The organism is Clostridium puniceum, assembly GCF_002006345.1.
GTDB classification, from domain to species: domain Bacteria; phylum Bacillota; class Clostridia; order Clostridiales; family Clostridiaceae; genus Clostridium; species Clostridium puniceum.
This window is the reverse complement of the sequence record NZ_LZZM01000053.1, coordinates 1-57,671: the sequence shown is the minus strand read 5'-3', so window position 1 is coordinate 57,671 and position 57,671 is coordinate 1. Positions and strand designations below refer to the sequence as shown.

Sequence of the window (57,671 nt, the reverse complement as noted above, 5' to 3'; positions counted from 1 at the left end):
GAATTAATTCAGTAACATCTTCTTTAACTCCTTGAACAGTAGAAAACTCATGAAGAACTCCGTCGATTTTAACAGAAGTTGCAGCTGCTCCTGGAAGAGATGATAATAATATTCTTCTTAAGGCATTCCCTAATGTAATACCATATCCTCTTTCAAGTGGCTCAACAACATATTTACCATACGTACCATCTTCATTAGCTTCTATACATTCTATTATTGGCTTTTCGATTTCTAACATTGACAAACCCTCCTTATTTTATAAATGGCAACCTTATTATGAGGGCAACTGATTCTATATTTGCATATATTGTGATAAATTTCTCTAACAAATATAAATATATTATTTACTGTATAACTCAACAATAAGTGTTTCGTTAACAGGCACATCTATATCTTCTCTTGATGGCTCTGCAACTACTTTTCCTTCATAGTTATCAACATTAGCTTCCAACCATTTTGGTAAAGTTTTTGGATTTTCTGCAAAAGTTTTAAACTTTTCACTTGATCTGCTCTTTTCACATACAGTAATTACATCATTAACTGAAACATTGTATGAACAAATGTCAACTTTCTTGCCATTCACTAAGAAATGTCCATGAGTTACTAATTGTCTAGCTTCATTTCTTGATGCACCGTAACCTAATCTATAAACTACGTTATCAAGTCTCATTTCTAATAATTTAAGTAAGTTTTCACCTGTAATACCTTTAATATGGTCAGCTTTTTCATAATATGTTCTGAATTGGCCTTCTAATATGCCATAAATTCTTCTTGCTTTTTGCTTTTCTCTTAATTGAACTCCATAGTCTGAAATCTTCTTTTTATTTGCTCCATGTTGTCCTGGTGCATAGCTTCTTCTTACAAAAGCACATTTATCTGTAAAACATCTATCACCTTTAAGGAAAAGTTTCATACCTTCTCTTCTACATAATCTACATGTAGCGCCAGTATATCTTGCCATTAAAATTACACCTCCTATTTACAGTTATAATTAGACTCTTCTTCTCTTTGGTGGTCTACAACCATTATGTGGTATTGGAGTAACATCTTTAATTAAAGTTACTTCTAGTCCTGCTGCTTGTAAGGATCTTATAGCTGCTTCTCTTCCTGAACCAGGTCCCTTAACATAAACTTCTATACTCTTTAAACCATGTTCCATTGCTACTCTAGCTGCAGTTTCTGCTGCTGCTTGAGCTGCATATGGTGTACTCTTTCTTGATCCTCTAAATCCTAGTGCTCCTGCACTTGACCATGATAAAGCATTTCCTACTGCATCTGTTAAAGTAACTATTGAATTATTAAAAGTTGACTTAATGTGTGCAGCACCATGCTCAACATTTTTTCTTTCTTTTTTTCTTCTAGTCTTTTTAACTTTTTGAGCTGCCATTATCTTCCCTCCTTACTATTTCTTCTTATTAGCTATTGTTTTCTTAGGACCTTTTCTAGTTCTAGCATTAGTTTTAGTTTTTTGTCCTCTTACTGGAAGACCTCTTCTATGTCTAATTCCTCTGTATGATCCTATTTCTACTAGTCTCTTGATATTTAAAGCGACGTCTCTTCTTAAGTCACCTTCAACCATTAAATTCTTGTTGATATAAGTTCTGATTTCATTAACTTCTTCTTCTGATAAATCCTTAACTCTTGTATCTGGATTAACTCCTGTTACAGTTAAGATTTTTTGTGAAGTTGCTAAGCCTATCCCATATATATATGTTAAACCTATTTCAACTCTTTTTTCTCTTGGTAGGTCAATACCTGATATTCTTGCCATTAAAATTTACACCTCCTGATAATTGAAATGTATAAAGTTGATTTAATATTTATAATAAAATTCTAGGTCAATAGAGAATTTCCATTGTCAGCCGCCCTAAAATTTATTTTTGATTAATTAAACGACTATATAATCATATTTGACTTTTGCTGAAATGTCAATATTATTTACATTTATTTTAATGTAAATAATATTGTAACTTGATCATTAGCCTTGTTTTTGCTTGTGCTTAGGATTTTCACAGATTACCATGACTTTCCCTTTTCTTCTTATTACTTTGCACTTTTCACAAATAGGCTTAACTGATGGTCTTACTTTCATAGCTAACCCTCCTCATATTACTTTTGTGATAGATATTAAATCTAGCATATCTACCTATTTAGCTCTCCATGTAATTCTACCTCTTGTTAAATCATAAGGAGAAAGCTCTACTGTAACTTTATCTCCTGGTAAAATTCTTATGAAGTTCATTCTTAATTTACCTGATATATGTGCTAGAATCTTATGCCCACTTTCAAGTTCAACTTGAAACATAGCATTTGGTAATGACTCTAGGACTGTACCTTGCATTTCTATAACGTCATCTTTTGACATAAGGTAATCAACCCTCCTTAACAATGCATCTAAACTTTAGAAATCTCTTAATTTTTAAATCAGTACTCTTATCGCATGATTGTATTGATGATAATAATTTATCATCTATATCTTCTAAAATACTTAAGTGTTTAATCTTTTTCTTCTTAGGCATATTAATTAATTTTGTATTTCCATTAGCTAGTAATACATAATTATCATCTATCTGCCTAACAACAACATATAAGTGATCTATATCTCTTCCTGCTTTTGAAAGTACTACTTTTCCAATCAAGTCATTGTTTTGCAAATTTTTCACCTCTATGATTACCTTAGTATAAATCACATCACCATTACGGTATTATGCAAATTTATAACTAAGCAACACTCTTTTTTTCTACTTAATCAGTGTTAATATTTCAGGTCCATCCGATAAAATTGCAACTGTATTTTCATAGTGTGCTGATAAAGAATTATCAGCTGTCACAACTGTCCATCCATCTTTTAATGTTCTAACTTTATGAGTACCTGCATTAACCATAGGTTCTATTGCTAATACCATGCCGTTAAGTAATTTCGGACCTCTACCAGCTTTCCCAAAATTAGGTACATTGGGTTCTTCATGGACTTTTCGTCCAATTCCATGACCTACAAAATCTCTTACAATAGAGAAACCTGCTGCTTCTACGTAGCTTTGTATCCCATATGATATATCAGTTAATTTATTTCCTTCTTTGGCAAACTTTATACCTTGAAAAAAACTTTCTCTTGTTATATCAATTAATTTCTGAGCATCTGCTGAAATATTCCCAATTGGGAAGGTTCTAGCCGCATCTCCGTGAAATTCATTATAAAATGCTCCACAATCAATACTAACTATATCTCCTTCTTTAAGAACATAAGCACTTGGAAATCCATGTATTACCTGCTCATTCACTGAAATACATAGTGACGAAGGAAAACCATATAAGCCTTTAAATGAAGGTTTTGCTCCATGCTTAGTTATAAATTCTTCTGCTATTCTATCCAAATCTGCAGTTGTTATACCGGGTTTTACCTCTTTTTCAAGCAATAGCAATGTTTCTCCTACTATTATACCTGCTTTTTTCATTAGGGCTATTTCATCACTATTTTTTATAATAATCATTACTTATTATTCCCCAATATTTCACATATTCCTCTGAAAACTTCATTAATAGCTTTTGTACCATCTACTGCTGAAAGCAATTGTTTTTCACCATAAAATTCGATTAATGGTTGTGTTTCTTTTTGATATACATCAAGTCTTTCTTTTACAGTTTCAACTGTATCATCTTTCCTTTGTATAACTTCACTTCCACACAGATCACACTTTCCTTCATTAGTTGGAGGATTGAATTTCACATGATAACTTGCTCCACATGATGGACATACTCTTCTACCAGTCATTCTTTCTAAGATAAATTCATTAGGTACTTTTATCAATAATGCAGTATCTAATTGTTCTCCTCTTTCTATAAGAAAGCTGTTAAGAGCATCAGCTTGAACCACAGTTCTAGGAAAACCATCTAATAAATATCCAGCACTACAATCATCCTGTTTCAATCTATCCTTAACCATGTTGATAGTTACTTCATCAGGAACCAGCTGTCCGTTATCCATATAACTTTTTGCTTCTATTCCTAAAGGAGTGTTTTCAGAAATATTTTTTCTAAAAATGTCTCCTGTAGAAATATGTGGTATTGAATATTTATTACTGATTGATTTAGCCTGCGTTCCCTTTCCAGCTCCAGGAGGACCTAGTAATACTATCTTCACTGGCTTCATCTCCATTTATTCTAATCTATTTAAGAAATCCTTTATAGTGTCTAACTACCATTTGTGATTCTACTTTTCTAGTAAAATCTAATGCAACATTTATAAGAATCAACATTCCAGTTCCTGTGAAATTTATATCTTTAAAATCAGTGTAGTTTTGTATAATTATTGGACTAATAGCTAAAATCGCTGCCAATACTCCACCAATAAATGATAATCTGTTAAGAACTTTCTCAAAATATATTGTAGTTTCTTCTCCTGGTCTTACTCCTGGTACAAAACCTGCTGATTTGTGTAAATTCTCAGACATTTCATCTGGTTTAAATGTAATCTGAGTATAAAACCAATTGAAAAATACTGTAAGCACTGAATACAATACTAAATATATCCAGCTCTTTTGGTTAAAAGGACATGTAGGATTATTTAAAATCCACTTTGCCCATTCTTTTTGAGCTTCACCGAAACCACCAAACAATTGTGCTATTGTTTTTGGGAACTCCATTACTGACATAGAAAATATAATTGCTAAAACTGCAGAACCAATTATACTTAATGGAATATGTGTTGATTGTGATTTTACCATACCAACATTTCCAGAAGCGAATTTACCAGCATATTGCACTGGTATTCTTCTCTCTGATAATGAAAAATATAGAATCGTTCCAAGCATTAACACAATAAATACTCCAAACAATGTAATCCCTACAATACTTGCACTTCCAGCTTCTTTAAGTGTCAACATTGAAGCAATGGTTGTTGGAATTCTTGAAATAATATTTACAAATATTAATATAGACGTTCCATTACCAATTCCTTTAACTGTAAGTTGATCACCTAACCACATACAAAATGTAGTACCAACTACTAATGCAAAAATAATGATTATCTTTTGTATCAATTGCAATCCTGATGTTGCACCGCTACTAGAAATTGTTGCAAATATTCCATATGCTAATATGAAAGATATTCCCAAAGATACATAACGCGTAGCATTTTGTATTTTCTTTCTTCCATTTTGCCCCTCTTTAGAAAGCTGTTCTAACTGTGGAATTGCAACAGTTAGCAATTGGATTATGATTGATGCATTAATATATGGCATAACACCTAATGCTAATATACTAGATCTGCTAAGAGCACCTCCAGAAATCATATCATAAAATCCTATTAAGCCTCCCGATTGAGATAGACTCTTTAGATATTCAGAATTAATTCCAGGAAGAGGAATATGGCTTCCCATCCTGAAAACTGCAACTAATAATATAGACCATAGGATCTTTTTTCTAATATCAGGAACCTTGAATGCATTACGTAGAGTTTGAAGCACTTTAAATCACCTCAACTTTTCCCCCAGCTGCCTCAATTTTTTCTATAGCAGACTTAGAGAACTTACATCCTTTAACTGTTAAGCTTTTTTCTAATGTTCCATTTCCAAGAATCTTTACGCCGTCTAATACTTTACTTATAACTCTTCTATCAAGTAATACTTCTGGTGTAACTTCTGTACCATTTTCAAATATATTTAATCTATCAAGATTTATGCTAACAATTTTCTTAGCAAAAATATTTGTAAAACCTCTCTTTGGAAGTCTTCTATATAAAGGCATTTGACCGCCTTCAAAACCTGGTCTTACGCCACCACCTGATCTCGCATTTTGACCTTTTTCACCTTTACCAGCATTTCTTCCTAAGCCAGAACCAGTACCTCTACCAATTCTTTTAGGTGCTTTCTTGCTACCTGCTGCTGGTTTTAATTCGTGAAGTTTCATATTCAGTGCACCTCCTTATTTTTATACTTCTTCTACTTTTAATAGATATTCAATCTTTTTTATCATACCTTGTACTTGAGGTGTTGCCTCAGGTTCTACTGTTTTTCCTATTTTCTTAAGTCCAAGAGCATTTGCAGTAGCGATATGGTCTTTCTTTCTACCTATTAAGCTCTTTACTAATGTAACTCTTAATTTAGCCATTGCAATACCTCCTAACCTAATATTTCTTCTACAGATTTGCCTCTTAATCTAGCAATATCTTCAACTGTTCTTAAACTAGCTAATCCGTTTATTGTAGCACTTACCATGTTATTAGGATTGTTTGATCCTAATGATTTAGCTCTAACATCCTTTAACCCTGCTAATTCAAGTACAACTCTTGCTGGACCTCCAGCGATAACTCCTGTACCTTCTTTAGCTGGCATAATTAAAACATTTGAAGTTCCAAATTTACCGTTCACTTGATGTGGAACTGTTGTTCCCACCATTGCAACACTTACTAAATTTTTCTTAGCATCTTCTATTCCTTTTTTAATTGCTTCTGGGATTTCGATAGACTTACCCATTCCAACACCAACGTGTCCGTTCTCGTCTCCGACAACAACTAAAGCGCTGAATCTGAAGTTTCTACCACCCTTAACAACCTTAGTAACTCTGTTTATAAAAACAACCTTTTCCTTAAGGTCTAGTGTACTAGGATCGATTCTCATTTATTTCCCTCCTCGTATATTAGAATTTCAAGCCTGCTTCTCTAGCTGCTTGTGCTAATTCTTGAATTCTTCCGTGATATATGTATCCACCTCTGTCAAATACCACTGTATCAATTCCTTTTTCTATAGCTTTTTTTGCAACTACTTCTCCAACAAGCTTAGCGCCTTCTTTGTTTCCGCCTTTAACAGCGAAATCTTTATCTAGACTTGAAGCAGCTACTAATGTAACACCATTTATATCATCGATAATTTGTGCATATATATTCTTTTCACTCTTAAAAACTGAAAGTCTTGGTCTTTCCGCAGTTCCAAAAACTTTTTTACGAACTCTAAGGTGACGTTTTTCTCTTTTTGCCTTTTTGTCTACCTTTTTGAACATAAAACTCACTCCTTTCTATTATTTCTTACCAGTCTTACCTTCTTTACGTCTGATCACTTCGTTTTCGTACTTAATACCTTTACCCTTGTATGGTTCTGGTAATCTCCATTTTCTTATATCTGCTGCTGCAAATCCAACTTTTTCTTTGTCGATTCCGCTAACTATTATTCTAGTTGCAGCTGGAGTTTCGAATGTGATTCCGTCAATAGGTTCAATTTCAACTGGGTGTGAATATCCAAGGTTCATTACAAGTTTCTTTCCTTGTAATTGAGCTCTATAACCAACACCAACTAAATCTAAAGTCTTTTGATAACCTTCTTTTACTCCAATTACCATATTATTAATCAATGCTCTTGTTAAACCATGAAGAGCTCTATGATCTTTTTGTTCACTATGTCTAGTAACAATTACTTCATTGTTCTCAACAGCTATGCTAATATTTTCATGCATAGTTTTAACTAATTCACCCTTTGGCCCCTTAACTGTAACAACGTTGTCTGGTGTTACAGTAACAGTTACGCCAGCAGGAATAGCTATTGGTAATCTACCTACTCTTGACATAATTGCACCTCCTGTATTATTTAAAAATTATATGTCTATCGTAACTTCGCTTAGTTTATTAAAAATATTACCAAACGTAACAGATTACTTCTCCGCCTAAACTCTTCTTTCTAGCTTCTCTATCTACCATTATTCCGTTTGAAGTTGAAACAACAGCAATTCCTAATCCATTAAGAACCTTAGGTACTTCATCTTTTTTACAATAAACTCTTAATCCTGGCTTAGAAATTCTCTTAATACCAGTTATAACTCTTTCTTTGTTGGCTCCATATTTAAGAGATAATCTTAACATTGGAACAACACCATCGTTATATTCATTTATTTCTTTTATATAACCCTCTTGTAATAATATATTTGCAATTTCCTTCTTTACTTTTGAAGAAGGTATCTCTACCACTTCATGTCTTACAGAATTAGCATTTCTTACACGAGTTAATAAATCTGCTATAGGATCTGTCATAACCATTTAATGTGCCTCCTTTCGTTACATTGTGTATATTACCAACTTGCTTTTCTACAACCTGGAATTTCGCCCTTATAAGCAAGCTCTCTAAAACAAATACGGCATACTCCATATTTTTTTAATACAGCATGTGGTCTTCCACATATTCTACATCTTGTATAAGCTTGTGTTTTAAATTTAGGAGTTTTGCTCCACTTTTCAATAATAGCCTTACGTGCCAATGTGTTTCCCTCCTTATTATTGAGCGAATGGCATTCCTAGGAATCTTAATAATTCCCTAGCTTCTTCGTCAGTGTTAGCTGTAGTAACGAAGATTATATCCATTCCTCTAACTTTATCAATCTTATCATATTCAATTTCTGGGAATATTAATTGTTCTTTGATTCCTAATGAATAATTTCCTCTACCATCAAATGCTTTGCTTGAAACTCCTCTGAAATCTCTAACTCTTGGTAAAGCAATACTCATTAATTTATCAGCAAATTCAAACATCTTAACTTTTCTTAGAGTAACTTTGCATCCTAATGCCATGTTTTCTCTAATTTTAAAGTTAGCTACTGATTTCTTTGCTCTTGTTAATATAGGTTTTTGACCTGCTATTAAAGTTAAATCGCTAACTGCTGATTCTAAAACCTTTTGGTTTTCTTTAGCTTCTCCAACTCCCATATTAATTACGATCTTTTCTAATTTAGGAACTTCCATTATGTTTTTATATCCGAACTTTTCGATCATAGCTGGAATTACTTCTTTTTGATACTTTTCTTGAAGTCTTGTCATATTAGTTACCTCCTTTCAAATTTTAGAATGTTTCTCCGCATTTTTTACATACTCTAACCTTAGTACCATCATCTAAGATTTTGTTACTAATTCTAGTTGCATTCTTACATTTGTTACAATATAACATAACTTTTGAACTATTGATTGCCGCTTCTTTTTCAATTATAGCACTTTCCATTTGGCCTTTATTAGCCTTTTGGTGTTTCTTTACTATATTAACTCCTTGAACAAGAACTTTTCCTGTCTTTGGATATGTCTTTATTACTTCACCAGTCTTGCCTTTATCTTTACCTGATATAACAATAACTGTATCATTCTTTCTTACATGTATCTTCAAGTTAGCCACCTCCTCTTATAGAACTTCTGGTGCTAATGATAAAATTTTGTTAAATTCTTTATCTCTTAGCTCCCTAGCAACAGGTCCAAAGATACGAGTTCCTTTTGGTTGTTTATCATCTTTAATTATAACTGCTGCGTTTTCGTCAAATTTAATATATGAACCGTCTGCTCTTCTTACACCTTTTACTGATCTAACTACAACTGCCTTTACAACTTCACCTTTTTTAACAACTCCACCTGGTGTTGCACTTTTAACGCTCGCTACTATAATATCACCGATATTACCAAACTTTCTTTTAGATCCGCCTAGGACTCTGATACACATAATTTCTTTTGCACCTGAATTATCTGCAACCTTTAATAAGGTTTGTTGTTGTATCATTAAATTACCCTCCTTTCAGTTTTAAAGCTTATTTAGCCTTTTCAACTATTTCAACAAGTCTCCATCTCTTATCTTTAGATAAAGGTCTAGTTTCCATTATTGATACTCTATCATTGATTTTAGCTTCATTTTTTTCGTCATGTACTTTGAACTTTGTAGTCTTATTAACTGTTTTTCCATATAACGGATGTCTAACTTTAGTTTCAACAGCAACTACAATAGTCTTTTCCATTTTATCAGAAACAACCCTACCAATTCTTTTTTTTCTTAATGATCTTTCCATTAGGGCTTACCTCCTTCCAACTTTTATTGTTCCAATGCCTTTAATTCTTCTTCTCTTAAGATGGTTTTTATTTGGGCTATAGATTTCTTAACTTCTCTTATTCTCATTGGATTTTCTAATTGACCTGTAGCTAATTGAAATCTTAAGTTAAATAATTCAGCTTTAAGATCGCCTAGTTTTATTGTTAAATCTTGAGGATTGCTTGATTTTAATTCGTTTAATTCTCTAGCCTTCATTATTCTTCACCACCCATTTCCGCAAAATCTCTTTTTGAAACAAATTTTGTCTTTACAGGAAGTTTGTGTGAAGCAAGTCTCATTGCTTCTCTTGCAGTTTCTTCTGGTACACCTGATAATTCAAATAATACTCTACCTGGTTTAACTACTGCAACCCAGTATTCTGGTGATCCTTTACCTGAACCCATTCTTGTTTCAGCTGGTTTTTCTGTAACTGGTTTATCTGGGAAAATCTTTATCCAAAGTTTTCCACCTCTTTTAATGTATCTATTAATTGCAATTCTGGCAGATTCAATTTGGTTGCTTGTAATCCATCCACAACTTAGTGCTTGGATTCCGTAATCTCCATAAGCCAAGAAATTACCTCTTGTTGCTTTACCTTTCATTCTACCACGTTGCACCTTACGATGTTTTACCCTTTTAGGCATTAACATGATCTATTCCTCCTTTCCTATGCGTTAGCCTCTTCCTTTTCTACTTTCTTAGTTGGAAGAACTTCTCCATTATAAACCCAAACCTTAACTCCGATTTTACCATATGTTGTATCTGCTTCTGCAAATCCATATTGAATATCTGCTCTTAATGTTTGTAGTGGAATTGTTCCTTCATGATAATGTTCAGTTCTTGCTATTTCAGCTCCGCCAAGTCTTCCAGAACATGCAGTTTTTACACCTTTAATTCCTTGTTTCATAGCTCTTTGCATTGTTTGCTTCATAGCTCTTCTGAATGAAATTCTCTTTTCTAATTGTGCAGCAATGTTTTCTGCCATTAATTGAGCATCAGCTTCTGCACTCTTAACTTCAACTATATTTATTAAAACATTTTTGTTTTTAACAAATGCAGTTAATTTATTCTTTAAAGCTTCAATTCCAGCTCCACCCTTGCCTATTATAACACCTGGCTTTGCTGTATATATATTTAATTTAACTCTTTTAGCTGCTCTTTCGATTTCTATTTTAGAAATACCTGCTGAAAAAAGTTCTTTTTTAACAAACTTTCTAATTTGATTATCTTCTACAAGATTGTCTGCAAAATTCTTTTTGTTAGCATACCATTTTGCATCCCAACCTTTGATAACACCTACTCTAAGGCCATGAGGATTTACTTTTTGACCCACTTGCTTTTCCCTCCTTTTATAAACTAAGCTCTTTCTTTAACAACAACTGTTATATTGCTTGTTTTCTTTAAAATTTTAAATGCTCTACCTTGAGCATGAGGTTGAAATCTTTTTAATGTTGATCCTTGACCAACGAAACATTCTGAAACATATAAATTATCAGCGTTTAATTCTAAATTATTTTCTGCATTCGCAACAGCTGACTTTAAAACTTTGTTAATTACAACAGCTGCTTCTCTTGGAGTATATTGTAAAATAGCAAAAGCTTCATTAACTTGTTTTCCTCTTATTAAATCAAGAATTACTCCTACCTTTGTTGGAGACATTCTGATATATTTTGCTATAGCTCTAGCTTCCATTTATGATCCTCCTTTCCAGGCTATCTCTTTTTTGATGATTTATCTGAATCATGACCCTTATAAGTTCTAGTTAATACAAATTCACCTAACTTATGTCCAACCATGTCTTCTGATATATATACTGGTACGTGCTTTCTTCCATCATGAACAGCAATTGTATGACCTATAAATTGTGGAAAAATAGTTGAACTTCTTGACCAAGTCTTTACAACCTTTTTATCTCCACTCCCATTCATTTCTTCTACCTTCTTGAAAAGTCCTTCATGAACAAAAGGTGCTTTCTTTGTTGATCTACTCACTAATATGCCTCCCTTCATAAATGCTAAGCCCTAAGTTGTGAAGAGAACTTACTATTCTCCCCAAACTACTTAGTTCTTCTATCTTTGATAATAAACTTATCCGAATATTTTTTACTTTTTCTAGTTTTGTATCCAAGTGCTGGTTTACCCCATGGAGTAACTGGACTTGGTCTACCAACTGGAGATTTACCTTCACCACCACCGTGAGGGTGATCATTAGGATTCATAACAGAACCTCTAACTGTTGGTCTCCATCCCATATGTCTCTTTCTTCCTGCTTTACCGATATTAACTATATCATTAGTTGCATTAGAAAGTGTTCCAATTGTAGCTCTACATTCGATTCTTACATATCTCATTTCACCTGATGGTAATCTAAGAGTTGCATAATCGCCTTCTTTAGCCATTAATTGTGCTGAATTACCAGCAGCTCTAACTAATTGGCCACCTTTTCCTCTTTGTAATTCAATGTTATGAATAACTGTACCAACTGGTATGTTCTTTAATGGAAGAGCATTACCTGGTTTAATATCAGCATTAACACCTGATTCTATAACATCTCCAACTTTTAATCCTACTGGTGCAAGAATATATCTTTTTTCTCCATCTGCATATACAACAAGTGCGATATACGCTGTTCTGTTTGGATCATATTCTATAGTTGCAACCTTTGCTGGAATTTCATCTTTATTTCTTTTGAAATCTATTATTCTGTATTTTCTCTTAACAGTACCACCACGATGTCTAACAGTGATTTTACCTTGATTATTTCTACCCGCTTTGCTCTTCAATGCTACAAGAAGTGACTTTTCTGGTTCTTGTGAAGTTATTTCTTCAAAAGTTGGCATAGTCATTTGTCTTCTTGCTGGTGTAATCGGGTTAAATTTTTTAACTGCCATTTAAAATTCCCTCCTTTTTCAAGCTTCTCTGGTGTTTGTCACCAATAATGGCTTTATTATACTATTGCATTCCTTCGAAGAATTCAATTCCATTGCTTTCTTCAGTTAATTTAACAATAGCTTTTTTGTAGTCTGGTCTCTTACCTACATGTACGCCCATTCTCTTAGTTTTTCCTAAACCGTTTATAGTATTAACATCTTCAACTTTAACATTGAAAACTTCTTCCACAGCTCTTTTTATTTGAGACTTATTAGCATCAGCATGAACTATAAAAGTGTACTTTTTTTCGGCCATAGATGACATACTTTTTTCAGTTATAACTGGCTTTCTTATTATATCATGGCTTGTTAATTTCATTATGCGTACACCTCCTCAATTTTTGATACCGCATCTTTAGTTATGATTAATTTTTCATACTTTAATAAATCATATACATTGATGTTATTTGCTGGAATAACACTTATTCCTTGAATATTTCTTGCTGATTTATAAACAACCTCATTTGATTCAGCAGTTATGATTAAAGCTTTGTTAGCTTCTAAAGCTTTTAACATTTCTACCATATTTTTAGTCTTTGGTGCATCGAAATTTAATGATTCAAGAACGATCATTTGATTTTCTTGTACCTTGCTAGTTAAAGCGGATTTCATAGCAACCTTTCTCATACTCTTTGGAACTGATACTCTATAGTCTCTTGGCTTTGGTGCGAATACAATACCACCTTTAATCCATTGTGGCGCTCTGATAGAACCTTGTCTTGCTCTTCCAGTACCCTTTTGTCTCCAAGGCTTAATTCCGCCTCCTCTAACTTCAGATCTAGTCTTAGTTGATTGAGTTCCTTGTCTCTTGTTAGCCAATAACGCTACTACTACTTGATGTAATGCAGCTTCATTAACTTCTGTTGCAAATACACTTTCATTTAACTCCATGTCTGCAACTTTATTTCCTTCTTTATTAAATACTCCTACTGTAGGCATTCTATTTCCTCCTTTCTTCAAAGAAATTAAGCTCTAGTTGTATCTTTAATTACTACTGTACCTTTATTAGGTCCTGGGATTCCACCCTTAATTAGTATTAAATTCTTTTCAGCTATTACTTTAACAACTTCTAAATTAAGTACTGTTGTGTTAACAGATCCCATATGTCCTGGCATTCTCTTATTCTTGAATGTTCTAGATGGATCTGATGAAGCTCCCATTGAACCTGGTGCTCTATGGAACTTAGAACCGTGAGTCATATCTCCTCTTTGTTGATTCCATCTCTTAATAGCACCTTGGAACCCCTTACCTTTTGAAACAGCAGATACATCAACTTTTTCTCCTACTTCAAATACATCCGCCTTTATTTCAGCTCCTACTTCATATTGACTAATGTCTTCAAGTCTGAATTCTTTTAATGTTCTTCTTAAACTAACTCCTGCCTTAGCAAATTGACCTTTTCTTGGCTTGTTAGCTAATTTTTCTCTTATTTCATCAAAACCAACTTGTATTGCTTCATAACCATCATTATCTAATGTTTTCTTTTGAACAACAACACATGGACCAGCTTCAACTACAGTTACAGGAATCACCTTTCCGCTTTCATTGAAAATTTGTGTCATCCCAATTTTTTTACCAATTATAGCTTTTTTCATGTATTTACACCTCCCAAACTAATTAGCGGACTGTTAACAATCATAACTAGCCGTTTTCTTTTTTATTTCCAGTTATTATAGCTTGATTTCTATATCAACACCAGCTGGAAGATTTAATCTCATTAATGCATCAACAGTTTTTGGTGATGGATTAACAATGTCGATTAATCTCTTATGAGTTCTTATTTCGAATTGTTCTCTTGAATCTTTGTACTTATGAACCGCTCTTAATATTGTAACAACATCTTTTTCAGTAGGTAATGGTACTGGTCCTACAACCTTAGCTCCTGTTGTTTTTGCAGTTTCAACGATTTTTTCAGCTGATTGATCTAATATTGTGTGATCAAAAGCCTTTAATCTAATTCTTATTTTTTGCTTTGACATTTCATTTCCCTCCTTTTTATGTACGTTTTACTTCTAACGCACAACAGCGGCTATTCTGTAAACTGCTCCAGGTGTTTCACACCTTTGCGAAATTTCACAAAATCCCTGTCGTCGGGTTCTAGACCCAAACTTACTCATCAAGAATTACCCGGAAGTCCGGCAACCTCTTGATTCATCGCTGTATGCTATGCAACTTCTTAATTATACTATTGTTACACAGTCTTTTCAAGCTTTTTTTTACATTTTTCTAACTTTTTATTTTTTCTTCATCTTAGTAATTCGCTTTCACTATTTTACTCGATATTTTATATATTTTCAATATTTTATATAGTTTTTCTATACAATAAAATTAAAAACTCAGTACAAGTCATATAATCTAATTATAATGATTTTTTCCAAAGTAAAAGCAAGGAATTAATTCCTTGCTTTTAATCTTTAAATTACTTACTATTATTTTTCTATGCTAGTAACAACTCCAGAACCTACAGTTCTTCCACCTTCTCTGATAGCGAATCTTAATCCTTCATCCATTGCGATTGGAGTGATTAATTCAACTTTCATATCAATGTGATCTCCAGGCATTACCATTTCCATTCCGTCTGGTAATTTGATTGATCCTGTAACGTCTGTTGTTCTGAAATAGAATTGTGGTCTGTATCCATCGAAGAATGGAGTATGTCTTCCACCTTCTTCTTTCTTTAATACGTATACTTGACCTACAAAATTAGTGTGTGGATGCACTGAGTTTGGTACTGCTAAAACTTGACCTCTTTCGATATCAGTTCTTTGTACTCCTCTTAATAATGCTCCGATATTATCTCCTGCTTGCGCTTCGTCTAATAACTTTCTGAACATTTCTATTCCTGTTACTACTACTTTCTTCTTTTCTTCACTTAATCCTACGATTTCTACTTCGTCTCCTACGTGAAGTACTCCAGCTTCAACTCTTCCTGTTGCAACTGTTCCTCTTCCAGTGATTGTGAATACATCTTCTACTGGCATTAAGAATGGCTTATCTGTTGCTCTTTCTGGAGTTGGGATATAGCTATCTACTGCATCCATTAAATCTAAGATACATTTGTTTGCTTCTGCATCTTCTGGATTTTCTAATGCTTTTAATGCTGATCCTGTTATTACTGGAATATCATCTCCTGGGAAGTCATATTCGCTTAACAATTCTCTTACTTCCATTTCAACTAATTCTAATAATTCTGGATCATCTACCATATCTGCTTTATTTAAGAATACTACGATATATTCGATACCTACTCTTGATCCTAATAGGATATGTTCTCTTGTTTGTGGCATTGGACCATCTGCTGCTGATACAACTAATATAGCTCCATCCATTTGTGCTGCTCCTGTTATCATGTTCTTAACATAGTCAGCATGCCCTGGACAGTCAACGTGAGCATAGTGTCTTGCTTCTGTTTGATACTCAACGTGTGCTGTATTGATTGTGATTCCTCTTTCTTTTTCTTCTGGTGCTTTATCTATTGCTGCATAATCAAATGCTTCTGCAAATCCTTTTTTTGATAATACTGTTGTAATTGCAGCTGTTAATGTTGTCTTTCCGTGGTCTACGTGACCTATTGTTCCAATATTAACGTGTGGTTTACTTCTTTCATACTTTGCTTTTGCCATTGTAATTTTCCTCCCTTATATAGACATTAATTAAAAGAATCTTTTCGTAAATATTATAACTGATAGATATTTTAATATCTACTTATATTATTCAAGTTTTTTACTATTTATATAAATTATTAAAATATATATAATATAAATAACCATATAAATAGTAACCAACTATATTTTTTAGATATTATTTAGCTCTACTACCAGCAATTTGTTCTTGAATGTTCTTTGGAACTTCTTCATAATGGTCGAATACCATTGAGTAAACGCCTCTACCTTGTGTTCTAGATCTTAATGAAGTAGCATATCCAAACATTTCCGATAATGGCACGAACGCTCTAATAACTTGAGCTCCATTAACAGCTTCCATTCCTTCCATTCTACCTCTTCTTGAGTTGATATCTCCAATAACATCTCCCATGTATTCTTCAGGAACTGTTACTTCAACCTTCATCATAGGTTCAAGAAGTACTGGGTTTGCTTTTGCCATAGCATTTTTGAATGCCATAGATCCAGCGATCTTAAATGCCATTTCAGATGAGTCAACTTCATGGTATGAACCGTGTACTAATTTAACTTTAAAATTAATAACATTATATCCTGCAATGATACCATTTAAAGCTGCTTCTTTAATACCGTTATCAATAGCTGGAATATATTCCTTTGGAATCGCTCCACCTACGATAGCATTTTCAAATATATAATCACCTTCAGTTGGTTCCATTTCAATTACAGCATGACCGTATTGTCCTTTACCACCTGATTGTTTAGCATATTTAGCTTCAGCTTTAACAGCATTTCTAATTGTTTCTTTATATGCAACTTGAGGAGCACCAACGTTACATTCAACTTTAAATTCTCTTGTAAGTCTATCAACGATAATTTCTAAGTGAAGCTCTCCCATACCTGCAATAATTGTTTGACCTGTTTCTGTATCAGTCCAAGTCTTGAATGTAGGATCTTCTTCTGCTAATTTAGCTAATGCTAATCCCATCTTTTCTTGTGCTGCTTTTGTTTTAGGTTCAATCGCAACATTAATAACTGGTTCTGGGAAGTCCATTGATTCAAGGATTATTGGATTATTTTCAGCACATAAAGTATCACCAGTTGTAGTGTTCTTTAGTCCTATTACTGCTCCAAGTTCTCCTGCTTCTAATGATTCAACTTCTTGTCTTGAGTTTGAATGCATCTTAACAAGTCTACCGATTCTTTCTTTCTTACCTTTTGTTGAGTTAAGAACATATGAACCACTTTCCATTACTCCTGAATATATTCTTGCGAATGCTAATTTACCAACAAATGGGTCAGTAGCAATCTTGAACGCTAATGCAGATAATGGTTCAGAATCCGAAGCTTCTCTATGAGCTTCTTCACCGTCTAACGTTGTTCCATTTACAGCTGGAATGTCTAATGGTGATGGCAAATAAGCTACAACACCATCAATCATTTGTTGAACACCCTTGTTTTTGTATGAAGAACCACAAATACATGGATAAATTTCATTAGCTATTGTAGCTTTTCTTAAAGCACTATGCAATTCATCTTCAGTGATTTCTTCACCTTCTAAATATTTTTCCATTAGTACTTCATCAGTTTCAGCAATAGCTTCTATCATTGCTGATCTATATTCTTCAGCTTGATCAGCATATTCTGCTGATATAGCTTCTTCTCTCATGTCTTTTCCAAGATCATCATAATACATAATAGCAACGTTTCTTATAAGGTCAATCATACCTTTAAAGTTTTCTTCGCCTCCAATTGGAATTTGAATTGGAACCGCATTTGCTTTTAATCTTTCTTTAACAGTGCTTACACATCTAAAGAAGTCTGCACCTGTTGCATCCATCTTATTTACATAGATCATTCTTGGTACACCGTATTTGTCCGCCTGTCTCCAAACAGTTTCAGTTTGTGGTTCAACCCCACTCTTCGCATCAAGAACTGTAACAGCTCCATCAAGTACTCTTAAAGATCTTTCAACTTCAACTGTGAAGTCTACGTGACCAGGAGTATCAATGATGTTAAGTTCGTGATCTTTCCAAAAACATGTAGTTGCAGCTGAAGTAATTGTTATACCTCTTTCTTGTTCTTGAACCATCCAGTCCATCGTAGCTGCACCATCATGAACTTCTCCTATTTTATGACTAACGCCTGTATAGAATAATATACGTTCAGTAGTCGTTGTCTTACCTGCATCTATATGAGCCATTATACCGAAATTACGGAATTTTTCCAAAGGATATTTTCTAGCCATTTATTTGTCCTCCTCTCAACGAGTAAATATAATTTAATTTGACAAAACTGCCTTAGCATAAGCCAAAACAGTTTTTGATATATATTAGTATCTGTAATGTGCGAATGCTTTATTAGCTTCTGCCATTTTGTGAGTATCTTCTCTCTTCTTAACAGCTGCTCCTGTGTTGTTAGATGCATCTAGTAATTCACCTGCTACTCTTTCACACATTAACTTTTCGCCTCTTTTTCTTGCTGCTATTAACATCCATCTTATTCCTAATGTCTGTCTTCTTTCTGGTCTAACTTCTATTGGAACTTGATATGTAGCACCACCTATTCTTCTAGCTTTAACTTCTAGTAATGGCATTACGTTGTTCATAGCTTCTTCAAATACTTCTAAAGCTTCTTTTCCACTTCTTTTTGCTATTAATTCAAATGCGTCATAGCATATTTTTTGGGCAACACCCTTCTTACCATCTTCCATAATACTGTTTATAAATTTAGTAACAACTTTTGAACTGTATACTGGATCTGGTAATACATCTCTTTTTGCAATATGTCCTTTTCTTGGCACTTTTCTTCCCTCCTTAACATTTTAAATTTAAGTTCATCGGTACTCGGTATTCATAATACCGCAAAGTGCTACATCTTTACATCTATATATAAACTTAAGTCAAATCTATAAATTCTGTTGAAGATAAGCACCACTGTTAGTTAAAAGTCCTATTTTTGTTTAGGTCTCTTAGCACCGTACTTTGATCTTCCTTGAAGTCTGTTAGCTACTCCAGCGCAATCTAATGCACCTCTTACAATATGGTATCTAACACCAGGAAGGTCCTTAACTCTTCCACCTCTTATAAGAACAACACTATGTTCTTGTAAGTTGTGACCTACTCCACCAATGTATGCAGTTACTTCAAATCCGTTTGTTAATCTAACTCTGGCAATTTTTCTTAATGCTGAGTTAGGCTTCTTAGGAGTTGTTGTTTTAACAACTGTACATACACCTCTTTTTTGAGGACACTCTTTAAGTGCTGGCGCAGTTGATTTAACTACTGCTGATTTTCTGCCTTTTCTTACTAATTGGCTAATAGTTGGCATTTTTTCACCTCCTGAAATTTATTTATCTATTTTTAAATTAAGATAAAAGCTAATTTATTAGAATATACAGTATATACCTCTAGATGTATTCCATATACTCTCCATAACTAATGTTGACTTTATATATTGAATTGATACATTAACTATAATCTATCAATTTAATACTCAAAAAACAATAGTATTGACATTAATTTGTGTTATTTTGCATTTTAAATCACACAAATTGTATTGTATCATTTTACATTACTCATGTCAATATAATTAAATTCTATTCTTCAATTGCTTCTTCCATTAACTCTTCATCTAGAGCTACTTTTAATTCTCTGTATCTCATCATTCCAGTACCAGCTGGAATTAACTTACCAATAATAACATTTTCCTTTAATCCAACTAGCGGATCTACTTTACCTTTAATTGCGGCTTCTGTTAAAACTCTTGTTGTTTCTTGGAATGAAGCTGCCGATAAGAAACTATCCGTTGCTAATGCTGCTTTAGTTATACCTAGTAGAGTTTGTTCTCCATTTGCTTCTTCTCCACCAAATTCTCTAACTCTTGCATTTTCTTCATTGAAGTCAAACATATCGATAAGTGTACCTGGTAGCAATTCAGTATCACCTGATTCTAAAACTTTTATCTTTCTAGTCATTTGTCTAACAACCACTTCTAGATGCTTATCATTGATATCAACACCTTGTAGTCTATAAACTTTTTGAACTTCTGATAGTAGGTATCTTCTAGCTCCATCTATACCTTTTATGCTCATTATATCATGAGGATTTACCGATCCTTCAGTGATTTCATCTCCTGCTTCGATATAATCACTTTCACTAACTCTTAATCTTGAACCAAATGGTATATCATAACTACGTTCTTCACCATCAGAACTCATAACTATTACTACTCTCTTTTTCTTTGTATCTTCAATTTTAACAGTACCATTAATTTCACTTACTATTGCAAGCCCCTTAGGTTTTCTAGCTTCAAATAGTTCTTCAACTCTAGGTAAACCTTGCGTGATATCGGCTCCCGCAACTCCACCTGTATGGAATGTTCTCATTGTAAGTTGTGTTCCTGGTTCCCCAATTGATTGAGCTGCAATAATCCCAACTGCTTCTCCAATATCAATTTTCTTAGCAGTTGCCATGTTCATACCATAACATCTAGAACATACACCAACTTTACAGCTACAAGTAAATACAGATCTAATTTTAACTTTCTTGATTCCAGTTGAAACTATCTTATCTGCTACATCTGGATCCATATATTCATTTCTGTAAGTTACAACTTCTCCAGTCTTAGGATCGACAACATCTTCTGCAGTGTATCTACCAATTAATCTTTCTCTTAATTCTTCGATAACTTCGTTACCTTCCTTTATTTCACTTACATATATACCATCTTCAGAACCACAATCTTCTTCTCTTACAATAACATCTTGTGATACATCAACTAGTCTTCTTGTTAAATATCCTGAATCGGCAGTCTTTAAAGCGGTATCCGCATTACCTTTTCTAGCTCCATGTGTAGATGAAAAATATTCCAATACGTCTAATCCTTCTTTAAATGATGCTCTAATAGGTAATTCGATGATTTTACCTGATGGACTTGCCATAAGTCCTCTCATTCCAGCTAATTGCTTAATTTGAGACTTAGATCCTCTGGCTCCTGAATCTGCCATCATGTATATTGGATTGAATTTATCAAGACTATCCATTAAAGCATTTGCTACATCTTCAGTTGTTTGAGTCCATTTTTCTATAACTCTTTCATATCTTTCATCATCAGATATGAATCCTCTTTTATACATTTTTTCAATTTTATCTATAGTTTCATCTGCTTCTTTAAGTAAATCATATTTAGAATCTGGAACTATGATATCTGATGAAGCAACTGTAACTGCCCCTATAGATGAGTAATGATATCCTAACGCTTTGATATTATCAAGCATTATAGATGTTTTTACCGGGCCATGCTTCATGTAACAATTATCTATTATTTTCCCTAATGATTTCTTAGTAACTAAGAAATCAACTTCTAAATTAAATTTTTCTTCTTCAAGTTCTCTGTTAACTAATCCAAGATTTTGTGGGATTGATTCATTAAATATAATCTTTCCAACAGTAGTCTTAATAACCTTAGATTTTATTACTCCATCAACTTCTCTAAACATCCTAACATTTATTTCAGCATGTACGGCAATTGCTTTAACTTCATATGCCATTATCGCTTCATCTTTGCTTGAGAATGTCATTCCAGCACCCTTAGCATTTTCTTTATCCATCGTTAAATAATATGAACCAAGAACCATATCCTGAGTTGGAACACAAACTGGCTTACCATCTGATGGTTTTAAAATGTTTGTTGCTGCCAACATTAAGAATCTAGCTTCTGCTTGCGCTTCTACTGACAATGGAAGATGGACAGCCATTTGGTCACCATCAAAGTCGGCATTATACGCCGTACATGCTAGTGGGTGAAGTTTAATAGCTCTACCTTCTACCAATACTGGTTGGAAAGCTTGAATACCAAGTCTATGAAGCGTAGGTGCACGGTTAAGTAATACTGGATGATCTGCAATAACTTCTTCTAATACATCCCATACTTGTGGTTGCACTCTTTCCACCATTCTCTTAGCACTCTTTATATTGTGAGCCACTCCATCTTGAACTAACTTCTTCATTACAAATGGCTTAAATAATTCTATCGCCATTTCTTTTGGAAGACCACATTGATACATTTTCAATTCTGGTCCAACAACTATAACTGATCTACCTGAATAGTCAACTCTCTTTCCAAGTAAGTTTTGTCTAAATCTACCTTGCTTACCCTTTAACATATCCGAAAGAGATTTTAACGGTCTATTTCCTGGTCCAGTTACTGGTCTTCCTCTTCTACCATTATCAATAAGAGCATCTACTGCTTCTTGAAGCATTCTCTTTTCATTTCTAACTATGATATCTGGCGCACCTAGATCCAACAGCTTCTTCAATCTGTTATTTCTGTTTATTACTCTTCTATATAAATCATTTAAATCAGATGTTGCAAATCTACCACCATCTAATTGAACCATTGGTCTTAAATCTGGCGGAATTACTGGTATTACATTAATAATCATCCAATCAGGCTTATTTCCTGATTTTCTAAATGATTCTATAACTTCAAGTCTTCTTATAATTCTAACTTTCTTTTGCCCTGTGCTTTGTTTAAGTTCTTCTTTTAAATCTTTTGATCCATTTTCTAAATCAATTTCACTAAGCAGTTCTTGAATTGCTTCTGCACCCATTCCTGCAACAAAACTTTCATCACCATATTTATCTACAGCTTCTCTATATTCTTTTTCGTTAAGAAGTTGTTTCTTTAACAATGGCGTTTCTTTAGGATCAATTACGATATAAGATGCAAAATATAAAACTTTTTCTAAAGCTCTTGGTGACATATCTAATATTAATCCCATTCTTGATGGAATTCCTTTAAAGTACCAAATATGAGATACTGGGGCTGCTAATTCTATATGCCCCATTCTTTCTCTTCTTACTTTAGCCTTTGTGACTTCAACTCCACATCTATCACAAACTATACCTTTATATCTTACTCTTTTATACTTTCCACAATGACATTCCCAGTCTTTCATTGGTCCAAAAATTCTTTCACAAAATAGACCATCTCTTTCTGGTTTTAGTGTTCTGTAGTTAATTGTTTCAGGCTTTTTAACCTCTCCTCTTGACCATTGTCTTATTTGTTCTGGAGATGCTAAACCAATTTGTATTGCCTCAAAATTATTTAATTCAAACAAGGGTAAATCCTCCCTTCAAAATTAGTGTTCATCATTAAAATCATCTAGTTCTAAGTCGCTTCCAAGTTCTTCTATGTCAACATTCTCATCATAATCAATATCTTCTAGATCTTCTTCTTTATTTTGATCATAACTATCGTCAATTATTTCAGGTTCTTGAAGAATAATATCTTCACTACCTTCTATATTCACTTCTAAGTTTGCTAAATCCTCATCTACTATTTCTTTTAAAGCTACTTCTTGGTTTTCCTCATTTAAAACTTTAATATCTAAACATAAAGCTTGAAGTTCTTTAATAAGAACCTTAAATGATTCAGGAACGCCTGGTTCAGGTATATTTTCGCCCTTAACTATAGCTTCATATGTCTTAACTCTACCTACAATATCATCTGATTTAACAGTTAATATTTCTTGTAATGTATGCGCTGCTCCATATGCTTCTAAAGCCCAAACTTCCATTTCTCCAAATCTTTGACCACCAAATTGTGCTTTACCTCCCAGTGGTTGTTGTGTAACAAGTGAATATGGACCTGTAGATCTAGCATGAATCTTATCATCAACCAAATGGTGAAGTTTTAAGATATACATTATTCCAACAGTTACTGGATTATCAAATGGTTCTCCAGTTCTACCATCATATAATATAGTTTTAGCATCTGCATTAAACCCTGCTTTTTCTAAACACTCTGTAATTTCTGGTTGAGTTGCTCCATCAAATACTGGTGTAGATATATGCCAGCCTAAGTGGCTAGCTGCCCAACCTAAATGTACTTCAAGTACTTGCCCAATATTCATACGAGAAGGTACCCCTAGTGGATTTAAGCATATTTGAAGTGGCCTACCATCTGGTAAGAATGGCATATCTTCTTCTGGTAATATTCTAGAGATAACCCCTTTATTACCATGACGTCCTGCCATCTTATCTCCAACTGAAATCTTTCTTTTTTGCGCAATATAACATCTTACAAGTTCATTTACTCCTGGATTTAATTCATCCCCATTTTCCCTTGTAAATACTTTTATATCAACTATTATTCCAGCTTCTCCATGAGGAACTCTTAATGAAGTATCTCTTACTTCTCTTGCTTTTTCTCCAAAGATAGCTCTTAGCAATCTTTCTTCTGCAGTAAGTTCAGTTTCTCCCTTTGGTGTTACTTTACCAACTAATATATCTCCTGATCTTACTTCAGCACCTATTCTGATAATACCTCTATCATCAACATCTTTAAGTGCATCATCACTTACATTTGGTATATCTCTTGTTATTTCTTCTGGTCCAAGCTTAGTATCTCTAGCTTCACATTCATATTCTTCTATATGCATAGATGTAAAGACATCTTCTTTAACTAATTCTTCTGAAATCAACATGGCATCTTCATAATTATAACCTTCCCAAGTTATGAATCCCATTCTGATATTTTTACCTAATGCAATTTCACCTAAGTCCGTAGATGGACCATCTGCGATTACTTGGTTTTTAAATACTATTTCACCTGTATCTACTAGTGGTCTTTGATTTATACATGTTCCAGAGTTACTTCTCTTAAATTTCAATAACTTATATAGATCTGTTCCACCATCAGAATCTCTCTTGACTCTGATTTCACTACCTGATACATAAGTAACTACTCCTGCATTTCTTGCTTTTGGTAATACTCCTGAATCTACAGCAGCTTTAAATTCTATTCCTGTTCCAACAATTGGTGCTTGAGGATTTAATAACGGAACTGCTTGACGTTGCATGTTAGATCCCATAAGGGCTCTTGTCGCATCATCATTTTCAAGGAAAGGAATCATAGCAGTAGCTACTGATACCATTTGTCTTGCAGACACGTCAATCAAATCAACTTCTGTCGCTGGAACAACCAGTACATCTTCTAAATGTCTTACTGTTACTTTTTTATCAATAAAATTTCCATTCTCATCCATAGGAGCTTTGGCTTGAGCTATTAAGAACTGATCTTCTTCATCTGCTGTGAAGTATCTTATTTCATCTGTAGCTCTTGCATTTTCTTTATCTACAATTCTATATGGAGTTTCAATAAATCCATATTCATTAACTTTTGCAAAAGTTGCTAATGAATTTATAAGTCCTATATTCGGACCTTCTGGCGTTTCAATCGGACACATTCTACCATAATGAGAGTGATGAACGTCTCTAACTTCGAACCCAGCTCTTTCTCTTGAAAGACCTCCTGGTCCTAACGCTGATAATCTTCTCTTATGAGTTAATTCTGATAATGGGTTTGTTTGATCCATGAATTGTGATAATTGTGAGCTACCAAAAAATTCTTTAATAGCTGCAGCAACAGGTCTTATGTTAATTAACATTTGAGGAGTAATAGCTTCTTGATCTTGAATAGTCATTCTTTCTTTAACTACTCTTTCCATTCTTGATAAACCAATTCTAAATTGATTTTGTAACAATTCTCCTACAGATCTTAATCTTCTATTTCCTAAATGGTCTATATCATCAACATAACCTATTCCATAAGTTAAACCTAATTCGTAACTAATAGTTGCAAATATATCATCTCTTATAATATGTTTAGGAATAAGTCTACTAATATTTTTCTTTATTTCGTCTTTGATACTTTCTTCATCTGAGAAATTATCTAGTATTTCTTTCAGTGTAGGATAATGAACTAATTCTTTTATTCCTAAATCTGAAATATCAAATGTAACTTGCTTCTTTAAATCTACAAAGTTATTACTAATTACTTTAATAACTTTATCTTCAACTAATACATCAACTGATTTTATTCCAGTGTTTTGAATTTCTTCAGCCATTAATCTACTTATTTTTTTATCTTTTTCAATCATAATCTCGCCAGTTTGTGGATTAACAATGTCATTAGCTGCTATTTGGTTTGCAATTCTTAAACTTAACGCCAACTTCTTGTTAAACTTGTATCTTCCAACTCTAGATAAATCATATCTTTTAGCATCAAAAAATAATGTATCAATTAAAGATATAGCACTATCTACTGTTGGTGGTTCACCTGGTCTTAATCTTTTATATATTTCAAGCAATGCTTCTTCTTTGGTCTTAGTATTATCTTTTTCTATTGAAGCTCTAAATCTTTCTTCTTCACCAAAGAAATCCAATAATTCTTGATCACTACCTAATCCCATAGCTCTTGCTAATATTGTAATTGATAATTTTCTAGTCTTATCAATTCTTACATAAATTATGTCATTAGAATCTGTTTCATATTCTAACCATGCACCTCTATTAGGTATTACAGTTGATGAATATAATTTTTTACCACTCTTGTCTATAGAGTAGTTATAATATACGCCTGGTGATCTCACTAATTGGCTAACTATAACTCTCTCAGCACCATTAATTACAAAGGTACCTTGTTCTGTCATTAATGGGAAATCACCCATAAATACTTCTTGTTCTTTGATTTCACCTGTTTCATTATTTTGTAATCTAATCGAAACTTTTAATGGCGCTGCATAAGTTGCATCTCTTTCCTTACATTCCTCGACAGAATACTTGATATTTTCCATATCAAGTTTATAGTCTATGAACTCAAGTACTAAATTTCCTGTGAAGTTTGTTATCGGATTAATATCTTCAAAAACTTCGTGCAATCCTTCTCTTAAAAACCATTCATAAGAATCTAACTGTACTTCAATTAGATTAGGCATTTCAGTAACATCATTAATTTTACCAAAACTCATTCTTGTTCTTTTTCCAATTTGGACAGGATGTACCATGAATTTTCACCCCTTGTATAAAATAAACTAAAATAGCCCAAAGCGTACTTTCCCTAGGGACTTTTGCTTTCGGACAACTTCTTTTTTATAGTATAACCATTATTCACCAAGTTATACTCTTTTTTTTCCACTATAAATATATACTATTCCATAGTGAATAATACATTATATTAATATATCATAGGATATTTTTCTTGTCAAGAATATAACTTTTTTTAATATATTCCGAACTAAATTTTTTATATATAAAGCTATATAAAATACCTATTCCTCAACAAGCATTTTATATAGCTTTATAAATAAGGTTTAAAAAAGGTGCTTTAAAGCACCTTTTTAGCATAAATAAATTACTTAACTTCTACAGCAGCTCCAACTTCAGCTAATTTAGCTTTCATATCTTCTGCTTCTTCCTTAGAAACACCTTCTTTTAATGTCTTAGGAGCTCCATCAACTATTTCTTTAGCTTCTTTTAATCCTAATCCTGTAATTTCTCTAACTACTTTGATAACTTTAATCTTGTTATCTCCAGTACTTGCTAATACTACGTCGAATTCAGTTTTTTCTTCAGCAGCAGCTCCACCAGCTACAGCTCCGCCAGCTACAACAGCAGCAGCAGCACTTACTCCAAATTCTTCTTCACAAGCCTTTACTAATTCATTTAAATCTAAAACGCTCATTTCTTTTATTGCTTGAATTATATCTTCTCTTGTCATTTTAATAGCACCTCCGAAATTTCTTCTTATAAATTATTTTTTATTATTGACTATTCTGCAGTTTCCTTACTATCAGCAATAGCACTTAATACACGTGCAAAGCTTGATATTGGAGACTTGATACTTCCAAGAAGTTTTGCAATAAGAACTTCTTTTGATGGTATTGTTGCTAATTGCTTAATCTTTGCTTCATCATAGATTTCGCCTTCTACAATACCTGCCTTTAATTCTAAAGCTTTATGATCTTTAGCAAAATCATTTAATATTCTTGCACCTAATGTAACATCTTCATAACTGAATGCAATAGCTACAGGTCCTTCTAAATATTCTACTATACCATCTAAGCCTAATTCCTTAGCAGCTAAAATAACTAAAGTATTTTTGTATACTTTGTATTCAACTCCAGCCTCTCTTAAATTTTTTCTAAGAACAGTATCTTCTTCAACATTTAGACCTTGATACTTACTAAGAACAACAGATTTTGATTTTTCTAATTTTTCCTTAATTTCAGCAACTTTTGCTTCTTTAAGTTCTCTGTTTTTATTCATTGCGGTGTCCACCTCCTCACAGTTTCAAACTGCTTCTTTTACTAAAAAAGACCTTCCGCAGACAAGGAAGGTCTATAATATCATCTATTATACATAACCTAGGTAGGTAATATATTTTACGCTTTCGCACCTACTGTCTACGGAAAAAATATTTTCTTTTTCACAACATTAAATATTATACTACCTAATATTAATTAAGTCAATATTAATCTAAAGCTTTTGTTGGATTAATTTTTGCACTTGGTCCCATTGTACTTGAAACAGATACTGATTTTAAGTATTGACCTTTAGCTGCTGATGGTTTTGCTTTAACTAAAGCATCCATTAATGCATTGAAGTTTTGTTTTAACTTTTCAGTTCCAAATGATTTCTTTCCAATTGGGCAGTGAACTATAGCTGTTTTGTCTACTCTGTATTCAACCTTACCAGCTTTAATTTCTTCAATAGCTTTAGCAACATCAAATGTTACTGTTCCTGATTTTGGATTTGGCATTAAACCTTTAGGCCCTAACACTCTACCAATTCTACCTACAACACCCATCATATCTGGAGTTGCAACAACCACATCATATTCAAACCAATTTTCAGTTTGAATCTTTTGAACTAATTCATCAGCTCCAACGAAATCAGCTCCTGCTTGTTCAGCTTCTGTAGCTTTATCTCCCTTTGCAAATACAAGTACTCTAACTGTTTTTCCTGTTCCATTTGGTAACACAACAGCTCCTCTTACTTGTTGATCCGCATGTCTTGGATCTACTCCAAGTCTTACGTGTAATTCAATAGTTTCATCAAAGTTTGCCTTTGCAGTCTTTAATGTAAGATCTAATGCTTCTACTGGATTATATAATGCACTTTTGTCTATAAGCTTTGCACTTTCAATATATTTCTTTCCCATAATTTGCCTCCTCTGTGGTTTTAACGGTTTTGACCTCCCACTTATTTTTACGAATTACTCTTCAATAGTTACGCCCATACTTCTAGCTGTTCCTGCGATCATTCTCATCGCTGATTCAACATTTGCAGCATTTAAATCTGGCATTTTAGTTTCAGCAATTTTTCTAAGTTGATCTTGAGTTAACTTACCAACTTTTGTTCTATTAGGTACTCCCGAACCACTTTCTAATCCTATTTCTTTCTTAATTAGAACTGCGGCTGGAGGAGTCTTTAATATAAAACTAAAAGATCTATCTTGGTAAACTGTAATTACTACTGGTATTATATATCCAGCTTGATTTGCAGTTTTTGCATTGAACTCCTTACAGAATCCCATTATGTTTACACCATGTTGACCTAAAGCTGGACCTACAGGTGGAGCTGGTGTTGCCTTACCTGCTTGAAGTTGAAGCTTTATCATTCCAGTTACTTTCTTAGCCATTTTGTTATTCCTCCTATTACTGTGGTATATACGAACTTTTAGTTCTCCCACTTAATTAAAACTAGTTTATTATAATTAAACTAATTTTTCAACTTGATTAAAGTCTAATTCGGCAAGAGTTTCTCTGCCAAACATATCTACTAAAGCTTTTATTTTGCGCTTATCTAGAACTATTTCTTGTATTATAGCCACCGATTCTCTTAATGGCCCAGAGATAATTCTAATGCTTTCACCAATTTCCAAATCAATATCAACTGGCATTTCTAACACACCCATTGCCTCTACTTCTTCATCAGAAAGAGGAACTGGTTTAGATCCTGGTCCAACAAAACCTGTTACACCTCTTGTGTTTCTTACAACGTACCACGCTTCATCACCCATCAACATCTTTATAAGCACATATCCAGGGAATTTTTTCTTTAATGAGACTTTTTGTTTTCCATCCTTTTCTTCAACCACTTCTTCCATAGGTACTTGTATATCATGGATTAGTGCTTCAAGATTTCTATTTTCAATTGCTTTTTCTAAGTTTGCTTTTACTTTGTTTTCATATCCTGAGTATGTATGTACTACATACCATCTTGCTCTATCACTCATACTTGTCAGGCGATCTTAATCACCCAAACCTCCTTTTTTACTTCAAATTTAAAATCATTTTAAAGAGGCTGCTGAAAATAGAATCTAATCCTCCAACTAATATAGTATACAACAGTGTGAATACTACAACTGCAATAAATGCTTTTTTCGTCTCATCTTTTGAAGGCCAAGTTATTTTCTTAACCTCCGCTTTAACTTCTCTAAAAAAACCAATTACACCATTACTTTGGGCTGTTTTTTCAGTTTTTGCATTACTTTTCGCTGACATATCTTCACATCCTTATTTTTTATAATCCTATGTCATTCCTGCGGTTAATTACTTAGTTTCTCTATGAAGAGTGTGCTTTTTACAGAATTTACAATACTTTTTCATTTCTAATCTATCTGGATCATTTTTTTTGTTTTTCATTGAATCATAATTTCTTTGTTTACACTCTGTGCATGCTAAAGTCACCTTTGTTCTCATTACTGCACCTCCAGTTTTTTATATATATTATAAACAAGAAACTTAATCTCTTGTTCACCTCTAATTTGCCTTGCTTAAAATGTCACTTTTATACAATATCATAGAATGTTTAATATGTCAATCTTCCTTTAAATAGGACTAAGTTATGCAACTTAGTCCTATTTAAAGTAATAATCACCATTTTTATTTTTCTATGCTAGTAACAACTCCAGAACCTACAGTTCTTCCACCTTCTCTGATAGCGAATCTTAATCCTTCATCCATTGCGATTGGAGTGATTAATTCAACTTTCATATCAATGTGATCTCCAGGCATTACCATTTCCATTCCGTCTGGTAATTTGATTGATCCTGTAACGTCTGTTGTTCTGAAATAGAATTGTGGTCTGTATCCATCGAAGAATGGAGTATGTCTTCCACCTTCTTCTTTCTTTAATACGTATACTTGACCTACAAAATTAGTGTGTGGATGCACTGAGTTTGGTACTGCTAAAACTTGACCTCTTTCGATATCAGTTCTTTGTACTCCTCTTAATAATGCTCCGATATTATCTCCTGCTTGCGCTTCGTCTAATAACTTTCTGAACATTTCTATTCCTGTTACTACTACTTTCTTCTTTTCTTCACTTAATCCTACGATTTCTACTTCGTCTCCTACGTGAAGTACTCCAGCTTCAACTCTTCCTGTTGCAACTGTTCCTCTTCCAGTGATTGTGAATACATCTTCTACTGGCATTAAGAATGGCTTATCTGTTGCTCTTTCTGGAGTTGGGATATAGCTATCTACTGCATCCATTAAATCTAAGATACATTTGTTTGCTTCTGCATCTTCTGGATTTTCTAATGCTTTTAATGCTGATCCTGTTATTACTGGAATATCATCTCCTGGGAAGTCATATTCGCTTAACAATTCTCTTACTTCCATTTCAACTAATTCTAATAATTCTGGATCATCTACCATATCTGCTTTATTTAAGAATACTACGATATATTCGATACCTACTCTTGATCCTAATAGGATATGTTCTCTTGTTTGTGGCATTGGACCATCTGCTGCTGATACAACTAATATAGCTCCATCCATTTGTGCTGCTCCTGTTATCATGTTCTTAACATAGTCAGCATGCCCTGGACAGTCAACGTGAGCATAGTGTCTTGCTTCTGTTTGATACTCAACGTGTGCTGTATTGATTGTGATTCCTCTTTCTTTTTCTTCTGGTGCTTTATCTATTGCTGCATAATCAAATGCTTCTGCAAATCCTTTTTTTGATAATACTGTTGTAATTGCAGCTGTTAATGTTGTCTTTCCGTGGTCTACGTGACCTATTGTTCCAATATTAACGTGTGGTTTACTTCTTTCATACTTTGCTTTTGCCATTGTAATTTTCCTCCCTTATTACCTTGTGATAAACTTTGCCTAGTGTTTTTTTATTTTTTATTATTTGGAGCTCACAATCGGGATTGAACCGACGACCTCCACCTTACCAAGGTGACGCTCTACCGACTGAGCTATGTGAGCGTTCAAAAATGCCTATGTTCTTTGATATACCAATTATAAAGTTTACTATCATTCTTTTTATTTGTCAATATAATTTACTACTTTAAATCCAAGCATTTTTCTAATTTTCTTTTCACTCTTTGCAATGCATTATCAATGGATTTTGAATGTCTTTCTAAATCACTTGCAATCTCTTGATAAGACTTTCCATCTAAATATGATGTAAGAACTTCTAATTCCAATCCTGATAACACTTTTGAAATTTTTTCTTCAATGTAAGCCATCTGTTCTTTACTTATCATCAATTCTTCTGGATCGGTAATCTTCATTCCCGCTAGTACATCTAAAAGAGTTCTTTCGGATTCTTCTTCGTATATTGGTTTATTTAAGGATACATAGGTATTCAAAGGAATATGTTTTTGCCTAGTAGCCGTCTTTATTGCAGTTATAATTTGTCTAACAACGCATATTTCTGCAAAAGCCTTAAATGATGTTGATTTTTCTGGATTAAAGTCTCTGATAGCCTTATATAAGCCTATCATGCCTTCTTGATAAATATCTTCCTTATCTGCTCCAATTAAAAAGTATGACTTAGCCTTTGCCTTAACAAAATTTTCATATTTTGAAATTAAATATTCTTGAGCTCTATTATCTCCATTTTTAGCTTGAGCAACAATTTTTTCATCTGACTTGCCTTTGAAATCTAAAAAAACTTCCAACGATTCACTCTCAACTCTCTTCTGCATTAAACTGACCACCCATTTAGACAATTATACCCTAGTAAAAATCAATTAGTCAACTGAAATTACTTGCTTCGCCTAATTTCTTCTAATATTATTGCTGTTTTTTCATCTATATTATCACTTATACTATTTCTATCTATACTTTTATTTTTATCGCCCTTAATTTTTATAGATTTTTCTACCTTGATTACTTCATTATAAAATTCCAAAGATGACATTCTAACTGCCCCTCTTTGAAAAACAGTTTGTTGTTCTAAACTATCAGACGTTACTACAACTATTTCATGTTTTCTCCCTAAAGAATTTACTTGTTTCTCGATATAATTATCAGCTGTCTCTCCATCCTTTGTAAAAATAACTAAAATATTTCTATTTACTTCTTCTTTTTTTTCAAGGTTGCCCATAACTTTATGTGCGTCAAATACTAATACTATTTTGCAGGCTTTAAAAACTCCATAATTATGTAACTTATCAATCAAAGTTTGTCTTGCAGCTTCAAAACTAAAGTCTTTTCTTTGCTTCAAATTTGGCCAACTATTCACCACATTATATCCATCCACAAAAATAGTTTTCACTATATACCTCTTTCTATTTTAATCGTCCTTTTAATACTTCATACATAATTATACCACCAGCTACTGAAGCATTTAAAGAGTTAATCTTTCCAACCATAGGTATTTTTATTAGCTTATCACATTTTTGTACTGTTAATTTAGATATTCCTCGCCCTTCATTTCCAATTATAATTGCACAAGGACCACTGAAATCTACTTGATAACTATATTCTTCTGCTCTTATATCTGCACCATAAACCCATATACCTTTTTCCTTTAACTCTTCTATAGTTGCATTTAAATTGGTAACTTTCGCGATTTTTACATGTTCTATTGCACCTACAGAAGATTTATATACTGTTGCACTTACTGATGCACTTCTTCTTTTCGGAATTATAATTCCATGAACTCCAAATAATTCTGCCGTTCTTACTATTGATCCTAAGTTATGAGGATCCTCAACTTCATCTAATATAACTATAAAAGGAGATTCTCCTCTTTCTTCTGCTAAAGCTAGTATATCTGATACCTCTGAATATTTATATGGTGTTACCTTAGCTATTACACCTTGATGCGTTGCTCCATCGCACATTGAATCGAGTTTTCTTTTATCAACTTCTTTAATTACAATTCGTTTTTCTTTAGCTATGCTGACAATTGTATTTATAGAACCTTCTAGCTTACTATTTGCTATATATAGAGTTTCAATTGTTCTTTCTCCTTTTAAAGCTTCAATGACTGAATTTCTACCGATAACTATATCTTCTCTCTCTTCAATTTGATTAGCTTCTCTTCTATCACTCTCAGTAGTCTTTTCTTTTCTTCCACTATTTTTCGTTCCATTAAGCTTTCTCTCTCTTAATCTAGTTTTTTCTTCATTCTTTTTTTCACCTTTAATAAATTTATCTTTTGAATTAAACTTTTTCGTTTCCCCTTGCATTTATAAATCCTCCTTGTTTAAAATTTATTTTATAATTTCAATACTTTTATTTAATATAAATTCTAATCTTTCTTTATTACCTGTTAAGTATAAATACCCTATTAAAGCTTCAAATCCAGTTGCCATTCGATAATCTCTCACATCTGCATTTTTAGGAACTGTAGGTGATTTTGCATTTCTTCCCCTCTTATAAATAGCTTCTTCTTCCTCTGTTAAAAGCTGTTCTATTTTATGCATTATACACGATTGGCTTTTGGCTTTAACATATGTAATTGCTTTAATATGAATTTTATTTGCTGATAATGATGTATTTTTCATCAAAATATAATTTCTAACAAAAACTTCAAATATTCCATCTCCGATTAATGCTAATTGAAGTGGATTTAGTTGCCTTGCTTCATCTTGTGAAAATTCCCTCATTCTAAAATCATCTAACATTATACTTCTCCTTTTAATAAAACATACTTAAAAATAACAAGTCAGTATGTTATTATATTTAACTCTCTATTTCTGACATATACATAAGGGTTGCAAAACTGCAACCCTCCTTTAATTAATCAATCTTTTTCCATCTAACACCTTGTGGTGTATCCTCTAAAACTATATTTCTATTCTTTAAATCATCCCTTATCTTGTCTGCTAAAGCAAAATCTTTATCTTTTCTTGCTTGCTGTCTTTTATCAATAAGTTCCTGAATTTCAGTTTCTAAATCCTTCTTCATATGATTTTGAAGAATTCCAAGTGGTTTTCCAAGCTCTCTAATCAATGCCTCCGCTTTTTCACACAATTCAATCGATGAATTAATATTAACATTGTTATTAATATCCTTTGTTAAATCGAATAGTACTGAAATTGCATCTGCTGTATTAAAGTCATCATCCATCTTTTCTATAAATTTTTCTCTATATTTATCTAAAGATTTTAAATAACCTATCTCTTGATCGTTTATATCTTTTTTACTAACTTCACTCTTTAGATTATCAAGATTATTTATACAATTGTATAATCTTTCTATTGATGATTTTGCTGAATCTAAAAGTTCTTTAGTGAAATTTATTTGAATTCTATAATGACCTGATAACATTAAGAATCTTATTGTATCTGCATCATATTCTTCAAGAATTTCCCTAGCTGTAAAGAAATTATTTAATGATTTTGACATTTTTTTATTATCTACGTTAACAAATGCCGCATGAATCCAATAATTAGCAAAGGCCTTACCAGTTACAGCTTCACTTTGAGCTATTTCATTTTCATGATGAGGAAATTTCAAATCCATTCCACCAGCATGAATATCAATTGTATCTCCTAGTAATTTTTTTGCCATACATGAGCATTCTATATGCCAGCCTGGTCTTCCAAGTCCCCAAGGACTTTCCCATGCAGGTTCATTAGGCTTTTTCGCCTTCCATACTGCAAAATCCATTGGATCTTTCTTTCTTTCATCAACAGAAATTCTTGCGCCAGCTTGTAAATCATCTAAATTTTGCCCAACTAACTTTCCATATTCAGCAAATTTTTTTGTACTATAATATACATCCCCATCTACTTCATAAGCAAATCCGGCTTCAATTAAGTCTTCGATGAATTTTATGATATCATTAATATATTCTGTTGCTCTAGGATTGGTTGTTGCTCTCTCTATTTGAAGCCCATCTGCATCTTGATAATATTCTTTTATATATTTATCTCCAAGTTCTTTTACTGTAATACCTTCATCATTAGCTTTGTTAATCATCTTATCATCTATGTCTGTAAAATTTTGAATAAATGTAACTTTGTATCCTCTATACTCAAAATATCTTCTAATTATATCAAATATAATAAATGTTCTTCCATTTCCTATATGCATAAAATTATAAACAGTTGGTCCACAACCGTACATTTTAACTTCTCCTGGAACAATAGGGATAAACTCTTCTTTTTGTCTAGTTAAAGTATTATATATCCTCATTAAATTACCTCCTAAAGTTATTTTAATTTCATATTATTTTTTTCAAATTCACTTTTTATTATGTTACAAACATCACTGATTTTGATTACTTCCATTTCACCATCTCTAAGTTTAAATTCAACTTCTCCGTCACCAATTTTTTTACCTACAGTTACTCTCATTGGTATTCCCATTAATTCTGAATCTTTGAATTTCACTCCTGCTCTTTCATTTCTATCATCTAAAAGAGCTTCTACACCCATTCCTACTAATTGCTCATAAAGTTCGTTTGCAACTTTAACTTGTTCTTCATCTTTAACATTTACAGGAATTACAGATATATGGTATGGTGCAACAGATAATGGCCATACTATTCCATTCTCATCATGATGTTGTTCAATTATAGATGCCATTGTTCTTGTAACTCCAATCCCATAACATCCCATTATAAATGGCTTTTCTTTACCACCTTCATCAATAAAATTAGCATTCATTGATTCTGAATACTTAGTTCCAAGTTTGAAGATATGACCAACTTCTGTACCTCTTGCAATAGTAAGCTTTCCACCACAGTCTGGGCACATATCTCCTTCTGTTACATTTCTAAAATCACTAACAGTTCCGTCGAAGTCCCTTCCATAGTTAACATTTTGTATATGATATCCAGTTTCATTACCACCTACAACAAAATTATACATGTTTTTCACTTCTTCATCTACTAATATTAAATCAACTTTTATTCCTATTGGCCCGGCGAATCCAATATCACATCCAGCTGCTTTTATATATTCTTCATGAGAAGCCATTTCTATATCACCAGAAGCATTTGAAGCATTAGCTACTTTTACTTCATTAACCTCTCTATCTCCTCTTACAAATACAGCAACAATTTTACCATCAACATTATATAACAAGGTTTTAACTGTCTTTTTAGGAGATATATTTAAAAATTCTGCAACTTCATTTATTCCTCTACTATCAGGAGTCGCTATTTTTTTTGCTTCCATTAGTTCTTCTTTTTCTAATTCTTCTAATTTAGCAGTTGCTTTTTCGATATTTGCTGCATAATCACAATTAGTACAGAATACTACATCATCTTCTCCAACTTCTGACTTAACCATAAATTCTGCTGAGTTAGCTCCTCCAATCGCACCTGAGTCTGCTGCAACACATTTAGCATCTAAACCACATCTATTGAATATTTTAACATATGCATCATGCATCTTATCATATGATATATCTAAACCTTTTTGATCCTTATCAAAGCTATAAGCATCCTTCATAACAAATTCTCTAGATCTCATCACTCCAAATCTTGGTCTACGCTCATCTCTATATTTAGTTTGAACTTGATATAAATTAAGAGGTAATTGCTTATATGATTTAATTTCATTTCTTGCTATATCAGTAAATACTTCTTCATGAGTAGGTCCTAAACAAAAATCTCTTTCTCCTCTATCCTTTAATCTAAACATTTCTGCTCCATAAGCATCCCATCTACCTGATTCTTGCCATAATTCTGCTGGAATAATAGCTGATGCTAAAAATTCTTGTGCACCTGCTGCATTCATTTCTTCTCTTACTATATCTTCTACTTTCTTTAATACTTTTAGTCCAAGAGGCATATAATTATATACTCCTGCAGCCATTTTTCTTATCATTCCAGCTCTTAGCATAAGTTTATGACTATCAATTTCTGCTTCTGCAGGAACTTCTCTTAATGTTGATATTAACATATTAGACATTTTCATTTTCTATTTCCTCCTATAATCTTGTTTAATAATATATCTGAATAATTTAATTTATTGATTACTTATTAAAATTATATATTTATTTCTTTAATTTCAAATACAATATTTCTAACTTTGTATAAAATTATTCAAAAATTAATTTTAATATAATTTTTTGAATAAAAAAATTCACCCTAATATTCACATTAGGGCGAATTGTATCGCGGTACCACCTAAATTTATTCTCTAATAATGATAACGGTATTAAACCGATAGTTTTTACCTATACTCAAAAGCTGGTTCAAAGTCTATTTAAAAGTCTTACAGCCTATGGACTTTTTCTCTTAATAATTCGACTTCTACTATTCTTCATCATCGCTTTATAAACTTGATTTTATTTTAATTTATTATAACTTCTTGAAATTTACATGTCAACATCTTATAATTAAACTATTTTTTCACCAAATATTCTGCTAAAATCAAATCTTCTGGTGTGGTTATTTTAATATTTGTATATTCACCATCATAAATATAAACTTTATTTCCGAAAAACTCTGCTACCATTGTATCATCAGTAACTGAAACTCCACTTTCTTTAATCTTCCTATGACACTCATATATAAGATTAAAATCAAAAGCTTGAGGAGTTTGAATTGCAACAGTTTGGCTTCTATCCAATGTATTTATTGAAAAATTATCTTCATCCTTGATTTTTATAGTATCTTTAGGCATTATCCCTGGTGCTGCTGCTTTATATGCTTTAGCATATTTAATAGCATCATTTATTATTGTTTGTGATACAAAAGGCCTTGCTCCATCGTGAATTAAAACTATACTAGAATCCTTTAATTCAGTTAAGGCATTATATACAGAATCCTGCCTTTCAGTACCACCAAATACTATTTTATCTACTTTTAATTGATATTTTTCCAATACTTCTTTTTTACAATAATCATTTTCATCTTCTGGAATAACTAAAACAATTTTATCTATTAACTCATTCTTTATAAACTGTTTAAGAGTGTAATAAAGAATGGGCTTCTCATTCAAATTTATATACTGCTTACTTTGAACAAAGCCCATTCTCTTACCTCTCCCTCCAGCTAATACTATTGCACTAACCATGGGAAAATCTCCTTAATTTTAATTATCTTTTGGTTTTGCAAAAATCATTCTTCCTGCTGCTGTTTGCAATACTGATGTAACTATAACTGCTGTTGTTTGTCCTATATATTTTCTTCCACCTTCTACAACGATCATAGTTCCATCTTCTAAATATGCTACCCCTTGGCTCGATTCTTTTCCATCCTTAACTATATCAATAGTCATTTCTTCACCAGGTAATACAACTGGTTTTATTGCATTTGATAACTCATTTATATTTAATACAGGAACGCCTTGAAATTCTGCTACTTTGTTTAAATTGTAATCATTAGTTATAACTTTTCCATCCATCTTTTGGGCAAGTTTCAGTAACTTCGCATCAACTTCTGCAATTTTAGGGAAATCATCATCTACAATCTGCGTTTCTATTGATAATTCTTTCTGTATTTTATTTAATATATCTAATCCTCTTCTTCCTCTATTTCTTTTTAAGGAGTCTGAAGAATCTGAGATATGTCTTAATTCATCTAACACAAAATTAGGTATAACTAATGGACCTTCAACAAATCCAGTTTCACAAATATCAAATATTCTACCATCAATTATAACTGATGTATCTAATATTTTAGGAATTCCAACAATTGTTGTTTCTTTACCTCCATCTTTAGGCTTTTTGTCTTTAATTGCAGGTTTTTTTATATTAACAAGAAGAGCTGTTATATCCTCTTTCTTTTTTACCATTATTTTTGCACCTATTACAGCTGCTAATACATTTAGTAAAACTAACAAAATTGGTCCAAATATTCTATGCATGTCATTTATTGGCTTCGCAATAAATGTCATAAGTATTAAAGCAATAACAGCACCTACAGTTCCATAAAGTATCTCTGTTATGCTCATTTTTTGCATGCTTTTTTCAATATAATCAATTAAATTAGAAATACCATTATATATAGCAGGAGAAATAACATATAATATAAGTCCAAAAATTAAAGATATAATAATATAAAATACAACCTTAGCAATAGTAGTTGATAGGTAACTAACAATTTGAGGAATTGTAATTAATATTTCTGATATAAAATATCCCATTATCATTCCAATAATAGAGAAAACTCCTCTTAATAAATTCTTTAACACATACTTCACCTCCTTCTAATTATTTACACTTTTTAGATGATTTAATCATTCTTTAATATTCTTGCCACATTGCCTTAATTATAACATACAATAAGTTTATCTAAAATGAATAAATTATTAAGTTTAATTACAAAATTCAGATTAATATAAAAAATGTTTAAATTCAACAGTAATTTATTAGAATAAATTATACGTTTTTAATTACTTAAATAATTTCTTTTCTAGAAAAAATTATTATTATATTTCTTTCTTTAGTAGCACATGCTCTTTTATACGCTTCAATCCATCTTTAATAGCAGTAGCTCTAGCATCACCTATTCCCTCTACATTATCTAAATCAATTATATCAGCATCTACTATATTACTTAGCTCTTTAAATTCTTTTATAAGATTATCAATTACATTAGCTGGTATCCTTGGCACTTTACTTAATACCCGATATCCCTTTGGAGATATTAATGTGTCCATAATTGGAATTCCACCATAACCTAACGCTCTTGAAATTGCATCTAAATCTAATAGTTCTGTAGCATTTAATTTTTGAATATGTTCATATATATCTGTATATTTTAAACAATCCTTGCAATAATCTTTAATTAATAATATTCCATCTCTTTCAATATGCCTTATTAATTCATTAAGCTGCATAGATATTAATCTGCCTTCATTTCCAAGCTCTAATATATACATATTAATTTCTTCTACTATTCTCATTACCATTTCAGTTCTTTGCACTGCAGTAACCACGTCAAAAAGTGTTGTTAAATCTTGAAATTCCAGTATGTTCAAATTGTTAATAACACGTTCAAGAACCGCAACATATTTTTCTAATGTTTGAATTGCTTGATTAGCTTTACCTAAAATTATACTGCTTTCTCTCAATACATATTTTATGTCACCTTTGTACATGGTTATTATATTTCTTCTTTGAGATATTGCAATTACTATCTTATTAGTTTGTTTTGCTACTCTATGTGCAGTTCTATGCCTAGTTCCTGTTTCATAGGTTGGAATCGATGAATCCGGTATTAGCTGCGCATTTGCACAGACAATCTTTTTTAAATCTTCAGTTATTACTATAGCTCCATCCATTTTAGCTAGTTCATATACATATGATGGAGTATACTCAGAGTTAATATAAAACCCTCCATCAACTAGTTTCATAACTTCTTCATCGTCTCCAATTACTATTAATCCACCAGTTTTTGCCCTCAATATATTTTCAAGGCCTTCCCGTAGTTGAGTGCCTGGGCACATTATCTTTAAGACATTTTTTATTCCTATTCCTTTTTCTATTCTCATACACTCACCCAATTTCTTCAAACTATTATTTATTTTTTATTTACTGTTCTTCATTAATGATTAGCCTTATCCTCTTTCCCATATTTTAGTAAAAATTATATCCAATTAATCCCTAAAAAATCAAAATTTAAGCTCTAAAACTATAATACTATAATAACTATAATCTCTCAATCATATTTGCTAAAATTAAATATGATATATTTTTTTGTAGAAATATGTTTGTATATGTTTCATTATTCATATACAAACCATTTTAATATATAATTTTTGATTAAAAGCCTATATTTTAGTTGAGTATTACCTTTAGAAACTTTTAAATTAATCATTAGCTATAATTTAAAATCCGGTGCTTTCTTTTAATAAATATTCACTAATTATTATATACATGACTTATTACATTCATTAATGTTTTTAATTCAATTACTTCAATCTCTTTAAAAGTTGTTCCTCTTATAAATGAGTCTTTTGCAACATAGACTTTTTTAAATCCCATTCTTTCAAGTTCTTTAACTCGGCTTTCTATTGATGGCACTTTTTTTAATTCACCAGTCAGTCCTACATCAGCTATAAATGCAATATTAGATTCAATCCCTTGCTGCTTTACAGATGATACTATACTCATTATGACAGCTAAATTAATACCTTGTTCTCTAATCTTCATACCACCAGTAGTTTTAATGATCACATTCTTATCATATAAATTAATACCACCACGCTGTTCTAATATGGATATTAATGTATTCAGTTTATCTTTCCCTAAAGTTTCTCCTATACGTGTAGGATATGGCGTAAAACTTTTTGACACTAAGCTCTCTATCTCCGTTATAATCGCTCGTGTTCCTTCTTTAATTACAGTTAATGCACTTCCTGATACCACTTCTCCTTCTTCACGTTTTGTCATAAAAAATTCTGATGGATTATCGATTGAAATAACACCTTTCTCACACATTTGAAAAAATCCATTTTCAATGCCACCAAATCTATTTTTGGAACTTACAAGTACACGTAATTCTTCATCATTATCATCTTCTATTATAAGAACTGTATCAACTAAATGTTCTAATGCTCTTAATCCTGCTAATTCGTCATTCTTAGTCATTTGTCCTACTACAATAACAGCTCTCGGTCTTTTATCGTTTTTTGCAACTTGAAGTAATGCATTAGCACATTCCATGGTTTGTGTAGGAGAACCTGCCCTTGCTGGTAACGATGATTCCATAGTAAATGTTTGTATACTATCTACAATTAACATATCTGGATTTATTTCTTCAACTGCATCTAATACATTATCAAGACTTGTTTCTTGTAATACCCATATATCTTCATGAATCTTGTCAAGAATTCTATCTGCCCTATTTTTTATCTGGCTATCACTTTCTTCTCCCGATGCATAAATTACTTTATACCCTTTTTGAGCTATCACATCTGAAATTTGAAGTAGTAAAGTTGATTTTCCGGCACCGGGTCTGGCAGTTATTATTGAAATTGAATCTTTTACAATTCCACCTCCCATGACTCTATCAAATTCATTTATTCCTGTAACAATTCTATCACTCTTATTAGAAACTACTTCAAAAAGCTTTTTTATTGGCTTTTTAGATGCTTGTCGCACTTTTGTTTCCATACTCTTTGACTCAACAACAGTCTCCTCCAATGTATTCCAGCTATTACAAGTTGGACATTTGCCAAGCCATTTTATACTTTCAAAACCACAACTTGAGCATCTATATAATGTTTTCTTTTTCATAAATATCTCCTTTTACTCTTTAATAGATATTATTTCGATTATTTAATAAGATAAGTCTATAACATATATTTTCTCTGCTCTCCTTAAATAAATTTAATATTATTATAACAGGCAATTCTGCCAAACTTTTATTTTATAAATTATAATTAAATTAATAAAACTATTGATTATTTCTCATACTATATTGATAGCTTATATAAACTATATTATAATATTAATTATAAAATAATTATTATTAATTAAGGAGGCGTATTTATGATAAAAGTATATACTACTAATACTTGTCCTTGGTGTGTTAAGGTAAAAAATTATCTAAAATCAGAAAATATCGATTTTGAAGAATTAAACGTACAAGACGATATGGTAGCCAGAGAAGAAATGATTAAAAAGTCTAATCAAATGGGTGTTCCTGTATTAGACATTAATAATAATATCATTATAGGATTTGATAAACCCGCTATTTTAAAAGCTTTAGGTAAATAATTAAGAGGCGATTATTCGCCTCTTTTATTATTTTTTAGTATATATTTCTCTGCATTTAAAAGTGCTATTGTTCCATCTGCAACAGCTGTTGTTATTTGTCTATATTTCTTTTCTCTAACATCACCGGCCGCATACACACCATTAATATTTGTTTGCATGTCTTCGTCTGTTATTATATACCCTTGCTCATTTAATTTTAAATATTCTTTCGCTACTTCTGTTCTTGGTTCATTGCCTATACATCCAAAAACTGCATTTACCTCTAAATTACTTAATTCTTGAGTTTTTGTATTCCTAATAGTGATTGCTTCTAAAAATTCATTTCCTTTAGCCTCTACTAAATCTTCATTAAGTAACACTTCTATTTTAGGATGATTAAAAACTTCATCTATTAACGCTTGTTCACCCTTAAAATAATCATAACGTCTTATTAAATAAACTTTTTCAGCAAATCTAGTTAGAAATATAGATTCTTCCAAAGCTGAATTTCCTCCACCTACAACTGCTAGCTTCTTTCCTTGATACATTGCGCCATCGCAGATTGCACAATAATGAATTCCTTTTCCTGCAAACTGACTTTCTTGTGGAATAGGTATCTTTTTAGGTGATGCTCCTGTTGCAAATATTATAGCTTTAGGCTCATATATATATGATTCAGTTTCTACTATTTTTTTATCATCTGAAATATCTACATTTTGAATAGAATCAAATTCATCTATTTTAGCTCCAAGTGCTTCTGCCTGCTCTTGGAATATATCAGCTAGTTTGCCACCATCAATCTGTTTAAACCCTGGGTAATTTTCTATAGTATAACTATTTCTAACTTGACCTCCTAGAATCTCATTTTCTAATAACAAGGTGTTTAATTTCGCTCTTCCAGCATACATTGCCGCCGTAAAACCTGCTGGTCCTCCACCAATTATCATTAAATCTAATTCTTTTCTTTCTTTACTCATTCCATTTCGCCTCCCGCTCTAACTTCGGTTTTATAGTATAAAATCTCTTTTAAATCTGAATTATGCAAAATATTAATCTCTTCTAATACATTTAATAAAAAAACTGCTTCAATCACATATTTTATTTATATTCTTAAAGCAGTTTATCACCTTTAAATTATTTTTTACTATTCCTCTACTAATTTGCTGAAAACAAGTTTATTTTCTAACTCACTAACTTTTACCCTATCTCCAAGGCGTATATTTCCTTGTAAGATTTCTTCACTTAGTCTATCTTCAACTTCTTTTACAATAAGTCTTCTTAAAGGTCTTGCACCATAATCAAGATCTATTCCCTTGCTTAACAAGAACTTCTTACTGTCTTCTTCAAAATTTAGATATATATCTCTGCCTTCAAGTCTTTCTCTTATAGATTCAAGCATTAAATCTATAATCTTATCTAAATCTTCATCACTTAATTTATGGAATACTATTGTATCATCTATTCTATTTAAAAATTCAGGTTTAAATTTTTGTTTTAATTCTTCTAATATGCTTTCCTTCATCTTTTCATATTCAGTTTCATTATTAGAACTGTTACTATTAAATCCTATGCTCTTTTGCTTTTTAATTTGATGTGCTCCAACATTAGAAGTCATTATTATTATTGTATTTTTAAAATTAACAACTTTTCCCTTGCCATCTGTAAGTCTTCCATCTTCCATTATTTGAAGTAAAATATTAAATATATCAGTATGAGCTTTTTCAATCTCATCTAAAAGAACTATTGAATATGGTTTTCTTCTAACTGCTTCTGTAAGCTGTCCCCCATCATCATGTCCTACATATCCTGGTGGAGACCCTATTAATTTAGATACAGAATGACTTTCCATATATTCTGACATATCAACTCTTATAATACTGTTTTCATCTCCAAACATAACTTCCGCAAGTGCTTTTGAAAGTTCTGTCTTTCCAACTCCTGTTGGTCCTAAAAATATAAAGCTTCCAATTGGTCTATTTGGATCTTTAATTCCAACTCTTGCTCTTCTTACAGCTCTTGCAATAGACTTTACAGCTTCATTTTGGCCAACAACTCTCTTATGCAATATTTCTTCTAAGTGAAGTAGTCTTTCGCTCTCTAATTCATTTAACTTTTGTATTGGAATTTTAGTCCATGAAGAAACTACACTCGCAATATTCTCTGTATCTACAATTAATGTTTTAATAGAATTTTGGGTATCCCAATTTTCTTTCATATTACTTAATTGATCCTTTAATTCTCTTTGATTATCTCTTAAATTAGCAGCTCTTTCAAAATCCTGAACTCTTATAGCTTCTTCTTTTTCCTTATCTATATCTTGAATTTTTTCTTCTAATTCTTTTAAATCTGGCGGTGTTGTTAAATTCTGAATTCTTACTTTAGCTGCACCTTCATCCATTAAGTCAATAGCTTTATCGGGCATAAATCTGTCTGTTATATATCTATCTGATAAATTTACAGCTGCTTGTAACGCTTCATCTGTAATCTCAACCCTGTGATGTGCTTCATATTTATCTCTTAAACCTTTTAAAATTTCCAAAGTTTCCTCTTTTGAAGGCTCACCTACAGTTATAGGTTGAAATCTTCTTTCTAAAGCTGAGTCTTTTTCAATATATTTTCTATATTCATCAATAGTTGTTGCTCCAATACATTGAATTTCGCCTCTAGCTAGAGCTGGTTTTAATATATTTGAAGCATCAATAGCACCTTCTGCTCCACCTGCACCAATTATAGTATGAATTTCATCTATGAAAATAATAATGTCTTTATCCTTAACAATCTCTTCCATGGTCTTTTTTAATCTTTCTTCAAATTCACCTCTATATTTTGCTCCTGCAATCATAGAAGTTAAATCTAATGAAATAACTCTTTTATTTTTAAGTATCTCTGGAATATTACCTTGAACAATCCTTTGAGCTAATCCTTCAACAACTGCTGTTTTACCAACTCCTGGTTCACCAATTAAACAAGGATTATTTTTGATTCTTCTGCAAAGAATTTCTAACAATCTTTGTGTTTCTACTTCTCTTCCTATAACAGGATCTAAGCCTTGCTCCTTAGATAAAGCAGTTAAATCTCTGCCATACTTATCTAACATAGGAGTGCTTTTTCTTTTGCCATTCTCTATTGTCTTACTATCAGTAGACCTATCTTCATAAGCTCCAGATAAGAATACAAGCAATTCCTCACTTATAATAGTGAAATTAATATTTAAACTTTTTAGAATAGTATATGCCATTCCTTCTTCTTGATTAAGCAATGATAATAAGATATGTTCTGGGCTAACATATCTATGGTTCAGCTTTTTCGCTGCAGCAAAACTCTCATCAACTACTCTTTTTGTTCTAGGTGTTAATAAAATGTTATCATCTGATTTCTTGATATCACCATATCCCAAATATTTCTGTATCATTGCCTTGATATTTTCACTATCAACACCATGTTTTTTTAACAATTTAGCTGAGTGTCCATCTTCTTTTAAAATACCAAGCAATACATGTTCTGTTCCAACGTATCCATGTTTAAACTTTTCCGACTCATTTTCAGCTTCTAGAATTACTACCTGCGCCCTTTCTGTTAATTTGTTATATTCCATTGATTTAAAACCTCCAAACTCCTTAATTTAATATTTTGTACACTAATCTTGCTCTTTCATACTTAATTTCCTTAGCATCTAAATATCTTCCTAAACAATTTTGAAGAGATGCGTCACTTATAAGCATAAGCAGTTTATCTAAATCATTTTCATCAATATCTATAAATGAAAGTTCTGATCCTAATCTAACATTAGATATTAATTCAATAGTTTCCTTATAATCTAAAAGAACTGCACTCCTAAGTATTGCATATGACCTATATACCTTATCTTCTAATTCATATTTACATTTACTAAGCAATATTTCTCTAAATTTATTTTCTTGTCTTATTATGTTTAATACTTCTTCTTTTAATTTAGTTATAATATCTTCTTCTGATAATCCTAAAGATACCTTATTAGCTATTCTATAAAAATTCCCATATGCCTTATTATCATCTAAGTATAAACCTTTTATGTTAAATCCTAATTTTCCAAGATTCTTTGAAATATTCTTAACTTCTTCACTCATTGTAAGTGCAGGTAAATGCACTATTACTGATGCTTTCATTCCTGTACCAATATTTTCTGGAGATGCTGTTAAATATCCTAATTTTTCATCAAATGCATAGTCAAAATTTTGTTCTATTTTATCATCAATATTTATTGCACTTTTAAATGCTTCTTCTAAATTTAATCCATTACTTATGCATTGAAGATTAACATGATCTTTTTCATTTATCATAATACTAACATTCTCTTCTTTATTTAAAATGAATGAACTTTTATCTGAATTTCTAATAAGCTCTTCAGTAATTAAGTCTCTTTCTAAATATTGTTTACCAAATTCTTCTTTTATATTCCAATTTTCATATAATGTAAATTCTTCATTAATTAATTCGTTTTTGAGCAAGCTATATATTTTTTTACCATTATTCCTACCTTTTATATAATTTAATTTATTAGGAAAAGGTAAATCACTAAAATTTCTAGCTAGTAATATCTTACTCCTTAATACTACGCCTTTTTTTCTATTATTATGAGTCAAACTGTCCATCACAATTCTCCTCCTTTACATGCACTGGTTCTTTATTTATATTGCTTTCTAATATATAAAGTTCTAATTTTTTAATTTCATCTCTTACAAAAGCTGCCTTTTCATATTCTTCTGTTACAATTAATTTTTGCATTTCTGCCTTTAAATCCTTAAGTTTTTTTCTTCTAACTAGTTCTTCACCTTTCATACTTGGTATTTTACCTATGTGCTTTATACCAACTTGTAAACTTTTTATTCTTGGCTCAAGAACAATTTTGAATGCTACATAGCAATCAGCACAACCTAATTTTCCTGATTTTTTAAACTCGTCATAAGTTAATCCACAATTTGTACAAACAATTTCATTTACTTGATTATTATCTATATTAGCTTTATTACCTACACTTGATAACATTTCTGTAAGCATCCCTTGAAATGAAACATTTCCATTTTGACTAATTGAACTAAAAAATGGAATGTTAGATATATCTTTTACACAAGTATCACACAACCAAATTTCATGTTTTTGTCCATTTATTACTGTAATTAAATTTACCTTCGCCTCATTTTTCTTGCATTTTTCACACAACATATATATCCCACCTTTAAGATAAAATTATCATCATCATTGCTTTTAAAATATCTGCTCTTACTCTATTTTTATTCTCTGCTGAAGTTAAACTTCTATCATTTATTGCTATTTTCATTATTTCACATTCCCTATCTTGAATAATTCCAGACTCTAATAAATGATTTAATAAGGCATTCGCATTATGATATGTCATTGCCTCTCCTATACTCTCGCTTATTAATTTTTCTCTTTTATCTGAATTATCATATTCTAACTGCTTAATAGCTATATGACCTCCACCACCTCTTTTACTTTCAATTAAGTATCCTCTTTCATAAGTGAATCTAGTTGTTAATACATAATTTATTTGAGATGGTGCACATCTAAACTGATCTGCCAATTCATTTCTTTGTATAAAAATCACCTTATCTCTGTTTTCATCAAAAAGTTGCTTTATAAAAGCCTCTATTACATCTGAAAGTCTTGCCATAACATCACCTACTTAAATTTAAAATATCTGTTTTTGACTTACTTTGACTTTACATTATTATACTATAATCTTTTTATTTTTTAAAGTATCTATATATAATTTTAACTCTTCATAAAATCAAACTAATATTATTTATTTTAATGTATATTATTTTGAAAACATATCTATCAATATAAATTTATGATTATTTCTAGTTTTATATGTTAATAATATAAAACATGTATTAATTCTAATTCATGGAGGCTTTTTATGCAAATAATTTGGTATGGATATTCTTCTTTTCTTATAAAGACATCAATTGGTAAGAGAATTCTAATTGATCCATTTGATAATCCTAATGGATGCAAAAACAACTTTCCACAATGCGATTTAGTAACTACTAGTAGTAGCTATTATAATAATTTATATTTAAATAGTCATAATCCTACAGCAAAAGTAATTAATGAAGCAGGGACTTTTTATATGGATTCTTTAGAAATAGAAGGACTCAATTCATTTCAAGATAAATATAATGGTTTTAAAAGAGGACCGAATATTATTTATATTTTTAAAGACAACAAATATTCAGTGTGTCACTTAGGAAACCTAGGACATATTCCATCTTCTTCAGTTCTAGAAAAGCTTAGAAATATTGACATTTTACTTATACCAATTGGTGGGAATTTCACATTAAATGGACTTGATGCAACAAAGCTTTGTAATCTTATTTGTCCTAAATATATAATTCCTATGCACTATAAGACTAATAGTACTTCATTATATTTAGATAATCCTAAAAATTTTATTACATCTATGAAACATATTCGAAAAATTAATTCAAATATATTAAATATTTCAGACTTAACCTTTATATATGAATCTGAGTGTATAATACTAACACCTCCATATACTTAAATACAAATCATCATGCGATCAATCAGATAGAGATGTTGCAAAACATATATTTATAAATCTTTATAAATAAAACCAAGAGTAATAAAAAAGATCGCCTTAAAGACGATCCCTTTTTATTATTCTTGGTTTGGAGCTCCTACTGGGCAAACATTAGCACAGTTTCCACAATCAATACAAGTATCTGCATCGATAACGTATAGAGTATCTCCTTGAGTTATAGCACTAACTGGACATTCTCCAGCACATGCTCCACAGCTAACACATGAATCATTAATAACAAATGCCATCTTAGAACACCTCCTAATAAATTGCGGTAATTAACCAATTACATTTTAACATGTATTCTAATCTTTTAAAAGTGTTTTATGATATCTATGACTATTTTTTTACAATAACTTTATAATTTAGACTCAATAACTACATATCCTAAGTCTTCTATTGAATCAATAATTTCTTGAATGTTCAAAAAAGCTTCATTATATATTATTACAACTTCTTTCTTTTCTAACGATATTTCACTAGCTATTACCCCTGAATTATTAGCAACAGTTTCTTGAATTAAATTGCTATCTCTATGAGATTCCATATTACAAATCTTAATAATAGATTTCATAGAAACTCCTCCTATTTCTCATTAATAAGATCTTTTATTAATTTTTTATCTTCCTCTGATTCAACAATTAATTTAATATTATTTTCATCAATCGTATCTTCATACTTTCCAGAAACCAACTCTACATCTGTTATCTTAAATTCTTCAACAACATCTTCATTTCCTCTTTTAATTTTAACTTTAACAAGTTCTTTAACTATTGAATTGCCTACAACTTCGCCATTTCCTACTTCTGTTTTAACAATAGAGCCAACCTTAGGCAATCTCTTTCTTATATCTTCGTATGTATTTTGCTCATAATTCAAACAACACATTAATCTTCCACATATCCCTGATATTTTTGTTGGATTTAATGAAAGATTTTGTTCCTTTGCCATCTTTATAGATACTGATGCGAAATCCCCTAGAAAAGTAGAACAACACATAGGTCTTCCACATGGTCCAAGCCCACCGATCATTTTAGCTTCATCACGTACCCCTATTTGTCTTAATTCTATTCTAGTTTTAAATATGGTAGCTAAATCCTTAACTAATTCTCTAAAGTCAACTCTGCCATCTGCTGTAAAATAAAATATGACTTTATGATTATCAAATGTATACTCTACATCTATTAATTTCATATCTAATTTATGTTCTTCTATTTTTTGTAAACATATATCCAATGCTTCTTTTTCTTTTTCTTTATTTTCTTTATGTTTATTAATATCCTTTTCATCAGCAATTCTAATAACATTTTTTAAAGGTGATACTATGTCTTCTTCTTGTATTTGTTTAATGCCTATAACACATTCACCAAATTCTATTCCTCTAGCTGTTTCTACTATTACATAATCGTCTTTTTTTATATTTAATTCTAATGGACTAAAATAATATATTTTTCCTGCCTTTTTGAATCTTACTCCTATAACCTTTATCATTAATTATACCTCCGCAAATCCCATAAGCAATACACCTATGGTCATTGAATAGTTTGTATTACTACTAAAATTTATTCTAGCTTCTGTTATGTATTCTAACATACTATTTAACTTTTTATAAGATATTCCTATTGATATGTTTTTTATTTTCTCTACTTTATCAAAATTAACAATGAGTTCACTATCATTAAGTTCCTTAAATAGCATAATATCTCTTATATATGACAGAAGTATATCTAATAATTCAAGTTTATCATCTTTTGAATTCTTAAATAATTCTTCATATTTTAATACGAGTCCTTGTTCTCTTTTTAAAATATCTTCAAATAACTCTATACATATATCTCTTAATCTTTTTAATTTCTCATCACCTATGAACCTATCTACCTTTCCAGGTACTCCTGTACCGTATGCTAATGCAGATTTTTTATTCTCAGTAGGTAAATCTGTATACTTTTCTTCAATATAAGTTAATACATCTTCTTTATTTAATGGAGTTAATTTATATATTTGGCATCTAGATTGTATAGTATCTAAAATCATTTCTAAAGAATCACTTAATAATACTAAATATACACCCTTAGGTGGTTCCTCAATAGTTTTTAGTAATGCATTTTGTGCCTGAACCGTTAATTTATCGCACTTATATAATATAAGTACTTTTCTGTCACCTTCATAAGGCTTTTTATTAACTTCAGATATGATATTTCTAACATCATCAACACCAAAAGAACTTGATGAAGGATAATATTTTACAATATCAACATTTTCAATATCATCTCTTTTGTCTATAATTTGAGCTGACATATATTTAGCTATTACACTCTTTCCGATCCCATCATTTCCAACTATTAAATTTGCATGAGAAAATGAATCATTTAATTTTCTATTATTTATACTATCAATAATATTTTTATGTCCGACTATTTTTCTCAATGCTTGCAGCTCCTCTGTATTATATTTTAATAAACTGATCTACATCAAGTACAAATATAGTAGCACCACCTACATTAATTTGTACAGGATATTGTTGCATATATCCACCTTCACTACTACCTAAAGTAGTTGGTGTAACTAATATTTCTTTTCTCTTTTTGCAGATTTCCTTAATAACGTCAATGACAGACTGGACTTTTTCCTCTTCAACACCTACCATTAAAGTAGTATTCCCAGATTTAAGGAATCCTCCTGTAGTTGCTAATTTTGTTACTCTATAATTCTCTTCTGTTAAAGCTTCTATAACATCTGTTGAATCTTCATCTTGAACAATTGCAATTATTAACTTCATCATAATTACCACCCTTTTAATATTATAATCAAATATTTATTACCTTATTTAATAATACTTTAACTTTTTAATTAACCATTAAAATAAAATAATTCAATATCTACTATTTTACCACAAATAAAAGGCTTTTTTATAATTTAGTTTGCATTTGTCCATATTTTAAGTTTTAATATATTTTTTATTTGATTAATTATATTTTCTTTTGATTGGTCAGCATCTATTTTTATAATCCTGTCCTTATTATTTTCATAAATAATATTATATCCAACTCTAACTTTTTCATGAAAATCTAGTTTTTCTAAATCCAATCTATTTATTTCTCTATCTTTATTATTATTAATTCTTTCTAATCCTATTCTAGGATTAAGATCAAATAATATTGATAAATCAGGCATATATTCTTCAATTGCAAATTTATTTATACTCATAACTTCTTCAATTCCTAAATTCCTTGCATATCCTTGGTATGCTAAAGATGAATCTATAAATCTATCACAAAGAACTATTATACCATCTTCTAAGGCTGGTATCACCTTTTCTACAAGATGCTGTCTTCTGGCTGCTGCATAAAGAAGTGCTTCTGTTCTAGGATCCATAGCCTTATTTTCTGTATTTAAGATAACTTGTCTTATTTGTTCTGATATCTTAATTCCTCCTGGTTCTCTAGTCTTTATACATTTAAATTTATTTTCTATAATCCAATCATATATTGAATCTATTGCAGTTGTTTTTCCTGTACCCTCTCCACCTTCAAAAACTATAAATAAACCTTTTTTCATACGAATACCTCACACTTAACAATGTTTAATATAAATAATCTACTCTATAGCATGTTGATCAAATAAAACTATTTTAATTTTTTCTTTATAAATATCATAATCAGAATCAACTACTTTGGTATTTATAATTTTTTCTTCACATGCCTTGCAAATTGTTTCCCCATTCAATATTATACCATCATAATCAATTGCTCCACACATAACACATAATTTATTTAATTTTTCCATTTATATTCCCCCTTCAATTTTTGATTAAACAATTTATCTAATTGCAAATAATACTGGCAATCATTTTGTTCTATATTAATATTACCTGTATGACATATTCGTTGTAATAACTATTGTATTCTATCTATTTATGTTTCTTATATAATTATTACCTCTTTGTTTATTTCTAATACAAAGTTATAAATCTAACTATCATATATTGAACTGAATAGATATTTTTTAAATTATTGGCAATAATAATAAAGCAGAAGTATTTCTTATTGAATATGAATAATAAAACTAAATTAACAACTAATACAGTAATTATTAATAAAAGAAAAAAAGAAAGGAGGCTTTACTATAAAACAGAAGAAAATAAATACTATATATTAATGTAGAATTTATTTTATTGGTTTTAAGTAAAATTAAATTTATGAGAGAAAATATAACTTCATTCTTATCTACCTGTAGTGATGATCTAAAAAATTTATGCACTTACTTACATGATAATCCTGAAATAAGTTACCATGAGTTTAAAGCTTCTAAATATATTTGCAACCTATTACATAAATATAATTTTGAAATTAGAACAAATTTTTTAGATATTGAAAATGCATTCATAGCTATAAAGGGAAATGGTCATCCAAAAATTTGTTATCTTTGTGAATATGATGCTATAAAAGATGAAGGTCACATTACAGGGCATAATTTAGTTTCTACCATATCTGTAGCTGCTGCATTAGCTTTAGGTAATGTTGTAGATAAAATTGGTGGTTCTGTAATATTAATTGGATGTCCTGGTGAATATTTGGGTGGAACTAAAGGTACTATGGTCAAGCAAGGTGTTTTTGATGATATAGATGCTGTCATGCTAGCTCATCCTGATGTATCTACCTGTGAAAGTGGTTCATCCTCATCAATTATTCCTTTGGGTCTTAAATTCGAAGGTGAAAATAAATTAACGTTTTTAAATAAAAATTCCTATAGTTCTTTAGATGGTGTTTTATTAACGCTTAACATTTTAAATTCTATAAAAAAAGGTTTCCCAGATAACCTAGAAATAAACTCAATTATCTCAAATGGAGGTTATACTACACTGCTACTTCCATCTAATTCTGAAATTAAATTTTGCATTCGTGCATCAGACACCAAAACAGCTAACTATGCTTATGATAAAATAAGAAAAATTGCAAATTATGTATCTAAATTAATAGATATCTCTAATACATTTTTCTTATACGAATCACCAAATAGAGAGTTAATTACAAATCGTACTTTAAATAGACTATTTAGTCATAATCTCAAAGAAAATGGAATAATTAATATTAATCCTGCTAAAGATGTTTATGCTGGATTAAGCATTGGAGATGTGAGCCATAAAGTTCCTTGTATACATCCTTATATCTCTATAACTGATAATAATGCTATTAAATATGGGACTTTAGAATTTGCAAAAGCGACTATCTCTTCATTTGCTTTAAAACAATGTACTATTACAGCAGCCTCCTTAGCCTTAACTGGTATAGATTTAATAAAAAATAAAAACCTTCTCAATGAAGTTAAATTTGAATTTTTTAATGATACAAAAAGTAAAATTTGATACCTCCTAAATAATCTTTAAGCCACTTTATATTTACAAACCTCCTTATAATAGTATAATATTAGTTGTACTGTTTAGGAGGTGTTATAAATTGATTCAAATTTATAAGAGTGAAGGTGAATTTAATCCTACGCTAAAATCACTCGATACAATAGAAAATGGTGCATGGATAAATATAGTTGCACCTTCTGATGAAGAGCTAATATTAATATCAAAAAAAACAGGAGTAGATCCTGAATTTTTGAAAGCAGCTCTAGATGATGAGGAAACTTCACGTATTGACATTGAAGATGATTCATTATTGATAATAGTTGATATTCCTTTTACAGAAATGGAAGACAATTCATTAACTTATGATACATACCCATTAGCAATAATACATACTGATAAACAATTAATAACTGTCTGTTTAAAAAATAGTAAAGTACTTACAGACTTTATTAATCATAAAATTAAATCATTTTATACTTTTAAAAAATCAAGATTTACATTACAAATCTTAAACAGAATATCAACTTACTACTTATTGTATCTAAGACAAATTGATAAAAAAAGTTTGATGATTGAGAAACGATTACATAAATCAATGAAAAATAGAGAACTTATTCAATTACATTCTTTAGAAAAATCCCTAGTTTATTTTTCTACCTCATTAAAAGCTAACGAAATAACATTAGAAAAAATGTTGAAATTAGAATTAATGCAAAAATATGAAGAAGATAAAGATGTTTTAGAAGATGTTATTATAGAAAACAAGCAAGCTATTGAAATGACTGAAATTTATAGCAATATATTAGCAAGTACAATGGATTTCTTTGCTTCTGTAATATCTAATAATCTAAATATAGTAATGAAGGTTCTTGCTTCAGTTACAATACTTATGGCAATACCAACTATTATTGGTGGAATATTTGGTATGAACATACAGTTGCCAATCTCTCCTGATAATCCGAATGGATTTTCAATAGTAATGATTTTAACATTAGTAATATGTGCTATTGTTGCTTTTATATTATATAAAAAGGATATGTTTAAATAACATATCCTTTTTATCTTATATATTTTTCAATTTTTGTAACTTAACAAAAAATAACCTATACTATTAACTTATTTTAAAGTTATAGTATAAGCTATTTCTAATAATTTGGAGGCGCCACCCAGATTTGAACTGGGGATAAAGGTTTTGCAGACCTCTGCCTTACCACTTGGCTATAGCGCCATTATGGTGGCTCGAACTGGAATCGAACCAGTGACACGAGGATTTTCAGTCCTCTGCTCTACCGACTGAGCTATCGAGCCATCTTACCTCGCAACTTCTTACTCTCCCACATAGTCACCCATGCAGTACCATCAGCGTAATAGACCTTAACTGTCCTGTTCGGAATGGAAAGGAGTGTTACCTCTATGCCATCGTCACGAGATTTATTTAGTTATATTTTGAAAAAAACTATGTTCTTTCAAAATTGCATATAATTTTGAATGTATATTTACAACTTGATTATATATTGGTCAAGCCCTCGACCTATTAGTATCAGTCAGCTAAATATGTTACCATACTTACACCTCTGACCTATCAACCTTGTAGTCTTCAAGGGGTCTTACTAGCTTACGCTATGGGAAATCTAATCT

Annotated in this window: 71 protein-coding genes, 3 tRNA genes, 2 rRNA genes and 2 other annotated features (1 of these 78 running past the window's edge); of the genes, 4 read left to right on the top strand and 72 right to left on the bottom strand. The window is 31.2% G+C overall.

The genetic code is table 11. From position 1 onward, the window contains the following. The 56 genes from CLPUN_RS04610 to radA all read right to left on the bottom strand — a co-directional run. Positions 1–238, bottom strand: the 5' portion of a protein-coding gene (locus tag CLPUN_RS04610; RefSeq protein ID WP_077846183.1) for a DNA-directed RNA polymerase subunit alpha. The gene continues 710 nt to the left of window position 1, outside the view; the window shows 238 of its 948 coding nt (coding positions 1–238); it begins with the start codon at positions 236–238; its stop codon lies beyond the left edge, outside the window. 102 nt (positions 239–340) lie between these two features. Continuing rightward, the gene (rpsD, locus tag CLPUN_RS04605; RefSeq protein WP_077846182.1) at positions 341–961 is read right to left on the bottom strand and encodes a 30S ribosomal protein S4; all 621 of its coding nucleotides are present in this window, start codon (positions 959–961) and stop codon (positions 341–343) included. Between the two features lie 30 nt (positions 962–991). Next, the gene (gene rpsK / locus CLPUN_RS04600; protein ID WP_077846181.1) at positions 992–1,387 is read right to left on the bottom strand and encodes a 30S ribosomal protein S11; all 396 of its coding nucleotides are present in this window, start codon (positions 1,385–1,387) and stop codon (positions 992–994) included. A 15-nt stretch (positions 1,388–1,402) separates the two neighbouring features. Then, positions 1,403–1,771: a 30S ribosomal protein S13 gene (gene rpsM / locus CLPUN_RS04595; protein WP_077846180.1), complete on the bottom strand. Its 369-nt coding sequence runs from the start codon at positions 1,769–1,771 to the stop codon at positions 1,403–1,405. Positions 1,772–1,978: 207 nt separating this feature from the next. Further along, complete coding sequence (gene rpmJ / locus CLPUN_RS04590; protein WP_003156543.1) at positions 1,979–2,092, bottom strand: 50S ribosomal protein L36; 114 nt, start codon at positions 2,090–2,092, stop codon at positions 1,979–1,981. Positions 2,093–2,146: 54 nt separating this feature from the next. After that, positions 2,147–2,365: a translation initiation factor IF-1 gene (gene infA, locus CLPUN_RS04585; protein WP_002582630.1), complete on the bottom strand. Its 219-nt coding sequence runs from the start codon at positions 2,363–2,365 to the stop codon at positions 2,147–2,149. A gap of 7 nt (positions 2,366–2,372) precedes the next feature. Next, entirely contained in the window at positions 2,373–2,654 is a 282-nt protein-coding gene (locus tag CLPUN_RS04580) for a KOW domain-containing RNA-binding protein (RefSeq protein ID WP_077846179.1), read from the bottom strand. Positions 2,655–2,741: 87 nt separating this feature from the next. Continuing rightward, positions 2,742–3,491: a type I methionyl aminopeptidase gene (map, locus tag CLPUN_RS04575; protein ID WP_077846178.1), complete on the bottom strand. Its 750-nt coding sequence runs from the start codon at positions 3,489–3,491 to the stop codon at positions 2,742–2,744. Beyond that, a complete protein-coding gene (locus CLPUN_RS04570) occupies positions 3,491–4,141 on the bottom strand; it encodes an adenylate kinase (RefSeq protein ID WP_077846177.1) in 651 nt (216 codons plus the stop codon). Before CLPUN_RS04570 ends, map begins: the two co-directional genes overlap by 1 nt. 25 nt (positions 4,142–4,166) lie before the next feature. Next, the gene (gene secY, locus CLPUN_RS04565; RefSeq protein WP_077846176.1) at positions 4,167–5,465 is read right to left on the bottom strand and encodes a preprotein translocase subunit SecY; all 1,299 of its coding nucleotides are present in this window, start codon (positions 5,463–5,465) and stop codon (positions 4,167–4,169) included. A gap of 1 nt (position 5,466) precedes the next feature. Next, positions 5,467–5,907 carry a 50S ribosomal protein L15 gene (rplO, locus tag CLPUN_RS04560; protein WP_077846175.1) on the bottom strand — a complete coding sequence of 147 codons (441 nt, stop codon included), beginning with the start codon at positions 5,905–5,907 and terminating at the stop codon, positions 5,467–5,469. A gap of 21 nt (positions 5,908–5,928) precedes the next feature. Further along, positions 5,929–6,108: a 50S ribosomal protein L30 gene (gene rpmD, locus CLPUN_RS04555; protein WP_008426606.1), complete on the bottom strand. Its 180-nt coding sequence runs from the start codon at positions 6,106–6,108 to the stop codon at positions 5,929–5,931. Positions 6,109–6,119: 11 nt separating this feature from the next. Further along, complete coding sequence (gene rpsE / locus CLPUN_RS04550; RefSeq protein WP_077846174.1) at positions 6,120–6,617, bottom strand: 30S ribosomal protein S5; 498 nt, start codon at positions 6,615–6,617, stop codon at positions 6,120–6,122. A gap of 19 nt (positions 6,618–6,636) precedes the next feature. Next, on the bottom strand, positions 6,637–6,996 hold the full coding sequence (gene rplR, locus CLPUN_RS04545) for a 50S ribosomal protein L18 (protein WP_077846173.1): 360 nt from the start codon (positions 6,994–6,996) through the stop codon (positions 6,637–6,639). 18 nt (positions 6,997–7,014) lie between these two features. After that, on the bottom strand, positions 7,015–7,557 hold the full coding sequence (gene rplF, locus CLPUN_RS04540) for a 50S ribosomal protein L6 (protein ID WP_077846172.1): 543 nt from the start codon (positions 7,555–7,557) through the stop codon (positions 7,015–7,017). A gap of 67 nt (positions 7,558–7,624) precedes the next feature. Then, the gene (rpsH, locus tag CLPUN_RS04535; protein WP_077846171.1) at positions 7,625–8,023 is read right to left on the bottom strand and encodes a 30S ribosomal protein S8; all 399 of its coding nucleotides are present in this window, start codon (positions 8,021–8,023) and stop codon (positions 7,625–7,627) included. Between the two features lie 32 nt (positions 8,024–8,055). Then, positions 8,056–8,241: a type Z 30S ribosomal protein S14 gene (locus tag CLPUN_RS04530; protein ID WP_015390350.1), complete on the bottom strand. Its 186-nt coding sequence runs from the start codon at positions 8,239–8,241 to the stop codon at positions 8,056–8,058. Between the two features lie 16 nt (positions 8,242–8,257). Further along, positions 8,258–8,797: a 50S ribosomal protein L5 gene (gene rplE / locus CLPUN_RS04525; protein ID WP_077846170.1), complete on the bottom strand. Its 540-nt coding sequence runs from the start codon at positions 8,795–8,797 to the stop codon at positions 8,258–8,260. 22 nt (positions 8,798–8,819) lie between these two features. Continuing rightward, on the bottom strand, positions 8,820–9,134 hold the full coding sequence (gene rplX / locus CLPUN_RS04520; RefSeq protein WP_077846169.1) for a 50S ribosomal protein L24: 315 nt from the start codon (positions 9,132–9,134) through the stop codon (positions 8,820–8,822). 15 nt (positions 9,135–9,149) lie between these two features. Beyond that, the gene (rplN, locus tag CLPUN_RS04515) at positions 9,150–9,518 is read right to left on the bottom strand and encodes a 50S ribosomal protein L14 (protein ID WP_009167822.1); all 369 of its coding nucleotides are present in this window, start codon (positions 9,516–9,518) and stop codon (positions 9,150–9,152) included. Positions 9,519–9,546: 28 nt separating this feature from the next. After that, positions 9,547–9,801: a 30S ribosomal protein S17 gene (rpsQ, locus tag CLPUN_RS04510; RefSeq protein WP_026886672.1), complete on the bottom strand. Its 255-nt coding sequence runs from the start codon at positions 9,799–9,801 to the stop codon at positions 9,547–9,549. Between the two features lie 23 nt (positions 9,802–9,824). Next, positions 9,825–10,037 carry a 50S ribosomal protein L29 gene (gene rpmC / locus CLPUN_RS04505; RefSeq protein WP_077846168.1) on the bottom strand — a complete coding sequence of 71 codons (213 nt, stop codon included), beginning with the start codon at positions 10,035–10,037 and terminating at the stop codon, positions 9,825–9,827. Beyond that, entirely contained in the window at positions 10,037–10,471 is a 435-nt protein-coding gene (gene rplP, locus CLPUN_RS04500) for a 50S ribosomal protein L16 (protein WP_077846167.1), read from the bottom strand. Before rplP ends, rpmC begins: the two co-directional genes overlap by 1 nt. Positions 10,472–10,488: 17 nt before the next feature. Next, positions 10,489–11,154, bottom strand: coding sequence for a 30S ribosomal protein S3 (gene rpsC, locus CLPUN_RS04495; RefSeq protein ID WP_077846166.1), 666 nt, complete (start codon positions 11,152–11,154; stop codon positions 10,489–10,491). Positions 11,155–11,177: 23 nt separating this feature from the next. Then, positions 11,178–11,513: a 50S ribosomal protein L22 gene (rplV, locus tag CLPUN_RS04490; RefSeq protein ID WP_009167817.1), complete on the bottom strand. Its 336-nt coding sequence runs from the start codon at positions 11,511–11,513 to the stop codon at positions 11,178–11,180. A gap of 20 nt (positions 11,514–11,533) precedes the next feature. After that, the gene (gene rpsS / locus CLPUN_RS04485) at positions 11,534–11,812 is read right to left on the bottom strand and encodes a 30S ribosomal protein S19 (protein ID WP_077846165.1); all 279 of its coding nucleotides are present in this window, start codon (positions 11,810–11,812) and stop codon (positions 11,534–11,536) included. A gap of 65 nt (positions 11,813–11,877) precedes the next feature. Continuing rightward, a complete protein-coding gene (gene rplB / locus CLPUN_RS04480) occupies positions 11,878–12,711 on the bottom strand; it encodes a 50S ribosomal protein L2 (RefSeq protein WP_077846164.1) in 834 nt (277 codons plus the stop codon). A 61-nt stretch (positions 12,712–12,772) separates the two neighbouring features. Then, the gene (gene rplW / locus CLPUN_RS04475; RefSeq protein WP_077846163.1) at positions 12,773–13,069 is read right to left on the bottom strand and encodes a 50S ribosomal protein L23; all 297 of its coding nucleotides are present in this window, start codon (positions 13,067–13,069) and stop codon (positions 12,773–12,775) included. After that, on the bottom strand, positions 13,069–13,689 hold the full coding sequence (gene rplD / locus CLPUN_RS04470) for a 50S ribosomal protein L4 (RefSeq protein WP_077846162.1): 621 nt from the start codon (positions 13,687–13,689) through the stop codon (positions 13,069–13,071). Before rplD ends, rplW begins: the two co-directional genes overlap by 1 nt. Positions 13,690–13,715: 26 nt before the next feature. Then, on the bottom strand, positions 13,716–14,345 hold the full coding sequence (gene rplC, locus CLPUN_RS04465; protein WP_077846161.1) for a 50S ribosomal protein L3: 630 nt from the start codon (positions 14,343–14,345) through the stop codon (positions 13,716–13,718). 75 nt (positions 14,346–14,420) lie between these two features. After that, a complete protein-coding gene (gene rpsJ, locus CLPUN_RS04460; RefSeq protein ID WP_008426564.1) occupies positions 14,421–14,729 on the bottom strand; it encodes a 30S ribosomal protein S10 in 309 nt (102 codons plus the stop codon). A 450-nt stretch (positions 14,730–15,179) separates the two neighbouring features. Continuing rightward, positions 15,180–16,373, bottom strand: a complete 1,194-nt coding sequence (gene tuf, locus CLPUN_RS04455) for an elongation factor Tu (RefSeq protein ID WP_077846149.1) — start codon at positions 16,371–16,373, stop codon at positions 15,180–15,182. Between the two features lie 178 nt (positions 16,374–16,551). Continuing rightward, positions 16,552–18,618, bottom strand: a complete 2,067-nt coding sequence (fusA, locus tag CLPUN_RS04450) for an elongation factor G (protein ID WP_077846160.1) — start codon at positions 18,616–18,618, stop codon at positions 16,552–16,554. Positions 18,619–18,702: 84 nt separating this feature from the next. Then, the gene (gene rpsG / locus CLPUN_RS04445) at positions 18,703–19,173 is read right to left on the bottom strand and encodes a 30S ribosomal protein S7 (RefSeq protein ID WP_077846159.1); all 471 of its coding nucleotides are present in this window, start codon (positions 19,171–19,173) and stop codon (positions 18,703–18,705) included. 149 nt (positions 19,174–19,322) lie between these two features. Then, entirely contained in the window at positions 19,323–19,700 is a 378-nt protein-coding gene (gene rpsL, locus CLPUN_RS04440) for a 30S ribosomal protein S12 (protein WP_077846158.1), read from the bottom strand. Between the two features lie 268 nt (positions 19,701–19,968). Then, positions 19,969–23,493 (bottom strand): DNA-directed RNA polymerase subunit beta', encoded by a 3,525-nt coding sequence (gene rpoC / locus CLPUN_RS04435; protein WP_077846157.1) that lies wholly within the window; start codon positions 23,491–23,493, stop codon positions 19,969–19,971. Positions 23,494–23,514: 21 nt separating this feature from the next. Then, a complete protein-coding gene (gene rpoB, locus CLPUN_RS04430; protein ID WP_077846156.1) occupies positions 23,515–27,222 on the bottom strand; it encodes a DNA-directed RNA polymerase subunit beta in 3,708 nt (1,235 codons plus the stop codon). Between the two features lie 347 nt (positions 27,223–27,569). Further along, on the bottom strand, positions 27,570–27,935 hold the full coding sequence (gene rplL / locus CLPUN_RS04425; protein ID WP_077846155.1) for a 50S ribosomal protein L7/L12: 366 nt from the start codon (positions 27,933–27,935) through the stop codon (positions 27,570–27,572). 50 nt (positions 27,936–27,985) lie between these two features. Continuing rightward, positions 27,986–28,483: a 50S ribosomal protein L10 gene (gene rplJ / locus CLPUN_RS04420; protein ID WP_077846154.1), complete on the bottom strand. Its 498-nt coding sequence runs from the start codon at positions 28,481–28,483 to the stop codon at positions 27,986–27,988. Between the two features lie 34 nt (positions 28,484–28,517). Further along, positions 28,518–28,644 (bottom strand) — a sequence feature (ribosomal protein L10 leader region). Positions 28,645–28,688: 44 nt separating this feature from the next. Beyond that, positions 28,689–29,378 (bottom strand): 50S ribosomal protein L1, encoded by a 690-nt coding sequence (gene rplA, locus CLPUN_RS04415; RefSeq protein ID WP_077846153.1) that lies wholly within the window; start codon positions 29,376–29,378, stop codon positions 28,689–28,691. Positions 29,379–29,432: 54 nt separating this feature from the next. After that, positions 29,433–29,858 carry a 50S ribosomal protein L11 gene (rplK, locus tag CLPUN_RS04410; RefSeq protein WP_077846152.1) on the bottom strand — a complete coding sequence of 142 codons (426 nt, stop codon included), beginning with the start codon at positions 29,856–29,858 and terminating at the stop codon, positions 29,433–29,435. 75 nt (positions 29,859–29,933) lie between these two features. Then, positions 29,934–30,455: a transcription termination/antitermination protein NusG gene (gene nusG / locus CLPUN_RS04405; protein WP_077846151.1), complete on the bottom strand. Its 522-nt coding sequence runs from the start codon at positions 30,453–30,455 to the stop codon at positions 29,934–29,936. Between the two features lie 37 nt (positions 30,456–30,492). Continuing rightward, positions 30,493–30,723 carry a preprotein translocase subunit SecE gene (gene secE, locus CLPUN_RS04400; protein WP_077846150.1) on the bottom strand — a complete coding sequence of 77 codons (231 nt, stop codon included), beginning with the start codon at positions 30,721–30,723 and terminating at the stop codon, positions 30,493–30,495. Positions 30,724–30,771: 48 nt separating this feature from the next. Further along, positions 30,772–30,921 (bottom strand): 50S ribosomal protein L33, encoded by a 150-nt coding sequence (gene rpmG, locus CLPUN_RS04395; RefSeq protein ID WP_002583138.1) that lies wholly within the window; start codon positions 30,919–30,921, stop codon positions 30,772–30,774. Positions 30,922–31,104: 183 nt separating this feature from the next. Continuing rightward, a complete protein-coding gene (gene tuf / locus CLPUN_RS04390; RefSeq protein WP_077846149.1) occupies positions 31,105–32,298 on the bottom strand; it encodes an elongation factor Tu in 1,194 nt (397 codons plus the stop codon). Between the two features lie 65 nt (positions 32,299–32,363). After that, positions 32,364–32,439 (bottom strand) — tRNA-Thr (locus CLPUN_RS04385). A 77-nt stretch (positions 32,440–32,516) separates the two neighbouring features. Continuing rightward, the gene (sigH, locus tag CLPUN_RS04380; RefSeq protein ID WP_077846148.1) at positions 32,517–33,164 is read right to left on the bottom strand and encodes an RNA polymerase sporulation sigma factor SigH; all 648 of its coding nucleotides are present in this window, start codon (positions 33,162–33,164) and stop codon (positions 32,517–32,519) included. 59 nt (positions 33,165–33,223) lie between these two features. After that, complete coding sequence (locus CLPUN_RS04375; protein WP_077846147.1) at positions 33,224–33,736, bottom strand: NYN domain-containing protein; 513 nt, start codon at positions 33,734–33,736, stop codon at positions 33,224–33,226. Between the two features lie 13 nt (positions 33,737–33,749). Beyond that, positions 33,750–34,655, bottom strand: coding sequence for a 23S rRNA (guanosine(2251)-2'-O)-methyltransferase RlmB (rlmB, locus tag CLPUN_RS04370; RefSeq protein ID WP_077846146.1), 906 nt, complete (start codon positions 34,653–34,655; stop codon positions 33,750–33,752). A gap of 24 nt (positions 34,656–34,679) precedes the next feature. Then, complete coding sequence (locus tag CLPUN_RS04365) at positions 34,680–35,093, bottom strand: Mini-ribonuclease 3 (protein ID WP_077846145.1); 414 nt, start codon at positions 35,091–35,093, stop codon at positions 34,680–34,682. A 115-nt stretch (positions 35,094–35,208) separates the two neighbouring features. Further along, positions 35,209–36,609 carry a cysteine--tRNA ligase gene (cysS, locus tag CLPUN_RS04360; RefSeq protein ID WP_077846144.1) on the bottom strand — a complete coding sequence of 467 codons (1,401 nt, stop codon included), beginning with the start codon at positions 36,607–36,609 and terminating at the stop codon, positions 35,209–35,211. Positions 36,610–36,626: 17 nt separating this feature from the next. Next, positions 36,627–38,339 carry a proline--tRNA ligase gene (locus CLPUN_RS04355; RefSeq protein WP_077846143.1) on the bottom strand — a complete coding sequence of 571 codons (1,713 nt, stop codon included), beginning with the start codon at positions 38,337–38,339 and terminating at the stop codon, positions 36,627–36,629. A gap of 183 nt (positions 38,340–38,522) precedes the next feature. Then, positions 38,523–38,703, bottom strand: a binding site (T-box leader). A 65-nt stretch (positions 38,704–38,768) separates the two neighbouring features. After that, positions 38,769–39,443 (bottom strand): 2-C-methyl-D-erythritol 4-phosphate cytidylyltransferase, encoded by a 675-nt coding sequence (gene ispD / locus CLPUN_RS04350; protein WP_077846142.1) that lies wholly within the window; start codon positions 39,441–39,443, stop codon positions 38,769–38,771. 18 nt (positions 39,444–39,461) lie between these two features. Next, the gene (locus tag CLPUN_RS04345; RefSeq protein WP_077846141.1) at positions 39,462–40,562 is read right to left on the bottom strand and encodes a PIN/TRAM domain-containing protein; all 1,101 of its coding nucleotides are present in this window, start codon (positions 40,560–40,562) and stop codon (positions 39,462–39,464) included. Between the two features lie 237 nt (positions 40,563–40,799). Then, entirely contained in the window at positions 40,800–41,864 is a 1,065-nt protein-coding gene (gene disA, locus CLPUN_RS04340; protein WP_077846140.1) for a DNA integrity scanning diadenylate cyclase DisA, read from the bottom strand. Positions 41,865–42,234: 370 nt separating this feature from the next. Further along, the gene (gene radA / locus CLPUN_RS04335) at positions 42,235–43,611 is read right to left on the bottom strand and encodes a DNA repair protein RadA (RefSeq protein ID WP_077846139.1); all 1,377 of its coding nucleotides are present in this window, start codon (positions 43,609–43,611) and stop codon (positions 42,235–42,237) included. Positions 43,612–43,866: 255 nt separating this feature from the next. On the opposite strand from radA, the gene CLPUN_RS04330 reads away from it, so the two are divergent. Next, positions 43,867–44,094, top strand: a complete 228-nt coding sequence (locus tag CLPUN_RS04330; RefSeq protein ID WP_077846138.1) for a glutaredoxin family protein — start codon at positions 43,867–43,869, stop codon at positions 44,092–44,094. Positions 44,095–44,105: 11 nt separating this feature from the next. On the opposite strand, the gene trxB is transcribed toward CLPUN_RS04330, so the two are convergent. From trxB to CLPUN_RS04305, 5 genes are all read right to left on the bottom strand, one after another. Then, positions 44,106–45,050 (bottom strand): thioredoxin-disulfide reductase, encoded by a 945-nt coding sequence (gene trxB / locus CLPUN_RS04325; RefSeq protein WP_077846137.1) that lies wholly within the window; start codon positions 45,048–45,050, stop codon positions 44,106–44,108. A 167-nt stretch (positions 45,051–45,217) separates the two neighbouring features. Then, the gene (locus CLPUN_RS04320) at positions 45,218–47,668 is read right to left on the bottom strand and encodes an ATP-dependent Clp protease ATP-binding subunit (RefSeq protein ID WP_077846136.1); all 2,451 of its coding nucleotides are present in this window, start codon (positions 47,666–47,668) and stop codon (positions 45,218–45,220) included. 22 nt (positions 47,669–47,690) lie between these two features. Continuing rightward, positions 47,691–48,707, bottom strand: coding sequence for a protein arginine kinase (locus tag CLPUN_RS04315; protein ID WP_423237280.1), 1,017 nt, complete (start codon positions 48,705–48,707; stop codon positions 47,691–47,693). Next, positions 48,685–49,275, bottom strand: a complete 591-nt coding sequence (locus CLPUN_RS04310; RefSeq protein ID WP_077846134.1) for a UvrB/UvrC motif-containing protein — start codon at positions 49,273–49,275, stop codon at positions 48,685–48,687. Before CLPUN_RS04310 ends, CLPUN_RS04315 begins: the two co-directional genes overlap by 23 nt. Before the next feature lie 13 nt (positions 49,276–49,288). Next, a complete protein-coding gene (locus CLPUN_RS04305; protein WP_077846133.1) occupies positions 49,289–49,744 on the bottom strand; it encodes a CtsR family transcriptional regulator in 456 nt (151 codons plus the stop codon). A gap of 249 nt (positions 49,745–49,993) precedes the next feature. Between CLPUN_RS04305 and CLPUN_RS04300 the strand changes: the two genes are divergently transcribed. After that, positions 49,994–50,638, top strand: a complete 645-nt coding sequence (locus CLPUN_RS04300) for an MBL fold metallo-hydrolase (protein WP_077846132.1) — start codon at positions 49,994–49,996, stop codon at positions 50,636–50,638. Between the two features lie 116 nt (positions 50,639–50,754). Here the strand turns inward: CLPUN_RS04300 and CLPUN_RS04295 are convergent, their stop codons facing one another. From CLPUN_RS04295 to CLPUN_RS04265, 7 genes are all read right to left on the bottom strand, one after another. Then, the gene (locus CLPUN_RS04295; protein ID WP_077846131.1) at positions 50,755–50,925 is read right to left on the bottom strand and encodes a DUF362 domain-containing protein; all 171 of its coding nucleotides are present in this window, start codon (positions 50,923–50,925) and stop codon (positions 50,755–50,757) included. A gap of 110 nt (positions 50,926–51,035) precedes the next feature. Next, positions 51,036–51,251, bottom strand: a complete 216-nt coding sequence (locus tag CLPUN_RS04290; RefSeq protein ID WP_077846130.1) for a heavy-metal-associated domain-containing protein — start codon at positions 51,249–51,251, stop codon at positions 51,036–51,038. 11 nt (positions 51,252–51,262) lie between these two features. Continuing rightward, on the bottom strand, positions 51,263–52,168 hold the full coding sequence (locus CLPUN_RS04285) for a PSP1 domain-containing protein (RefSeq protein ID WP_077846129.1): 906 nt from the start codon (positions 52,166–52,168) through the stop codon (positions 51,263–51,265). Positions 52,169–52,171: 3 nt separating this feature from the next. After that, a complete protein-coding gene (locus CLPUN_RS04280) occupies positions 52,172–53,104 on the bottom strand; it encodes a DNA polymerase III subunit delta' (RefSeq protein ID WP_077846128.1) in 933 nt (310 codons plus the stop codon). Positions 53,105–53,123: 19 nt separating this feature from the next. Continuing rightward, the gene (locus CLPUN_RS04275) at positions 53,124–53,456 is read right to left on the bottom strand and encodes a cyclic-di-AMP receptor (protein WP_077846127.1); all 333 of its coding nucleotides are present in this window, start codon (positions 53,454–53,456) and stop codon (positions 53,124–53,126) included. A gap of 137 nt (positions 53,457–53,593) precedes the next feature. Beyond that, positions 53,594–54,235 carry a dTMP kinase gene (gene tmk / locus CLPUN_RS04270; protein WP_077846126.1) on the bottom strand — a complete coding sequence of 214 codons (642 nt, stop codon included), beginning with the start codon at positions 54,233–54,235 and terminating at the stop codon, positions 53,594–53,596. A gap of 39 nt (positions 54,236–54,274) precedes the next feature. Then, positions 54,275–54,463, bottom strand: coding sequence for a sigma factor G inhibitor Gin (locus CLPUN_RS04265; protein WP_077846125.1), 189 nt, complete (start codon positions 54,461–54,463; stop codon positions 54,275–54,277). Between the two features lie 412 nt (positions 54,464–54,875). On the opposite strand from CLPUN_RS04265, the gene CLPUN_RS04260 reads away from it, so the two are divergent. Together CLPUN_RS04260 and CLPUN_RS04255 are read left to right on the top strand one after the other, a co-directional pair. Next, entirely contained in the window at positions 54,876–56,042 is a 1,167-nt protein-coding gene (locus tag CLPUN_RS04260; RefSeq protein WP_077846238.1) for a zinc-binding metallopeptidase family protein, read from the top strand. A gap of 91 nt (positions 56,043–56,133) precedes the next feature. Continuing rightward, entirely contained in the window at positions 56,134–57,081 is a 948-nt protein-coding gene (locus CLPUN_RS04255) for a magnesium transporter CorA family protein (protein ID WP_077846124.1), read from the top strand. Between the two features lie 106 nt (positions 57,082–57,187). Here CLPUN_RS04255 and CLPUN_RS04250 read toward each other — a convergent pair. From CLPUN_RS04250 to CLPUN_RS04235, 4 genes are all read right to left on the bottom strand, one after another. Further along, a tRNA-Cys gene (locus CLPUN_RS04250) sits at positions 57,188–57,261 on the bottom strand. A 4-nt stretch (positions 57,262–57,265) separates the two neighbouring features. Further along, a tRNA-Phe gene (locus tag CLPUN_RS04245) sits at positions 57,266–57,341 on the bottom strand. A gap of 5 nt (positions 57,342–57,346) precedes the next feature. Then, a 5S ribosomal RNA gene (gene rrf / locus CLPUN_RS04240) occupies positions 57,347–57,463 on the bottom strand. Positions 57,464–57,547: 84 nt separating this feature from the next. Then, positions 57,548–57,671: ribosomal RNA gene (locus tag CLPUN_RS04235) — 23S ribosomal RNA — on the bottom strand; the annotation flags it as partial.

Coding starts and splice junctions, on each gene's coding strand:
- rpmJ (WP_003156543.1), bottom strand. CDS start 2,092: ATGAAAGTAAGACCATCAGTTAAGCCTATTTGTGAAAAGTGCAAAGTA.
- tuf (WP_077846149.1), bottom strand. CDS start 32,298: ATGGCAAAAGCAAAGTATGAAAGAAGTAAACCACACGTTAATATTGGA.
- rplA (WP_077846153.1), bottom strand. CDS start 29,378: ATGGGAAAGAAATATATTGAAAGTGCAAAGCTTATAGACAAAAGTGCA.
- rpsD (WP_077846182.1), bottom strand. CDS start 961: ATGGCAAGATATACTGGCGCTACATGTAGATTATGTAGAAGAGAAGGT.
- secE (WP_077846150.1), bottom strand. CDS start 30,723: ATGTCAGCGAAAAGTAATGCAAAAACTGAAAAAACAGCCCAAAGTAAT.
- infA (WP_002582630.1), bottom strand. CDS start 2,365: ATGTCAAAAGATGACGTTATAGAAATGCAAGGTACAGTCCTAGAGTCA.
- rplV (WP_009167817.1), bottom strand. CDS start 11,513: ATGGAAGCTAGAGCTATAGCAAAATATATCAGAATGTCTCCAACAAAG.
- rpmC (WP_077846168.1), bottom strand. CDS start 10,037: ATGAAGGCTAGAGAATTAAACGAATTAAAATCAAGCAATCCTCAAGAT.
- rplO (WP_077846175.1), bottom strand. CDS start 5,907: ATGAAACTTCACGAATTAAAACCAGCAGCAGGTAGCAAGAAAGCACCT.
- CLPUN_RS04260 (WP_077846238.1), top strand. CDS start 54,876: ATGAGAGAAAATATAACTTCATTCTTATCTACCTGTAGTGATGATCTA.
- trxB (WP_077846137.1), bottom strand. CDS start 45,050: ATGAGTAAAGAAAGAAAAGAATTAGATTTAATGATAATTGGTGGAGGA.
- CLPUN_RS04320 (WP_077846136.1), bottom strand. CDS start 47,668: ATGGAATATAACAAATTAACAGAAAGGGCGCAGGTAGTAATTCTAGAA.
- CLPUN_RS04285 (WP_077846129.1), bottom strand. CDS start 52,168: ATGATAAAGGTTATAGGAGTAAGATTCAAAAAGGCAGGAAAAATATAT.
- CLPUN_RS04290 (WP_077846130.1), bottom strand. CDS start 51,251: ATGAAATCTATTATTAAGATTTGTAATATGGAATCTCATAGAGATAGC.
- rpmD (WP_008426606.1), bottom strand. CDS start 6,108: ATGGCTAAATTAAGAGTTACATTAGTAAAGAGCTTAATAGGTAGAAAG.
- tmk (WP_077846126.1), bottom strand. CDS start 54,235: ATGAAAAAAGGTTTATTTATAGTTTTTGAAGGTGGAGAGGGTACAGGA.
- rpmG (WP_002583138.1), bottom strand. CDS start 30,921: ATGAGAACAAAGGTGACTTTAGCATGCACAGAGTGTAAACAAAGAAAT.
- rpsK (WP_077846181.1), bottom strand. CDS start 1,387: ATGGCAGCTCAAAAAGTTAAAAAGACTAGAAGAAAAAAAGAAAGAAAA.
- rpsL (WP_077846158.1), bottom strand. CDS start 19,700: ATGCCAACTATTAGCCAATTAGTAAGAAAAGGCAGAAAATCAGCAGTA.
- disA (WP_077846140.1), bottom strand. CDS start 41,864: ATGAGAATAGAAAAAGGAATAGGAATAAAAAATGTCTTAAAGATAATG.
- rpsM (WP_077846180.1), bottom strand. CDS start 1,771: ATGGCAAGAATATCAGGTATTGACCTACCAAGAGAAAAAAGAGTTGAA.
- rplJ (WP_077846154.1), bottom strand. CDS start 28,483: ATGAATAAAAACAGAGAACTTAAAGAAGCAAAAGTTGCTGAAATTAAG.
- rplN (WP_009167822.1), bottom strand. CDS start 9,518: ATGATACAACAACAAACCTTATTAAAGGTTGCAGATAATTCAGGTGCA.
- CLPUN_RS04265 (WP_077846125.1), bottom strand. CDS start 54,463: ATGGAAAAATTAAATAAATTATGTGTTATGTGTGGAGCAATTGATTAT.
- rpsH (WP_077846171.1), bottom strand. CDS start 8,023: ATGGTTATGACAGATCCTATAGCAGATTTATTAACTCGTGTAAGAAAT.
- rpsQ (WP_026886672.1), bottom strand. CDS start 9,801: ATGGAAAGATCATTAAGAAAAAAAAGAATTGGTAGGGTTGTTTCTGAT.
- sigH (WP_077846148.1), bottom strand. CDS start 33,164: ATGCAGAAGAGAGTTGAGAGTGAATCGTTGGAAGTTTTTTTAGATTTC.
- CLPUN_RS04310 (WP_077846134.1), bottom strand. CDS start 49,275: ATGTTGTGTGAAAAATGCAAGAAAAATGAGGCGAAGGTAAATTTAATT.
- CLPUN_RS04305 (WP_077846133.1), bottom strand. CDS start 49,744: ATGGCAAGACTTTCAGATGTAATAGAGGCTTTTATAAAGCAACTTTTT.
- CLPUN_RS04295 (WP_077846131.1), bottom strand. CDS start 50,925: ATGGCATTTGTTATTAATGATTCATGTGTTAGCTGTGGAGCATGTGCT.
- rplK (WP_077846152.1), bottom strand. CDS start 29,858: ATGGCTAAGAAAGTAACTGGAATGATAAAGCTTCAACTTCAAGCAGGT.
- tuf (WP_077846149.1), bottom strand. CDS start 16,373: ATGGCAAAAGCAAAGTATGAAAGAAGTAAACCACACGTTAATATTGGA.
- radA (WP_077846139.1), bottom strand. CDS start 43,611: ATGAAAAAGAAAACATTATATAGATGCTCAAGTTGTGGTTTTGAAAGT.
- CLPUN_RS04330 (WP_077846138.1), top strand. CDS start 43,867: ATGATAAAAGTATATACTACTAATACTTGTCCTTGGTGTGTTAAGGTA.
- fusA (WP_077846160.1), bottom strand. CDS start 18,618: ATGGCTAGAAAATATCCTTTGGAAAAATTCCGTAATTTCGGTATAATG.
- rlmB (WP_077846146.1), bottom strand. CDS start 34,655: ATGCAAGGGGAAACGAAAAAGTTTAATTCAAAAGATAAATTTATTAAA.
- rpsJ (WP_008426564.1), bottom strand. CDS start 14,729: ATGTCAAAGCAAAAAATAAGAATTAGATTAAAGGCTTTTGATCACACA.
- rplF (WP_077846172.1), bottom strand. CDS start 7,557: ATGTCAAGAGTAGGTAGATTACCAATAGCTATTCCTGCTGGCGTAACT.
- rplR (WP_077846173.1), bottom strand. CDS start 6,996: ATGTTCAAAAAGGTAGACAAAAAGGCAAAAAGAGAAAAACGTCACCTT.
- map (WP_077846178.1), bottom strand. CDS start 3,491: ATGATTATTATAAAAAATAGTGATGAAATAGCCCTAATGAAAAAAGCA.
- cysS (WP_077846144.1), bottom strand. CDS start 36,609: ATGAGGATATATAATACTTTAACTAGACAAAAAGAAGAGTTTATCCCT.
- rpoB (WP_077846156.1), bottom strand. CDS start 27,222: ATGGTACATCCTGTCCAAATTGGAAAAAGAACAAGAATGAGTTTTGGT.
- CLPUN_RS04355 (WP_077846143.1), bottom strand. CDS start 38,339: ATGAAAATGTCTAATATGTTAATATCAACATTAAGAGAAGTTCCTGCA.
- rplC (WP_077846161.1), bottom strand. CDS start 14,345: ATGAAAAAAGCTATAATTGGTAAAAAAATTGGGATGACACAAATTTTC.
- nusG (WP_077846151.1), bottom strand. CDS start 30,455: ATGAGTGATAGAGCAAGATGGTATGTAGTACATACATACTCAGGATAT.
- rplE (WP_077846170.1), bottom strand. CDS start 8,797: ATGACAAGACTTCAAGAAAAGTATCAAAAAGAAGTAATTCCAGCTATG.
- CLPUN_RS04275 (WP_077846127.1), bottom strand. CDS start 53,456: ATGAAGTTAATAATTGCAATTGTTCAAGATGAAGATTCAACAGATGTT.
- rplB (WP_077846164.1), bottom strand. CDS start 12,711: ATGGCAGTTAAAAAATTTAACCCGATTACACCAGCAAGAAGACAAATG.
- rplD (WP_077846162.1), bottom strand. CDS start 13,689: ATGCCTACAGTAGGAGTATTTAATAAAGAAGGAAATAAAGTTGCAGAC.
- ispD (WP_077846142.1), bottom strand. CDS start 39,443: ATGGTTAGTGCAATAGTATTAGCTGGAGGGAGAGGTAAGAGAATGGGC.
- rpsE (WP_077846174.1), bottom strand. CDS start 6,617: ATGAGAATCGATCCTAGTACACTAGACCTTAAGGAAAAGGTTGTTTTT.
- rplP (WP_077846167.1), bottom strand. CDS start 10,471: ATGTTAATGCCTAAAAGGGTAAAACATCGTAAGGTGCAACGTGGTAGA.
- CLPUN_RS04365 (WP_077846145.1), bottom strand. CDS start 35,093: ATGTTAGATGATTTTAGAATGAGGGAATTTTCACAAGATGAAGCAAGG.
- CLPUN_RS04300 (WP_077846132.1), top strand. CDS start 49,994: ATGCAAATAATTTGGTATGGATATTCTTCTTTTCTTATAAAGACATCA.
- rplW (WP_077846163.1), bottom strand. CDS start 13,069: ATGAAATTAACAAGCCATGATATAATAAGAAAGCCAGTTATAACTGAA.
- rplL (WP_077846155.1), bottom strand. CDS start 27,935: ATGACAAGAGAAGATATAATTCAAGCAATAAAAGAAATGAGCGTTTTA.